The organism is Trichocoleus sp. FACHB-6 (assembly GCF_014695815.1).
In the GTDB taxonomy this organism is placed as follows: domain Bacteria; phylum Cyanobacteriota; class Cyanobacteriia; order Cyanobacteriales; family FACHB-T130; genus Funiculus; species Funiculus sociatus.
Window position 1 is genome coordinate 1 of the sequence record NZ_JACJOY010000053.1, and the last position, 43,055, is coordinate 43,055.

Here is a 43,055-nt window from a genome sequence, read left to right on the forward strand (position 1 = left end):
AGAACTTTAACTAATGCGACTGCCAAGGTTAATCTTTGTTTTATTCGCTTGATGATTAAGAGGCTTGCAGCACCTTCTTAGATATCAAACTTAGATGTCAAATGGGTTCTATATAAAAGACGCGCAGGAAATGGGATCTCAGCCTTGTGCAGAACTCTTCCAGAAGTTGCAGCAAGAAGATATGAAGCACGCGCAGGAAATCCGCCAGCATCTTCAGGAAGTGATGCAGAAAGGCAAAATGTAGCAGACATCGGGTGAGGCGATTAAATTAGTTTCGTAGGGTGGTCAATGCCTACCCTACTTACTGTATGCTAAGTGTCATAAATCGCTTCACGCGCTATGACATCAACCACCTTATTAATATTTGCTGCTGCTGGAATATTTTCCGGAATACTCGCGGGATTTTTAGGAATTGGCGGTGGCACGGTTCTTGTACCATTATTAGTAGCATTAGGTTACAAGCCAGTTGAAGCAGTTGCTACCAGCAGCCTAGCAATTTTAATCACCGCAATTTCTGGTAGTGTCCAGAATTGGCGCATGGGGCTATTCAGCTTTAATCGGGTAATTGCCATCGGATTTCCAGCTATAGTGACAGCCCAAATTGGGGCATATTTAGCCACTCGTTTTCGCCCTTATTTGCTGTTAGCATCTTTTGGATTATTGCTACTTTTAAATATATATTTAGTTGAACTACGCAAACAACTGACAGCAAAAAAGAAGTTGGAAGAAGAGCAGGGAATAGACGCAGAAGCGCAGAAACTTAAGACTCAAAACTCAAACATTTTTTTCAATCCCAATATTGCTAGAATTTTCACAGGAAGCACCGCTGGAATACTAGCAGGATTGTTTGGCGTTGGTGGGGGTGTAATCATGGTGCCTCTACAAATATTATTATTAGGAGAAACCATCAAAGTTGCCATTCAAACAAGTTTAGGTGTCATTGTCATTACTGCCATATCCGCTTGTGTGGGACACGCCTTGCGAGGTAACGTCTTATTTACAGAGGGGTTCTTGTTAGGAGCAGGTGGTTTTTTAGGAGCGCAAATTAGCACCCGATTTTTGCCAAAATTACCCGATGAAGTTGTTAGTTTAGCCTTTCGTACACTGCTGGGAATTTTATCAATTTATGTTTTCTGGCAAGCATGGCAAAGTTATAGCAGCTAATTCCGCGTTACCAGCCTCAGCCTGGTAACGCTTTCAGGGAATATGTGAGGCAGAGTTTCAGAATAGGCAACGAGGATTACACTAGAGGCAGTAAAATTTGGGAAGGAAAATCTTTCCCACTTCGCACAGTTAAAGTAATAATTTGAGCTGCAATTAAAGCGGTTTCACCAGGATGAGAACCAGTACCGGGATTAACAGGATAAGCGGGAAAACAAGCTGCACTTAAACTAAGCCGTAGACAATTACCCTTGTTTAGTCGCGCACAAGTTGCTTGCAAAATAATTTTTAAAGGTGCCTCTTGATTCGATTCAACCCGCACATATCCTTGAGTAAAATTGTATACACTGCCATCTGTTCGCACTTCCGACAAAACTGCAAATAAGTCAAAACAGGGTGTATCTGCCTTAGCATAAACTTCTACAACTACATCTCCAGCAAGATATAAATCTGACTCTAGTGGTGCTGAGGTGTAGGTTAAAATATCTGTGCGGCAATCGAGGCTAGAACGGTCAAAGGAACCAGCAGGAATTGTAGCATGACCTCCTAAAGCAGGAACAGGTCGCCAAGGATCGTGAACCACTACATCAGAAGAATTTTGGATAAATTCCTTCGCTTGTCTTACCAACTTACCTGCATCATCCCGCAGACTAGCTAAACCAGAACTTTGTAGAAAATAGGATTTATGGTTATCGCTAGGAAAAGTTTCAAAAGATCGCCATCTGTTACTACCCATTTCAAATAAATTAACAGACGGTTCATTCAATAATCCTGTATCAATACCTTTGAGAAACTGGTCAAACCATCGAATTTGCAATTTATCGATTGAACTATTAGCCTCTGCACCATAATCTACATTTCCTACTTTTCGACCCCAAGGTAGATGCGCCCAAGGGCCAATTACTAAATGCTGAGAAAAGGCACTACGAGATGCCATTTCTTTGTATAAATTCAAAGTTCCGCGCAGGAAAGTATCAAACCATCCGCCAACGTGCAGCATCGGCAAATCAACATCTTGCAAATGCTGTTTTGGTGAAATTTCCCAGTATTCACCGGGTTGAGGATGGTCTAACCATTCGTGATAGAAAGAGTCAGGCGCTAGGTTTTGCAGAATCTCCGGACGGGCAGGAATTTTGTCATAAAGTGGTAAGTTACGAGAAGCTGTAAAAAGAGCTTGATACGCTTTTTCATCTCCTGACAATCTAGCGGTTTCTGTTGCTAGTTGAATCGCCCAACCGAGATTAGCTTGTAAACAAAAAGCTCCATTTTCATAAGCCCAATCTGTATATAAATCGTAGCCAATCATGGCGGGACAAACCGCTTTTAATGCCGGGGGATGTGCGGCGGCGGCGTAAAGCTGGGTCATTCCCTGATAGGAAAACCCATACATTCCAACATTTCCATTACTACCCGGTAAATTCGCAGCCCAATTAACTGTGTCAAAACCATCTTCAATCTCGTGGGAAAATAGTTTGAATTCGCCCTCTGATGTGCCGCGTCCCCGAACATCTTGAATTACCACAATGTAGCCTTGGGCGGCGTACCAGGTGGGATGGGCATAGACAACGGTGGATGCGATCGCTTTCCCATACGGCTGTCGCATCAGCAAGACGGGAAACTCACCCTCCGCATCCGGGCGATAAATGTCCGCATCCAAGCGCACCCCATCCCTGGTAAGCATTGAGGCAGTTTCTTTGGAAAAAACATTTAGCATGGAACTAGAGAATCTACTCTACCCAATACTGCTAAATCCTCTTCGTCCAATTCCACTGGCGTACCGCTACGAATTAATTCCGCAAAGTCTTCATTTGGCACCATAATACACAGCGCATACAAGCGAGTAGAACCCGTATTTTCAATTTTATGGATGCCTGTTGGAGGAACTAAAATACTATCTCCAGCGCCAATTGGTACAGTTTTCCCATCACAAGTAGCTTGCCCTTCCCCTTTAAGAATGAAAAACATTTCTACAGCGAATTGGTGCCGATTTGGGGGAGTTTTCCCGCCAACATCGAAAATTTCTACACAAAAAGTTAAGGACATATGCGCCGTTTTCGGCTCAAACACAATCGCTAAACGATTAGTATCCTGGGGGCTAATACGATAGACTTGGTAATCTTTGGGAGACTTGAGGACAGGAATCACGCAACGGGCAGCATCCATAAAGGTTTCACCTTTGCTAATTGAAGGATGGCTAATTGTGGTTTTTATGACTATTAGCCATTAACCAGTTGTAATTGCTTCTAAGATAGCTTGAGAATCTGTCACGAACCCAAAACACTGTTTAACGTTATAAAGTGTAGCTTGCCAGCAATATTCTGGAGAGGTAGTAGCAGTGCAATCTGTAACTAAAATGCAGTCATAGCCAAGAAAGTTGGCATCTTGTAAGGTAGCCATCACGCATTGATCGGCATTCACCCCCGCAAAGAAAATAGTAGTTTTTCCCAGGTTCCGTAAAATACTATCGAGGGGAGTATCCCAAAAACCGCTCATCCTGTACTTATCGACGCGAATATCTTCCGGCTTTTGTTCCAATTCATCCACCACCGCCGCCGCCCAACTACCCGCCATCAGCACTTTAGCATCAGCTTCGGGCAAGCGATCGCCTAAACCAACACCATCGCCTGTTGGGTTATAAACATGATGCACTCCCGCACTAATATTTAACAAATCGGGGCGATTTCCCCAATTTAGCCAAATTACAGGCACGTTTGTATCTCGCAATTTTGGCAGTAAATTGTTTAAGGGATTTATCGGATTCCGTGCAGGTGTCACGTCTACGCCAATGTGCGCCAGCCAGCCTTTCGGATGACAAAAGTCATTCTGCATATCAATTACCAAAATCGCCGCTTTTGCCAAATCCAAACGCAGTGTTTTAGTTTCTGTCGCCAAAGTAACAGGTTGCGGTTTTAAAGGAGGGCGCGTGATATCGGCAATTTGAGCATCAACAGCCCAAGCATTCGGTGGTACGCCCAAGGTTCGTAAGGGTGAATTCATAGGGATTCTTGAGAAGGGAACTTCAATGGTAAGGACTCAAGGCTCTAGATTTGAACTGAGTTAGAAGAGATTATGGTAATGAGCGATCGCATTCCGGTGAAGTACGAAGGTTAATTTGTTGATATTTTAGATGCTGCTACTAGCCACGGTGGAAAAATTTGATGATTTGATGACTGTGGCATCTCGGCGGGTGTTGAAGGATAGCGATCGCTTTATGTACGATTGAGGGAAAACTCTGGCGTTACGATGCTGCTGAGGCTCAAACAAGTTTAGCTACTTTCAAAGTACCATTGCGGGTTGTTTCCACTGCTGATTTGATGGAGGAGGCTGTTAATATTGCCTTGGCTTATGGAATTTCTGCTTATGATGCCAGTTATATTGCCCTTTCTCAGCAAGTTGGTGCTACGCTATTGGCTCTCGATGAGAAGTTGGTGAGGGCTGTAGCTGCTAAGTCTTACAATGTTCGCTCATTTAATGATTTTACAATTCTGCCGTTGCCCTCAGTGTAGATATTAAAATCAACCATGCTTCAATCAACTTATGAGTAATTTTAAGTTGCGTTGCCGTGGTGTACTAATGTCAATTCATTAATATCTTAGTTGAAAGTTATGTCAACAGCGATAGCTCTTTCTCAAGTGTCTTCTAAAGTATTGGAGAAGCTAGAAGAAAATCCTTATGCTTATGATGTGTTTTTTGAGGCAATAACCATATCTGATCCCAATGATTGGCAAGAATTTAAGTTTGTTTTTTACCAACAGGACTTTGACGAATTTAAAGCCGATGCTCCTCGCCTTTTAGCTGAGGGTAAAAATAGGCGGTTATATCTTGGGGAAAATTGGCAACCAATCCAATTTTATCTTACAGCTACTTGTGGAGAAGAAGATTTAATTTTCCCAAATAGTTATAGCAAGGATGAAAATGATTTACTTCGAGTTAATGCTGTCACAAGTGTAAATTACCTGAAATATGAAAGGTATATAAGGTACTTTACTGCTGATGAAGTCAAGGACGTAGTAGAAGAATTATCGAGAGTTGCACAAGAGGATGATACGGAAAGACTAAGAAAAATATGTCGAAAAGCCAAAGTAAATTTTTGGGAAAGAGAATATGAAAATTGGATTGAATATACTGAGCTGTTTAACGAATTGATAGATTACTACAAAGATGCTGCCGACAAAGGGAATGCCATGTTAATATCTATTGGTTGATGATGTTAATAGGTAGTAGGTGAAAATTAAACAATAACCCGCAATGACGAAAATTAATGGGATTCAACCCGTTATATTACCAATTTTATCGTCAGTGATGGCGATCGCGTCCTTAATTATCCTCTGGGTGAAAAAGCATGAAAGGGCTATAAAATGAGAAAATAATTTTATTTTGTGATTAATCGTAATTTTTAAAATCAATAAACGTAGAATTTAATAAACCCTAACTAAAAGGTAAAAACTGTGACTTTTACAATCCAACAGGCTTTAATCCCGGTTGATGACGGTTATGCAAATGTCGATGTGCAGATTCAGGATAACGCGATCGCTGCCATCGACGCTAATCTAGAAGTTGTCGGTACAGCTGTCGATGGTAAAAATAAACTTCTCCTCCCCGGCTTCGTCAACGCCCACACCCACTCTTCAGAAATGTGGCAGCGGGGATTGATTCCCCCTGTACCCTTAGAATTGTGGATTGCGGAACTTTACGACTTTACACCCCTCGAACCCGATCAAGTTTACCTGAGTGCTTTAGGAACAGCGGTAGAAACTCTACTTTCTGGAGGGACTAGCGTAGTCGATCATTTAGTTTTAATTCCTGGCAAAGAAATTGAAACTATTGCCGCGGCTGTTCGCGCCTACAAAGAAATTGGTATCTGCGCTTTTATTGGCCCATTAATTCAAGATGAAACCCTGACTCGTGGCATCCCCACAGGTGGTAAAGAAACGGAACACGAAGCCTACATCCGTTCCACAGAGGCAACTCTAGCACTAATGCAGGAAGCTGTAGACAAGTTTCATAATCCTGCGGAAGGTGTTTATGTTTTAGTTGCACCAACGGGGATTCAACTGTGTTCGGATGCCTTGTTTCAAGGTTGTATTGAATTAAGCGATCACTACAATCTCTGTCGTCACGCTCACCTCTTAGAAACCAAAGCCCAACAATTTCTTGCTCAAGAAAAATACGGCTGTAGCGCAGTTGAACACCTGAAGCGTATCGGTTATTTAAGTCCGCGCACTTCCTTAGCTCATTGCGTTCATTTGAGCGATGCTGATATTGAAATTTTGGCAGAAACTCAATCCACCGTAGTACATAATCCTCTCAGCAACCTGCGTTTAGGTAGTGGCATCGCTCCAATTTTGAAATATCTTCAAGCGGGAGTCAATGTATCTTTTGGTTGCGATGGTGCTGCTAGTAACGACTCGCAAGATTTGCTAGAAGCTATCAAAATCGGCTCAATTTTGCACAACATCACCGATTTAGATTACCACCACTGGATTACACCCCGTCAATCCGTAGAAATAGCAGCTTTCGGCGGTGCCAAAGGATTAAATTTAGCCGATGAAATGGGTTCGTTGGCTGTGGATAAAAAGGCTGATTTGGTACTGTATGACCTTACCAGTTTATCGCTGCTACCCCGCACAGATCCGATTGGCTTGCTAATTTTAGGCCGCCCAGCTCAAGCAGTGGATAGTGTTTGGGTAAATGGTAAAAGAATCGTTGCCGATGGCAAAGTGACGACGATTAATGTAGAAGATTTGAGAAAAGAATTGTTTGAGCGCAGCGAATGGGCTACAAATCGTCAGTCTAAAACTTTAGGTGAAATTGAAGCCCACTATCGCAGTGTAATGGGATTACCAGAAGGAGTAAAAAAAGGTTATTCGTAAGATTTGGGGCAGGCTAAAAGCCTGCCCCAAAAACAATAAAATTGTTATTGGCTAATTCTATTAATTCTTGGTTCTCTTGATATGATCCATAATCTGCTGCTTCCGTTGATCTGAATTGGTATTGTAATTCGCTTGATTGATTTTTACAGTTTTGCTGACATGATCTAAAATCCGCTTTTTGCGTTCTGAGGTAGCCATTGTTAGATACTTGGATTAATTAATTGGATTACAGACCTTACCTATATATTAACTTGTATTAAGTGAGTTTAACAGCCGTGAAACTTTCCCGGCTTAAATGACAAAATACCTCCCTCAAAAGAGAGAACATTGGAATTAAATGGATATCAACATACCGGATGTGGTAGCTGAAGTTACGGCAGCATTTGAGCGTTACGAAAAAGCTTTGATTAGCAATGATGTCGCCGTACTCGACGAATTATTTTGGAGGAGTCCGCACACTTTGCGCTTTGGCGTGACTGAAAATTTGTATGGCTATGATGCGATCGCTACTTTTCGCAGCCAGCGATCGCCTATGAATTTAGAGCGATCGCTAATTAATACCACTATCACCACCTACGGACGAGATTTCGCCACCGCCAACACAGAATTTCAGCGCCTTGGCTCAAATCGCACCGGGCGGCAAAGCCAAACTTGGATGCGAACCCCGGAGGGCTGGCGCATCGTTAGCGCTCATGTTTCATTGTTGGTTACGCCCGATTAGATGGCGCTGGGTGCGTTAAGCAGCAAAGTTTTAGCTGCTTTGTAAAGAAATATTAAGCAAAATTTATTAAAAAATGTTGCAGCTTCTTGAAACCAGTTGTTAAGGTGTGCATAAGCAATGCTTCAGGTTAGCGCTCGTATTGAGGAGACGTGCCATTTATGCTCTACATTCATCTTGGCTGTTTGCCGACTAACTGATTCCAGAAATGTCTGAAAAATATTTCTCGGACTTTCCGGCAAAACGGCTGAGAAATATCTTTTTTGCTTGTTTGACTGCTTTTAGTCCAGCGTCATTCTGTTAGCAACTTCTCAAAGTTTTGGGTTATCAATTTTTAGACATTTTTAGGTTTGTGTTCCCTAAAATTTCCGGAAAATGTCTTGCGCGGCAAGGTTTAGTCCAAGTAATACCCCAAACACAAATCAATTGTCATCTCAGTGCGTGAAATTAGGAACTTTTCTGTTGGATTTTGCACATAACCACTGAAAAAGCCAGCGCAGTGAGTCCTCAAATATGGAGGTTTAATCATGGATATTCAAGGAAAGACAGCTCTGATTACTGGAGCTTCGCGGGGGATTGGACGAGCGATCGCACTCGTTTTAGCCAAACAAGGAGCAAAACGCCTGTTGTTGGTAGCACGCGATGAACAGCGGTTAGCCCAAGTCGCCGCCGAAATCGAAGCTATGGGCGTGGAAGTGGCAATCCTGCCTTTGGATTTGGCTCAGGTGATAGAAGTGAATATTGCGATCGCTAAAGCTTGGCGAGACTACGGGCAAATTCATCTACTCGTCAACTGTGCAGGCGTTGCACACCAAACACCTTTCTTAGGTTCCCGACTGCCAAATGTGCAGGAAGAAATCGCCATTAATTTAATGGGAATGTACACCATCACACGTCTAGTTGCTCGACGCATGGCAGCACAACGGGAAGGGACAATCGTTAACGTTTCAAGCTTAATGGGCAAAGTGGCAGCCCCGACGATGGCAACTTATTCTGCCACCAAGTTTGCAATTGTCGGATTTACCCAAGCCTTGCGCGGCGAACTCGCTGCATACAATATCCGGGTAATAGCTTTGCTGCCCTCTTTAACCGATACTGACATGGTGCGAGAATTACAGTGGTTTCGCTGGGTAGTTCCCACGACTACCGAGAAAGTCGCTCAGGCACTCGTCGCCGGACTGCACAAGGAATCGCCGGAAATCTTGGTAGGATGGCAAAGTCATTTGGCCGTGTGGTGCAACCGCCTTGCACCTTGGCTGCTGGAGAAGGTTTTACTGATAGCTGCTCCGCTGTCGAAGTATAAACAAAAGCGTTACCGCAGACTTAGAGAGGCTGGAGCAATCGGGCGTTAGAGGAACCCTCTCCCCTTTCTTGGTGGGGAGCAGGGTTGTTTTATACAACCCTTAAAAAATATCGAAAATTGTGACATTTTGTAGGGGCATTGCTATGCCCCTATCTCCAATCATAAGATCAGGGGTCAGGGCGCGATCGCATCTAAGCATCCGGATCGATACCCAATTCCCGGAGTTTCGCCGCCAATGCTTGAGCTTTAGCTTGTGCTAACTCGCGTTGTCGGCGTTCCTCATCGGCGTTGGCTTGTGCTAACTCGCGTTGTCGGCGTTCCTCATCGGCGTTGGCTTGTGCTAACTCGCGTTGTCGGCGTTCCTCATCGGCGTTGGCTTGGGCTAACTCCCGCTGTCGGCGTTCTTCATCGGCGTTGGCTTGGGCTAACTCGCGTTGTCGGCGTTCCTCATCAGCGTTTGCTTGTGCTAACTCGCGTTGTCGGCGTTCCTCATCAGTGTTCGCTTGTGCTAACTCCCTCTGTTGACGTTCTTCTGTAGCTACTTCTTCGGGTATTGGTAGCAACTCCCCCTCAGCGGTAAAAAAGCGTAACTTTCGCTCATGGATACCCAGATACAACTCTAACTGCTGACTCCACAGCCACCCAGAGGAATTAGGTTCTATCGGTTGATACTGACCGTCTTTTAGATGAAACCCGGCAAGTTCGAGAGTTTTGGGATCAAACCAAAAATAATCTGGCGTGCGAAGGATATCTTGATAGATTTGTTTTTTTATCCCTTTGTCTACGTTAGCTGTACTCTCAGAGATAATTTCCACAATTACATTGGGATACTTCCCGCCTTCTCCCCAAACTACCCAACTTCTGCGAGGATGGCGTTCTGTTCCCAGCACTACAAAGAAATCTGGCCCGCGAAAATCCCGCGATTTGATTTGGTCTTGAGAGTAGTAAATTGTCAGATTTCCACTAACATAAAAATCGTTACGGTTACGCCACCACCATTCTAAGGAATTGATGAGCGCATCCATCTGCTGTCGATGCCAATCACTTTCCAAAGGCGGTTCGTCACTCCATAAATCAGTAGGTGGAACGACAATATCTTCCCACGTATCTTCTGAGATATTTCTTTCTTGAGCGAGGGACATGGCATCTTGGGCGTTAGTGCTATGAGTATATGGTAGCCGGGTGGTATGCGATCGCTTATATAGTAGTTTGCACCTGAGTCCAAGACAGACCTAATAAGAACAGCCCCTTCCCGATTCCGGTAATGGGCGTAAGACTCAAACTCATTGCCTCTCTCCTCCTGGGAAAAAGGTCAAAAATGTACTCCAATCAACCCTTGAAGCGCTTATATTAATTGAATGCCAACAAAAAAGCCCTTGCTTGAGGGCTGTTGATTCTGTTGTTGATTGATATTAATGGGTTCCTTCAACTGGTACTTCCTTACTTGGTGTGCGTAACATTTCCACCATTTCTTGAATTTCCGGTGGCGGTGGTCGAGTTAGTGAAGATTAAACTTACCAACATCCCCGCGATCGCTATTTATTCATTACCTGCGTTCAGCAACCCAGCCACCAACCAGTAATGCACTATAGAAACGTTCTACCATCTTAAAACCTGCTTCTTCCAGTAGCGCAATTATCCGATTTTCGGATACTAAATGGATATTTTGCGGAATTTTTTCAATCCTTTCCTGTGCTTGCTTGGGAGGAAACCCTTTTTGAATAACGTAATTTTTTAGAATTTCGAGCTTTCCTTCAACTTGAGTTGAACTTTCTTCGCCATAGGAATCAACTAAAAGCAAAGTAGCACCCGACTTAAGACGTTGTGCGATACTTTGAAGTAAAGTTAGTTTGGTTCCGTCATCTGGAAAGAAGTGCATTACCAGAATTAAGGTAGCAGCATCATATAAAGTATTTTCCAGCAGTTCTGACACAACTCCTTGATGCAGCCTGACGCGATTTTCTAGTTTCTCTTGAGAAATGCGATCGCGTGTCTTTTTTATCATATCCGGTGAGGGGTCTACGCCCAACAGCCGCCATGAAGGATTAGCTTTACCCAAAGTCACAAGTTCCTTACCTGAACCGCAACCAGCAATTAAAATTGATGACTCTTTCGGAAGATGCGTTTGAAGAATTGATGATAGCAAATCGTGCATCAGCTCATATCCCGGCACCCAGATAGGTATGTACTGATCGTAATTTTCGGCTCGTTCTCCCTCGAAAACAAATACTTGCTGATTCGTCATATTTTCCAACCTGTAGCTGATGAAATTATGTAAGCGATCGCTCATAAGTGTAGAGCGATCGCGCTATGGCAGAATGCTATAGCGCAAGCGTCTCGCCTGCGCTACGGCTATATTTACCCATTGACTGATTCAACCAAATTTTTCAGGTAAGCTGCTGCTTCTTTTGCAGTTAGCATAACCACTTCATTTTTCCTAAGAATTTCATACTGGTTATTACGATAACCGTGACCAATAATCAATCCTAAACTTACTGCTCTATTGCCAAGTTCTGTTAACTCGTTAAAGCCCATCGCTTCAACTTCCATATTTAGTTGTCTGATGATTTCCTCATCCATATCCTTTAGCCGCCTCGTTACTGCATTTACTTAAATCTTACTTTTTTTACATACCGTTAACTACCCACTTTCAAAGGGGCAGGAGATTGCTTGCCATCCGCTAAGACCCTAGCATCTTTACAAGCCAGCTTACGCGATCGCGCACGAGATATCATAGTTTGTTTTAAAAACCGCGATTTTTTGCCTCTCTCTCAAGAAATATTTTTTCTAAATCAAAATCTTATTATATTAATAATATATTACAAGCCTTCCGTGAATTATTCTCTTTTATAGCAATCCTTGCAAGAGTTGTAAAGTTATCTCTTATCTTTCTGAAGTGCCCGGTCGCGCCTAGAGAAGTTCGTTTTTTTTCACCAATCAAATCGGACTGCTATAACTTCTTTTTTCTCTGCGTTCTCTGTAGTTCATTTTATGAAGTTGTTTATGAACAAAGAATCTAGTCCAAGCAAATTTGGTTCAAATAGCAAGCTAATTATAGGATTTGTATTACTTGTATCTTTAATCTCGGCTTTTATTTTTGCAACTAAATATTTTGATATTCAAGAAAATTTAAAAAACCTATTGGCATGGATCGACAGCCTGGGATTTTTGGCACCCGTGACTTTTATTCTTATTTATATTCTAGCTACCGTGCTTTTTATACCAGGCTCCATTCTCACACTGGGATCTGGTTTTGTCTTTGGCGTAATTTGGGGTTCGATTTATGTTTTCATTGGAGCAACTTTAGGAGCAACAGCCGCTTTTCTAGTTGGGCGTTATTTAGCCCGTGGATGGGTTTCCCAGCAAATAGAAAACAATAGCAAGTTCAAAGCCATTGACCAAGCGGTAAAGAGAGAAGGATTCAAAGTTGTTCTTTTGACTAGACTTTCGCCGATTTTCCCCTTCAACATTTTAAATTATTCTTTTGGAGTAACCCAAGTTTCTTTAAAAGATTATTTTTTAGCCTCCATTGGGATGATTCCTGGGACTATCATGTACGTTTATATTGGTTCTTTAGCAGGTAGCCTCGCCACGATTGGAGCAGCAAATCAGCCCACTAATCCGGAAACAGAGGCAGTAAAATGGGTTATTCGTGTTGTTGGTTTTATTGCCACAGTTGCTGTGACTATTTATGTCACACGCATTGCTCGTAAAGCATTAGAAGAAAGCGTTAATCGAGAGGAATTGTAATGTCACAAACAGTTGAAAAAGCGATTGTGCAGCCAATGGATGAATATAATCAGGCTTTGGTTGCTAATGTACATCCGTCAGATTGGGTGAACCCAGAACCTGCGTCTCGTTACAATTTGGTTGTGATTGGAGCAGGTACTGCGGGACTGGTTGTTGCCGGAGGTGCAGGACTTTTAGGTAGTAAAGTAGCCTTAATTGAAAAAGATTTGATGGGTGGAGATTGCCTAAATGTAGGCTGCGTACCTTCTAAATGTATGATTCGCTCCTCTCGTGTTGTCGGAGATATTCAGAATGCAGATAAATTTGGTATTCACGTTCCTGATGGCACAGAAATTAATTTTTCGGCAGTGATGGAGCGAATGCGGCGAGTTCGGGCGGAGATTAGCCCTCACGATTCTGCTCAAAGATTTAAAGAAGAATTTAATGTAGATGTATTTTTGGGAGAAGCGCGTTTTAACAGTGCTGATACTGTGGAAGTTGGAGGAAAAATTTTGCGCTTCAAAAAGGCAGTAATAGCTACTGGTGCCAAGGCTACTGCTCCTGACCTTGAAGGATTAAAGGATGCCGGTTATCTCACTAATGAAACGGTATTTTCTCTAACCGAAAGGCCGCAACGAATGGCAATAATTGGTGCTGGCCCCTTGGGGTGCGAATTTGCTCAAACTTTCCAACGTTTAGGCTCACAAGTGCTGTTAATCCATAAAAATGACCACATTCTGGATAAGGAAGATGCTGATGCAGCAGAAATTGTCCAGCAGGCTTTTATTCGGGAAGGGGTTCAGCTGATATTAAACTCCAAGGTGAAACGGGTTGAGAGAACAAGTGTAGGGAAAGTTATTTATTACGAATCGGATGGAAAAGAAGATTCTGTAACCGTAGACGAAATTCTGATTGGAGTTGGGCGATCGCCTAACGTTAAGCAATTAAATCTTGAGGCTGTTGGTGTGCAGTATGACATGAAAAAAGGAGTGATTGTAAATGACAAACTACAAACCTCTAACCCTCGCATTTATGCGGCTGGTGATGTTTGTATGGATTGGAAATTTACCCACGCTGCTGATGCTGCTGCCAGAATTGTAATTCAAAATAGTTTGTTTTTTGGATGCAAAAAACTCAGTTCGCTGACAATGCCTTGGGTGACATACACCGATCCGGAAGTTGCCCATGTTGGGATGTACGAGAAAGACGCTCAAAAAAAAGGAATTGAGGTGGATACTTTTTTCGTTCCATTAAATGAGGTGGATCGGGCAGTTGCCGATGGCGAAACAGCAGGATTTGCGAAAGTTTTTGTGAACAAAGGCACTGATAAAATTTTAGGTGCAACGATTGTGGCGCGAAATGCAGGCGATATGATTAGCGAAGTTACTCTGGCAATTGTGGGAAATCTTGGGTTAAAAACTCTCGGTAGTGTCATTCACCCCTATCCTACTCAAGCTGAGGTGATTCGCAAGGCGGCGGATGAATATAGCCGTACTCGTTTAACGCCGTTTATTAAGAAACTGTTGAGCTGGTGGCTGGCTTGGACGCGATAGAAACTGTTTTCTCGTTACCAGACTGGGTCTGGTAACGAGAAATAGCGCCGGGGGATGTCACGACATATCCACGGCAACTTGCTGTGCTTTCTCCAAAAGATACTCGAAAAAGGTGCGAGCGACAACCGAGAGCTGTTTGCCAGCAGGATATGCTACATACCAATGGCGACTGATAGGAAAGCCTTGCACATCAAGGATGGTAATTTGATTGGTGGCACCATCTAGCCCTAGAGTATGGCGAGATAAGACAGATATGCCTAAGCCGCCTGCGATCGCTTGCTTAATCGCTTCGTTACTCCCTAACTCCAGCCTGACTTTTACAGAAACACCATGCTCATCGAATAATGTTTGCACCGATGAGCGCGTTCCCGATCCAGGTTCCCGCATAATAAACGGCTCACCAGAAAGGCGAGATATCGGGATATTTTTTTCCTTAGCTAGCGGATGATCGACAGGTGCCAAGACCACTAGGGGGTTTGCCAGAAACTGATGATAGGTGATATCAAGATGCTCCGGTATTTGGCTCAAGACATACAAATCGTCCAGATTCTCGCTCATGCGGCTGAGTATCCGTTCGTGATTTGTCACTTGGAGCGCAATATCAATTCCCGGATACATCTGGCAAAATGGCCCTAGTAAACGCGGCACAAAGTATTTGGTAGTGGTAATCACTGCCAGCCGCAATCGTCCCTGCTTCAGCCCTTTCATTTGAGCAATAATCATCTCAAACTGGGCTAATCTATCGAAAACTTCCCGACACGTTACCAAAAGTTCCCGTCCGGCATCGGTAAGATAGAGTCGCTTACCGACTTGCTCGAACAGTGGCAAGCCAACTGTTTTAGTTAGCTGCTTTACCTGCATAGAGACGGTGGGCTGGGTGAGAAATAATTCCTCTGCCGCACGAGTAAAGCTCCCGTGCCGAGCCACCACCTCAAAAACCTTTAACTGATGCAGCGTTGCCTGCTTCAACCGCCCTTCTCCTGGCAGTTATAGATAATACTCTATCATAACCATTGAAAACAATGTCTTTGATCTATAAAAGATCAAGGTTATTATCAAATTAATGAAACAAAGTGACAGTCTTCCTTCCTACAGGCGTTGCATATTTACTTGATGGTTGGTCGGGGAAGTCATTATCTTCTATATTCATCCTGTGTTTTGCAGGCTGATTCCCTCCCAAAGCATCTAAGGTGTGAATGTGCAACGCTTTCCATTTGAAAAGAAGCTGTTAGCTGTAGATGCGCGAGCCCATATACATCATTCTTCCACACGGAGGGGTGGTAACTTAGCTAAATCTGGCAATTCTAACTCTACCAACTCTTTTTCCGTTTCCTTAACGTTAACAGGCACCATCAGAGGTTCAGGTTTCTCCTCAACCCAGCAAGTCGCCACTGGCAGGATTTGCTCTAGATCATCCAAAAGTCTTGGAATCACCATCAGCGAGTTGAATTCCCCAATCCTCTCGGCTTCTCTCATCCCAGCCTCAACAGCTACAGCCACATCTGCCACCCTTCCTCGGATAATCGCAGTACACAGACCATCGCCAATAGTTTCGTAAGAGGATAGATACACCTCAGCTGCCTTGAGCATCGCATCGCAGGCACCCACCATCGCCGGAAACCCCCGCGTTTCCAACAAACCAACCGCTTGATTGCTCAGGCGACTGTAACTGTCGCCGTCGCTTAGTTCGGACAAGCGCCTGCCAATAGGAAATATTACTTCCAAATTGGGCATGGGACGCGCCATTACCGAAGAGGAGACTAATTGACCAAACTGTTCGGCAGTCTGTGCGCCTGCTTCTACAGCTAAACGGACATCTGAGATCCTGCCTCGGACAATAGCGGTACAGTAACCACTGCCAATTTTTTCAAACCCGATGAGTGTCACCCCGGCTGACTTCAGCATCATATCAGCTGTGCCAACGATAGCGGGGAAACTGCGAGTCGAAACCATGCCGAGAGCAGTGTCTTTGAAGTTTTTTGGTTGAGTTGTCCGTTCAAAACGAACAAGCCCTGGTTTTTGTACCTCCACCTATAACCTCCGTGAGAAAATACTGGCCGCCTAACTTAAGTATGCCCACACTAAGAGATTAGTTGATGGTTGTTAATACTAATACTTCCCAAAAGTCGAAACTATCATTCACTGTGATTGTCTTCGGGAGGAGGGTTGGCGGATTTATGATGAGGAAACAAAGTCAAGAGCAGTCGGTTCAGGTTTGCTTGTCCATAGACGGGAACGCCAACAGGGGGAGGCTTAGGCACTGGCTCCTCTTGGGTATCTTCGCCACTTGGAGTCGGGGGAGTGGTAGCGATCGCTAACTCCTCTTGGGTGTCTTCGCCGCTTGGAGTCGGGTCGCTGGTGGCTATCCCTTGTCCGTTTAGGGATTCTGGGGGGAAGTCCTTGCTTTCTGGCTGGTTTGCCGCATCTTCGCTTTTTCTTGCTTCTGGGGTGTCAGCAATTTGCCGCCCCTTGACTCCTAGCAGAGATCCTGGCGGCACTACTTGACAAGATTCCACAGATGCGTTAAAAACTGTCGTCGCGGCACCGATGCAGGCATTCGCCCCAATCTTACCCGTACCGACTAGCAGAACACCAGCGCCCAGAATAACTCCTGCCTCGACTTCTAGGTTGCCTTTGTGGGCATGAATAATGGTTCCCATGCCGATGCAGACACCAGCAGCGATAATAATTTTACAGTCTGGATCTGCTTGAATAATTACCCCTGGTGCGATCGCGGCACTTTCATCAATACTCACATCCCCTTGCACATAAACCTGAGAATTGCTAAACGGCGGTAGTAGGGGCAAGTGCATGGAACTAGGAGCTAAATAGTTATAAGTTAGGCGTTAAGAGTTAAGAGCTATGAGTTGCTAACTTCCAACTTCTGTGAATAGGTTATCACTCACGAGTTACTAACTCTTAACTACTAGCTTCTGTGAGCAAGTTAGTAGTTAAGCATTCCTAACTCGTAACTTTTAACTTTTTACTAAAAGTTATGAGTTATTAGTTGAGCGCTGCTAACTTCCAACTTCTGTAAGTTATGAGTAACAAGTTATTAACTCGTTACTCATAACTCCTGTGAGTGAGTTATGAGTTAATCATTCCTAACTCCTTACTCTTATATCTCCTAACGTCCAGCTTTACCATTCGGCTGTTGAATCAGCGTCTCTTGGACGCGGCGCTTGGCTTTGGTATCAATACCAAATAAGCGCACGTACTCGTCGCTGTGGCTGTTCATACAAGCTTCCAGCGCATCAATTACTTCTCCTTGTCTGGTTGATTCAATCGGAGAACAAGTATGCCAGGAACTGGTGCGGAAGCGACGCTCATCGGCGTGTTCTGTGCCAATCTTATAGCCTTGAGCTAACAGATTTCGCACTTGATCCACCACTTCGCTGCTCAATAGAGAGCTGTTAACCACTTGCGGAGTGCTGTTTGAGCTACTCCTAGCAGCAGCCGGGGCGCTCTTAGCTGCGACTTGTACCTTGCCTTCAGGACGTTGGATAATTTGCTCTAGTACCCGACGCTTAGCTTTCGGGTCGATGCCTATTAACCGGACATATTCGCCACTATATTCTTCGAGCGCTGCTTGTAGGGCTGCGATCGCTTGGCTTTGATTTTTGGCATCAATTGTCGAACCACTTTGCCAGGAACTGGTGCGGAAGCGACGCTCATCGGCGTGTTCTATGCCAATTTTTAAGCCTTGGGCTAACAAGTTTCTAACTTGTTCACTTAGGTCTGAGTTATTGGAAGCACTCGCAGTTTGTGCAGTGGCTTTACTACCATTGCTAGAGTGAGTTTTCGCCGTTGTTGTCTTAGCTGCGACTTGTACCTTGCCGTCAGGACGTTGGATAATTTGCTCTAGTACCCGACGCTTAGCTTTCGGGTCGATGCCTATTAACCGGACATATTCGCCACTATATTCTTCGAGCGCTGCTTCTAGGGCTGCGATCGCTTGCGCCGCGTTATTTGTTTCAATTGTCGAACCACTTTGCCAGGAACTGGTGCGGAAGCGGCGCTCATCGGCGTGTTCCGTCCCAATTTTTAAACCTTGGGCTAACAAATTTCTAACTTGCTCGGAAATATCTATGCTTACTGAATTCATACTTGATACCTGACTTGATACTTGAGTAGTGGGACGGCGATCGCCATTAGATGTAATCATCTCATCTCGGACAGATGTAACGCAGTTTGCATCCGCAGCACACAAGTACCCAGCCCGCAGAGCCTCATTAATTCCTACAACATGGCGGCTAAACTCCGTATCGCCCTCTTGCACATCCGGCAAACGGTCTGCTTGCTGCTGAGAAGTAATCACCGACCCAGAAGCTACATACTTCCCTGGAGGAATTTCCACATCTTGAATCAGGGAGTGCATCATCACAATGCAACCGTGGCCCACCCTGGCATTAAATACTGTCGAGCGAAAGCCAATAAAGCAATCATCTCCCACATAGGCTGGTCCATGAATTAAAGCCATGTGGGTCAAAGAAGCATTCTTCCCAACCCACACCGAGTATTCCTCCTGGTCATCCCCAACGACCCGGCCTTGTTCCAAACCATGAATCACTACACCATCTTGGATGTTCGTGCTTTCGCCAATATGAAACGGTGAGCCTTCATCAGCCCGGATCGAAGTCCCCGGAGCAATCAACACATTCGCCTCAATCCGCACATCTCCGATGATGTTGGAAAAAGAATGTACATAAGCGGTTGCATCAATCTTTGGTTCCGCCAAACTTTTTGACCACGGGGTCGGGGGAGCCGCATACCTGCGGACAACCGGCATAACTAGATCCCTCACTAACTCAACAAAGTAGACCGACTAACGATACTGTTCCTTCTTGCTGTATAGGAGGCGATTTTCCACATTCACAGTGTCAATAATCGCCACTACCATCGCATCGATAGGACGCTTTTCACTTCCTTCCATCTGCCGAGCCGCACTACCACGACTAATCAGAACCCACTCATCCAGACCCGCACCTACTTGATCGCCTGCTACCTCGTATTTCGGCAGTAGCTGTCCCTCTTCATCAATGAACTGCACCAGAAGTAACTTGACACCTCTGAGTGTAGGCTCTTTGTGAGTGCTGACGACCGTGCCGCGAACCTTAGCAATTTGCATCTTCGGTGATTGTGTGTTGACTATCCATTATTTGTTGTCCGTTGTCCATTAGCGTTTTAACGTTTGAAGGTTGGAAAGTTATAGAAACTTACCTCTAGTCAACGTTCCAACTTTCCAACTTTCCAACTCTTAAAGGACAACTGACCTAATCTTACGGTCTATTGTAAGGGCGAATGCCGCTGACACTTTCGCGGAACTGTTCCACAGCTTCGGTGTAACGAATGGGCAGCACGTACTCCAGGTTTTCGTGAGGACGAGCAATGATGTGAGTGGACAAAACTTGACCGCCGTTCACCCGCTTTACAGACTCAACTCCCGCCGATACAGAGGCTTGCACCTCAGAAACGTCTCCACGAACAATTACGGTGACGCGACCACTGCCGATTTTTTCATAGCCTACCAGCGTCACACGAGCAGCTTTCACCATTGCATCAGCGGCTTCCACAACTGCGGGAAACCCTAGCGTTTCAATCATTCCTACTGCAATTGCCATTGATTCTTCCTTCCCTTATAGATAAATAAACAAACTTTTTGGACTTGAAAAACCGATTTATCGGCATCTGACTGCCCAACAATCGCCTTTAAACTTTTAAAGACGGAACTGTTCGACTGCTTCGGTGTAACGAATGGGCAGCACATACTCCAGGTTCTCGTGAGGACGAGCAATGATGTGGGTGGACAAAACTTCACCGCCATTCACCCGTTTTGCTGCGTCAACTCCAGCTGATACAGAAGCCTGCACCTCGGAAACATCGCCTCGGACAATGACTGTCACCCTAGCGCTGCCGATTTTTTCATATCCCACCAGTGTCACGCGAGCGGCTTTCACCATTGCGTCGGCGGCTTCCACAACTGCCGGAAAACCTTTTGTCTCAATCATTCCAACCGCAATTGGCATTACTTCCCTCCTACAAAATCAGTTGAATTACCCGGTCCAAATTTGCCTTGTCAAGAAAATTTGGACGGAGATGCCCATTTTTTCACTTCAAGAACTATTTTTTACCCTTGCATCAATAAGCATAGGGAAGTGAGGCTCCCTTGACAATATAAATTAGTATGATATTTTCAGATTAAAAGGTTTAAAAAAACTTAACAATAGACTAAATGAGGGATCTGCTTAGTAGAAGTTAATCAGTTTCTGGAATGCTTAGTTATGTTTTATAATTTCTTCATAACTTTTATATAGACTACAATAATACCACCTATAACCCGCCCCGATTGGATAAGAGCGACCAAATTTAAAAGCTTGACAGGGAGCGCTCGTTGTGAGCCGCCCAGCGCAGCCACTCCGCGAGAGCGATCGCACGATCCGCCTGCCAAACCTAGAAGCTGATAACCTGCCAAATTCAAGCTATAAGTTTTTTAAATAAAGCTTATAAACTTAGGTTTGATAGGCATGGATGCTGAAATTTTTACAATCTCTAAGGAGATATTGTTATGAGATTTGGAGTTGTTTAGTGTTAACGTACAACCAATTAAAGGCAACAGGGATAAAAAAATAATCTAGCAAAGATTAATTTTGAGAGGTGCAAAATTCTAAAACCTCGCTAAAGGTTCATAGTTCATGGTGCATGACAATGTTTGTGCTGCACAATAAACTATGAACAATTTTAAGTAAATTGATGTTGAAATAGCAAAGGCCTTTTTCTATGACAGAGTTTCTCACCCAGACAAGTTGGTGGGTGCCTTTTTATAGCTTACTTGGTGCCGTTTTGACCTTACCCTGGTCTACAGGCATGATCCGCCGCACAGGCCCCAGACCAGCTGCTTACTTTAATGTGTTGATGACTTTCTTGGCGTTTCTTCATGGCACAATTGTCTTTAGATCCACCTGGAACCAAGAGCCGATAAAGTTAGTTTTCCACTGGCTGCAAGTTGTAGATTTAGACCTGACATTTTCCGTAGATATCTCAGCCGTGAGTGTTGGGGCAATGGAATTGGTGACTGGTTTAAGCCTTTTAGCGCAACTGTTCGCTCTGGGATATATGGAGAAAGATTGGGCATTGGCTCGCTTCTTTGCCCTGATGGGATTTTTTGAAGGAGCGATGAGTGGCTTGGCGATTAGCGATTCATTATTGCTCAGCTATTGCCTTTTAGAAGTTCTCACCCTTTCGACATATTTACTGGTGGGGTTCTGGTATGCACAACCCTTGGTAATAACGGCAGCAAGAGATGCCTTTTTAACTAAGCGGGTAGGAGACATCTTGCTGCTGATGGGAGTGGTGGCGCTAGCGACTTTATCGGGAACCCTGGATTTTCCCGATTTGTATGAGTGGGCAGAAACTGCCACCTTGTCACCACTGACGGCAACTTTGTTAGGTTTGGCTTTGATTGCTGGCCCTACGGGAAAATGCGCCCAATTTCCGCTGCACCTTTGGCTGGATGAAGCGATGGAAGGGCCCAACCCAGCTTCCATCTTGCGGAACTCTGTGGTGGTAGCTTGCGGCGCATATGTGCTGATTAAACTCCAGCCTGTGTTAATTCTTTCGCCTGTGGCTTCAAGCGCGTTGGTAGTAATTGGGACGGTAACAGCGATAGGTGCTTGTTTGGTAGCGATCGCTCAAATTGACATTAAACGCGCCTTGTCCCATTCCACCAGCGCTTACTTGGGTATAGTATTTATCGCTGTCGGAACGCAATGGACGGGTTTCGCTCTAATGTTGTTGTTTGCTCACGCGATCGCCAAAGCTCTCTTATTCATGAGCATTGGCTGCGTGATTTTGACAACTAACACCCAAAACCTTACAGAAATGGGCGGTCTTTGGTCGCGGATGCCAGCTACCACCACCGCCTTTGTCGTCGGTAGCGCTGGATTAATTGGACTACTCCCACTGGGCGGATTTTGGGCATTGCGCCTGGGAATGGATGACTTTTGGACACACCAACCCTGGCTGGTGACAGTATTGCTGATAGTTAACGGCTTGACAGCATTAAATTTAACCCGCGTTTTTCGTCTGATTTTCTTGGGTGAACCCCAAGCGAAGGCGAAAAGAGCGCCAGAAGTAGCTTGGACTATGGCTGTGCCAATGGTGAGTTTGACAGTGTTAACTCTCCTAGTACCATTGATGATGCAAAGCTTGTCACTGTTGCCTGATTGGGAGTACCTGAACAAACCAGCCCTATTGCTAGTGATGATATCTGGCTTAATCGGTTGTAGCTTCGGGGCAGTTATTTATTTGCCGAGAAATTGGTCTAGATCAATTCGGGTTCCCTTCCGATTTCTCCAAGATTTGTTCGCCTACGACTTTTACATTGACCGACTTTACCGCCTGAGTGTAGTTTTTGCTGTAGATCGGCTTTCCCGGTTAAATGCTTGGATTGACCGCTACGTGGTAGATGGACTGGTTAACCTCGTTGGTGTTGTTACCATTTTCAGCGGGCAAAGCTTGAAATACAACGTTTCCGGTCAGTCCCAGTTTTATTTACTAACTATCCTCCTGGGTTTAAGCGGTTTGACAATTCTGATGCTCTGGCCAATTTTAACTTTGTTAAGCGCTGAAATTTTTTAATTTGCCATACAAGAGTTAGAAATTAGGAATTAATAACTTCTAACTCTTAAGTTTCTCCCCAGTCCCTAGTCCCTAATCCCTATCATGCTTAGTGCTTTAATTTGGCTGCCTGTGTTAGGCGCTCTCATCGTTGGGTTTTGGCCCCAGCTCACCGCCCAAGTTGCCCGTCGAGTGTCGTTGGTGGTTATGGGTGGCGTTTTAATTTGGTCTATTTTACTGGTGAGCCAGTTTCACCCAGAGGATGGACTCCTACAGTTTTCTGAGTTCATTCTTTGGATTGATACATTAGGTTTGACCTATCATCTTGGTGTGGATGGTTTATCTTTGCCTTTACTGGTTTTAAATAGTCTTTTAACACTAATTGCCCTCTACAGCACTGATGATTCTATCAATAGACCACGGTTTTATTACTCTTTGATTTTGCTTTTAAATGCCGGAGTTTCAGGGGCATTTTTGGCGCAGGATTTGCTGCTGTTTTTCCTGTTTTATGAGGTGGAACTGATTCCGCTGTATCTGTTGATTGCTATTTGGGGAGGAGAAAAGCGAAGCTACGCAGCAACAAAATTTCTGATCTATACCGCAGTTTCGGGAATTTTACTCCTCGCATCTTTCTTTGGGCTGGTTTTGCTCAGCGGGGGAACTACTTTTGAGTTTGAAAAATTGTATGCCTTGTCCTTACCTTTAGGCACACAACTACTACTGCTGTCTGGAATTTTGATAGGCTTTGGTATTAAGATACCCTTAGTGCCATTCCATACCTGGTTGCCAGATGCCCACGTAGAAGCATCAACCCCGGTTTCAGTGCTATTAGCGGGAGTGCTGTTGAAGTTGGGAACATATGGTTTGCTACGTTTTGGCTTAGGGTTGTTCCCCCAGGCGTGGGCGTATCTGGCTCCCTGGCTGGCGACTTGGGCGGCGGTGAGCGTACTGTATGGTGCCTTCACAGCGATCGCGCAAACAGATATGAAAAAAATGGTTGCCTATAGCTCAATCGCTCATATGGGCTACATTCTTTTAGCAGCAGCAGCAGCAACTCCCGTAAGCATTTTGGCAGCTGTCTTCCAAATGATCAGCCACGGTTTAATTTCCGCACTGCTGTTTCTCCTGGTCGGTGTCGTTTACAAAAAAACTGGCACCCGCGATTTAGATGCCCTCAAAGGTTTACTCAACCCAGAACGCGGCTTGCCCCTGATTGGTAGTCTAATGGTGTTGGGGGTGATGGCTAGCTCTGGTATTCCGGGTATGGTGGGCTTTATTTCCGAATTTTTGGTATTTCGGGGCAGTTTTCCAGTATTTCCCGTTCAAACCCTGTTGTGCATGGTGGGTACAGGTTTAACAGCAGTGTACTTCTTGCTGCTGGTTAATCGCGCCTTCTTCGGACGACTTTCCGAACGAGTGATGAATTTGCCACCAGTAGAGTGGAGCGATCGCTATCCGTCTATATTTTTAGCTATCCTGATCGTCATTCTGGGAATCTCTCCCAACTGGGTAGCGCGTTGGAGTGAAACCACCACAACAGCAATGATTACACGACCAGCCATCGCGCAAATTTCTTCTGTTAATAGTCATTAGTCACTTGCTATCTTGTTAATGGCTAATTGTTAACTGTAATAAAGAAAATAGGAATTAGCCATACACAAGATAGCTAATGACTAATGACTAATGACTAATGACTAAGGAGTACCAGCAATGATCGGCACTACATTAAAATTTTCAAATCACCCTCTGGCAGAGTACATTAACCGACTAATGAATGGGGGTGCCTTACTATCCGACACGCCAGAAAATGTGATGGAAGTTGTAGGGATTCTCAAAAGTTATGGAATAGTTTTAGATGCTTATTCTAAGAATCTCATCTACATCGCTGAACATCAATTTTTAGTGCTTTTTCCCTTCTTTAAATACTTCAATGGCGACATTTCTCTAAAAAAATTGCTGCGCCATTGGTGGCACGACCGGATTAATTATGAGTACGCTGAATACTGCATGAGGGGAATGCTATGGCACGGTGGCGGCGGTTTAGATACATACCTAGATTCTCCAGAATTTAAAGCACGAATAGAGCCAGCAATCCAAGCAGCAATTAAAAACAACTTCCTCATCCAAGGACTCAATAGCCTATTTCCAGAATTCTTGCCAGAACAGGTGCGAACCTTAGCTTATTACAGTGGGCTGGGGCAATTCTGGCGGGTGATGAGCGATATGTTTATCGAGTTATCTGACAGATACGATGGCGGAGAAATTAAATCAATTCCCGACGTGGTAGAACATATCCGCGCCGAATTAGTTGCAGCTGCTAACTTGCCGATTACATATGCCGTGCCAATTAAAGGACAGGTGTATGAAATAATTCCCAAAGAAGTCGGTTTAACTTTTCTAGCAGATACAGCACTACCCTACGTAGAAGCGATTTTCTTCCGGGGAACGCCTTTTCAAGGTACAGTTTCTTTTAACGCTCAGGCACAGCAAATTTCCCCAGATCAAAGTAGATTTGATTATGGCGCTTTGTATGCCGATCCGTTACCGATTGGCGGTGCTGGAATTCCACCAACTTTGCTGATGCAAGATATGCGGCACTTCTTGCCAGACTATATGCATGATATCTACCGCCGCAGCCGTCGAGGAGAAGATGATTTGCGAGTACAAATTTGCATCAGTTTTCAAAAGTCAATGTTCTGCGTAACAACCGCTGCCATCTTGGGATTGGCACCCTACCCTATCGATAGCACTGATAAAGATCAGCAGCAAGCAAATCGGGCTTATTTGGCAAATTGGATGGATCGATTCCTGAACTCTCGCTTGACTGATGTTAATAGCTAGGGCATCGGTATAGTATTCAAAATTGGGGCTAAAAACCCCGGTTTCTTTCCTCGTTCCCACTCTCTGACTGGGAATGCTATTGATGAGGCTCTGCCTCAAAATATGCCTGGGATTTCTTGACTATTGAAGGAGGCAAATCCTTCGTTTAATTGTTCCGAGTCTCTGAGTGGAAGGATAATTTTAAATTTTAAGAGCTTATTAGCTTTTAGAGCATTTTCTCCATGAATACAGTGCAGAAACCATCGTTGTATCGCTCGATAAAATAAAAGCCGAGTCGCTTGTAGAGCTTCAGGGCTTGTGCTTGTTTTTCTTTATCAGTTGTATCAAGTCTGACTTTCTTGTAACCTGTTTTCCGGGCAAAATGTAAGAGCATCTGGGCCATTTTCATCCCCAAACCTCGTCCTCGGTAATCTTTGAAAAACCACATCCTCTTCAGTTCGCAGATGTCGTCATTCAAACGCCGGATAGCTCCGCTTCCCACAACCCTACTATCATCGATAAGCACTAAGAACGTGCCGTTATTGTCGAAGTAGTGCGATCGCATATCATCTATGTCAGACATGGCATCGTAACGGGCGATCTCTTCTTCAGGAAGCTGCCAAATTTCACAGGCAACCTCAACAATTACCCGCTTAACTTCTTCAACTTGGTGTGATTGTATCGGTTTGATTTCTATCATCTGTTTCTCGTTAGCTGGTTACAGACTAAACTTTAACAAGACTTACGCAGTTAATTAGTGAATGCCTGATTCTGTCGTAGGGGTAATGCCATGCCCCTACAGCGTGTTGACGTGTGTAAGCCCTATTTAATCTACTCCAGCTAAATATCGAGTTTTAGCCTGGGGTTTCGCTGGCGCTCAAAAGCCACCCCCGCGCGCGGGGGTGGCTTCTCAACCTACGTAAAGAGTAATTTTTGAGCGGGAAGAAAGTAACCGAATATTGGGGATGGTGATCGTTAAACTTAGGTTTTTACGGACGCAGAATTGGAGCTACCAGCGCCAATACTTCATCACTTGTGGCGAAGCCATCAAAGGCTTCACCACTAAACGGAATTGGGAAACCAGTCCGATTTTCGTTGTAAATCACCTCATTTTGATTTCTAATCCAAGGTCGGATGTCGGCATTGAGCAGAGTTTGCCGCAGGTATCGGAAGCCCGCAGCGTGCCGCGCCTCTACAGTGTGAATTTCTAAGGCTCCGGCTAACACAGTTTTGCCAGCTTCTCCAGCTGCCAGCAAGTTCTGTACTTGGCCTTTATAAGCTGCTACTCCCAAATCTTCAACGTATTGTCCTGCGAGTAAAAAATCTGCAAGATTAGTAAATGGATTGCGACCTAAGATGGCATTGTAATTGGGGTTGGCTGGAATAGTAATCGCATCTGGGTTGCCTCCCAAAGCTGTCAATACAGCTGACAAGTCAACAACGTGTTGAGCCTCATCTTGTCCATAGGATGCGATCGCATTCTTGGCTGGTTGGGGAGCGTTCGCCAAACCCCCGTTCTGGGTTGAAGCGATCGCTTTGACGTAAAAATCAGCTTCCAGCTTTTCTAGGGTTAGGGCATATTCCACCACTTGCCGGGGTGTCAGCACTGCGCCTTGAGCATAGGCAGGTGCGGCTGGAGCGATCAACACTGATAGAAATATTAAAGAAACCAGCACTACAGCTTGTACAGCGGTGGCGATGGGGCGTATGAGTCGGAGGTTAAAGCTCTTTGAGTGCATATTTTCTGTCGCCTGCTGTGCTGTTAGGGTTGAAAAGATTTTCATTGTCAAATACCTCTATACATCTCAAGCGACGAGCGCCCCGTTGATGGGGTTGTTTAGAAGCTGGAAAGAGCTGACAATAGCCACAATTTGTTTAGGCGTGTACAACTCATCGTATGCCCGTCCCTTAAAGGGGTTGAGTTCAGGTACTAAGTTAGGGTCTTTGATTATGCGATCGCTATCGCTTTCTGTAGCAGGGCGACCCACCAACCCACGTACCCCCGCTGCGTGACGAGCTTCAACACTCACAATCGAACCAGCCGCCAGCAGGTAAGTAGGATTTTTTAAGCTTGTTCCCGCGCCATTGTAGGCGTGTACGCCCACGTCCTCTAATGTCAAAGCTGTATTCAAAATCGTGGTGCGGTCGGTCAGTACGCCAGCCAACCCAGCTTGGTTGAAGTTGAGGTCTCTGGTGTTGAATGTGGCATCCGAGCCAAGTACGCTACGCAAAAATTTTACGTGTTCGCCTTCGTGAATACCCAAGGCTCTCATGTAATCGAGTTCTCTGGGATTGGTAATTTTGCCAGACTTAACAACGGATAGATAAAATGCTGCTTCTAGTTCCTCTAGCAATAAAGCAAAGTTGAGGATACCAATGTCATCAGCATTAAATGTCAGGGTTTTTGTGGTGCGACTAGGCTGTGCTGTTAATGCTTTTGGGATGGTCGTCAAAGCTAGTGCGCCAAAACCGCAAAGGCCCATTTTTAACAGTTTGCGCCGCGAGGAAAATGTCATAAGATTGCTCCTAATAGAGGTGCGCTCAATTGCCTGCAAATAATTCCGAGGTCAGCGTTTTTGCGTAGGCATTGAGTGAAGGGAAATTTAATCGCAGGGGATGAGAGTTAACTAGGTAAGTTGTTTTTCTGGTTTTTTAGCCGTGATGCACCCAAAGCACCCAGCGCCAATATCCCTAACGCAGAGGAGGGTTCAGGGATGCTCGTATTTCCTGCCGTTTGAACTCCGGTTAGGGCAATTGTGTAGCTACCACCACTGCTCAAGATCGCACCGTCAAACTCCTTCAAAGGTGAATCACCACCAAAACCAGTCGCCCCAACAACTGCATCGAAGGCAACATCAGGAAAATCAGGAAAATCAGGGAAAATTTCACCCTTGTTACTGACAGGATCGTAGTCAAAACCAGAGATTCCCAAGTAATAAATGCCGGATTTGGTTGGGGTGAACGGATTGTTCATTGGCAGCGTGGATTGCCCCATACTCCCAGTTGATTCATCGTTAGAATAGACTCCGAAGCCATCTTTATCGAATAGGAACAACTGCGTATCAAAATCAGCCCCACCGACTGTTGTCGCCGAGAATGTCTGACCGCCAGTTAAGAAGATTTGGAATAGGTCAGCATCTCCAGAAAGCATCCCAGAGATTGACTGTAGGGGCATTGGCATTGTTGAGAGGATCTGGGCTGTACTGAGAGTCTCACCTGCGTCGTCGCTTTCGGTGAACGTGGCAGCCTGTGCAGGAAGAGATGATAGCCCTGCAACTATTACCGATATTGCTGTTATCTGCGCCAGTTTTTTCATTGGGAGTTTTATATCTCGATCTACATGGGACTAGACTCAATACTGTTCGGTTAAGGATTGATCCCTCCTAACAGGGCTGAAGAAGGGAGGCTTTTATGCCCCCTTCTTCAGCCCTGTTAGGGGTATCTCCCCTGGACTGAACATCACTATCCGAACGAACCGTATGGGAACTGGGCTGAGTAACCCGTGCGCGATGCTGTGGAATTTACTCAACCGACCTACTTGTTATTACGGAGTCAGTGGCATTTTGGATTGCAACTGACCGCAAAATTACTGAAATAAATCTGAAATAAATTTACGACTGTGTTGGCAGACATCCAATTAGCGCTTTCGGTCGTATAAAAGAAAAAGGAAAATTCTCTCTTGTGAGGGATGCAGCAGAACAAGTGCTGACTTTGACTCTGAAGAGGTATCGGTTTAGACATTCTTTTCAGAACGTATGCCTCCTGACTCTAGCGATCGCACTCCCAAAACTCCATCGACGAGGATGGATACAGATTTATTTCAAGCCCTCAAAGCTGGTCAATCCTCTGCTCTGGGGATTCTCTACGACCGCTATGGCTCTCTTGTATATGGGTTAGCACTGAAAATTTTGAGAAATCCTCAAGAGGCAGAAGACCTAACGCAAGAGATTTTTCTGAATCTCTGGCGTAGCGATAGTTACAATCCCGCTCGTGGTTCTCTTAGCAGCTATCTCACAGTTATGACGCGATCGCGTGCTATTGATAAACTTCGCTCTCGCGGCACTTCTGTGAAGTTTCTGGAGCGTTGGCAACACGCAATGACTGCTGAAACAAGAACGGACAATCCTTTTGAACAAGTGTCTTTGGGAGAGCGATCGCAACAAGTTCGAGCTGCTTTGGCGGAACTTTCAGAAAATCAGCGTCAAATATTAGAAATGGCATACTACGAAGGCCTGAGCCAATCAGAAATTGCCACTCAACTAGATATTCCTTTGGGAACGGTCAAAACTCGCGCACGAACGGGTCTACTAAAACTGAGGCAAACTCTACGAGAATTGATTAAATAGTTGTATTATGACCGAACCTTTAAATCCTGAACATTTAGAAGAATTAATGACAGGTTATGTCCTCGGCGACCTCAACCCTGAAGAAGCCCTGGAATTTCAGCGACTCCTGGCAGAAAATCCGCAATTGGCTACAGAGGTGAGTAGTTTGCAGGAAGCACTGGAAATGTTGCCCTATGCTTTACCTGAAGTAACTCCTCCTCCTCACTTGCGTACAGCCATTCTGGAAGCTGCCAATAGTTCTCTAACTCCTACCTCAACACCAAAAAGGTTTTCTTTACCGTGGAGCAAAATTGCTGCTGGTGCGGCTGCACTTTTAGCTCTTGCTTTAGGTTTAGATAATTACAATTTGCGGCAGCAACTAAAAACTGTGCAGGCTCAGAACGAGGTAATTGAGGTGTTACAACAGCGCAATACCCGCTTATTTACTCTCACAGGAACAGAAAATGCAAATACTGCCTCTGGTAGTATAGCGATTAATACTAACGAACAAAAAGCGGTTATTGTCTTTCAAAACCTTCCCGCTTCCCCTGTTGGTCAAATATATCGACTTTGGGCAATAGTTGATGACAAGAAGATAGCTTGTGCCAATTTTGATGCAAGTCAGCAGGGAACAGTTTTAGCGGAATTTACCATTCCTGCCGCTGCTTGTAGTTCTACAAAATCAACTTTAGCTGTCACATTGGAACCATCTACACTACCTCCACAGCCAGTTGGGCCGGCGGTAATGGTAGAAAGTAGTTTGTAAAATAGGAGGACAGATCATTTTGTGCCACACACCTTGATTGTTTCAGCCAATTGCTGGTTAGAGTGGGTGGACAACATAATATTTTCGGGCGATTAGAAATCACGGCTATACAGGCGGGTTTCAATTTGGCTAAGTATATAAATGATGGTAAATCTCAATTCCAAGGCTTCTAGTTCGCTTCGCAAATCCAAGACTTTCAATAATCCAGAGTGCTTTATTGAGGGGTGGTATTGGGTGATACCTTCTCCAATGCTTAGGGTGGGTGAGGTAAAACCTGTAACTCTGATGGGAAGGGAACTAGCGATTTATCGGGGAAAAGATGGGAAAGCGATCGCACTCGATGCGTACTGTCCCCACATGGGCGCACACTTGGCGGAAGGAACGGTTGAAGGTAATAGCATCCGCTGTTTATTTCATAACTGGAAGTTTGACGAAGCGGGGACGTGCATAGACATTCCATGTCTGGAAAAACCGCTGGACGTAAGAGTGCGGACGTGGCATACAGGGGAAAAATACGGCATGATTTGGGTGTGGACTGGGGAAACTCCCAAACACCCTTTGCCTTTTGTTCCGGAACTAGAAGATGATGAATGTGATAGCGCGATCGCATCGAGTTTCCTAAAGAACTGTCACCCTAATGTTGTGATGATTAATGCTATCGACGCGCAGCATTTCAACACAGTTCACAATTTACCCTTAAAAATCGTTTTTCTCAAAAACGATATTAACGAAAACGCGATAACTTTCAGTAATACTACTCGTGGTGGCGAAGATTCTTTTTTTATAAAGTTAATCCGCCCCTTTTATAAAAATGAAGTAACTTATAGTATGTGCTACTGGTATGGAAGCACTGGTACAGTCACCGTAGGCCCCGATTTTCTTCACTTTCATATTATGTTCGCTTTGCGCTTGATTGAAGGAGGAAAAGCGGAAGGTAAAACTATCCTGATTACTAAGAAGCGGCCGGGTATATTAGGATGGGTTTTCAATCGAGTTGTGCTGTGGTTGACGAAGATGGTAGGGAATTATTTCGCCAAAGGTGATACTCAGGTTTTTCAGACGATTAAGTTTGATTTCCAGACTCCGACTAAGGCGGATATGTCGATTATTCAGTTTATTCAGCACGTTGAGAAACAGAACGCGATCGCTTGGGGAACGTGGGAAGCAGAGTGAATAATCCAAAATCACGCGATGTTTTGGGAAGAATCAATCTCCCCCAAAATCGCTTTAAAATCGCAACTGCTGGGTTTGACTTACCCCATGTTTGCTCTGACGACAAGCTGCGTCGCATATTATCAGGTGCTTTGAAAAGTCGTTTAGGCAATCATTCAGTATCCTCAGAATACGGCAGCTATCAATATTGGGATGCTCATTATTTCGGTCTTCAGAAAGTAAATATTTTCCAAGATTCCAGCGTTGAGGAGCAAGCAGAAATTCTGCGACTATGCAGTTGCGGATTGTTAGAAGAAGCCTACTTTGTGGAGAAAGCTGGCGTAGGTTACATGGCGAAAATGGTGCTGTTAGCAGAAACCACTGAGGAACGTATGCTATACGGACTCTTCAGCGCCGACGAAGTAACTCACCTCTCCCAGATTAGCAGCTTGCTGCCAATTCAGGAGCCTGTCGGAACCGATAACGCCTTCTTACGCTTTCTGGGAAACTTGGTGGAAACTGAGGATAAAACAGTTCTCTTATTTGTGATTCAAGTTGTACTGGAAGGGTGGGGTTTAAGCCATTACAAAAACCTTTCCAAGGACTGTTTAAATCCTCATTTAAGTAAAATTCTAAATCAATTCCTCCATGATGAAGCACGTCATCATAGTACCGCAGTCAATTTGTTTAATCAAAGGCAAGTTTCAGAAACGAGTCGAGAGGTAATAATTGAGAGTCTTGCACTATTTTTGCAGATGATTCAAGTAGGCCCTCAGAGTGTTGTCGCCGCAGTAGAAAAAGTTAAAGGTCATTTGTCTCCCCAGCAGAAAGTGAGGATTTTCTCGGAAATTGACACAGAAACTCATAGCGGTACTCGGCTTAATTTCCTGCGTTCCCTGATGCGAGATCCAAAAGCCGGAATTATTGTTCAAGAACTAGAGGAACGGGGAGCATTTTTCCCTTTTCCCCCAGAAAAATGTGTATAAATTTATATCATTCACTAAGAAACCTCTCCCCCAGCCCCTCCCCTCGTAGGGGAGGGGAGAAAGAAAGAAGAGGAAAAAAAGAAAGTAAAAGTCCGGTTCCCCTTCCCTGAAAGGGTATAGGGCTAGGGGGTTAGGTTTTTTAAAGTCCATTTACCCTTCCCTTGCTGTTAACCGGGTTAGGTTTTTAACTTGCAAAAAATTCTTTGTATGACTTCAACAATCCAAGAACCCAAAAGCAATACACTTCTAGAAACCGAAAAAGTTTACCGAAAGCTTCAGATTAATTATACCCGCTGCAAGCAACAAGATCATACCCAGTTACTAGACGAAGCAGCAGCGTCTTTCCGATATGAAGATTGCCAAGATGAATACTGGAACCCAGAGGAATTTTCCTTACTTTACGGTACTCCCTTATGGGAACAATCTAGCGCAAGTCAGAGGATAATTTTAAATCAACTTTATTGGGTTGCATATTACTCGCAAATCATCTCAGCCGAAATTGCTACAATCTACTTTAATCAAACTAGCGCCGCCGGATTGTATGCTCAAGAAGACTTTCGTTTAGTCTGCGATATTCTGGATCTTGAATCTGGGCAAGAACGCGCTCACATAAACGCTTTTAAAACAATTTCTACTCAGGTAGAAGCTGCCCTTTTTGGAAAGCGAGTCTTCAGCTACCCGATGCGCGGGCCTTTTACTGAAACGATGATTTTTGCTGACACCAACGCTTTAAAAGCATGGTGGAAAAAACTTCAACTTCAGTGCTTCGGACTCCTTAGCGCGGGAAACACCTTTCTGGCTTGCCAATACTTTACGGTGCGGGGTGTGCGGACGCTGAACGGTAAGCTAGTGCAGCACAAACTCAGCAATTACTATCAAAAACATCCCAACCAAGAAAAAGCTCCTATTCCCGCAAAGATTTCTTACTATCACTTCATGGATGAGAGCTTTCATTTTAACAGCTCTACCATCCTCTCCCATGATGTAATAAATTGCTTGAAATCGCCGACAGCTTTTGAAAGTTTTGTGGCGAATTTAGGGATACGTGGTTGTCAGAAAGATCATTATCACTTCTCAGCAGCGATAAATGGTATATTTTGGTACGATCCTGCCTTATACCCAGCGATTTACGAAGTGATGCGATCGCGTGTTTTTGGGATGAGCGATCGTGAAGCTAAAGAAATGATCCAAAAATGCTTCACCCAAGAATCCGAAGGCTTAAATCGCAGCTACGAAACCCACAAAGAAGCCATCGAATCATATAAAATATACCTCGAAAAAATCAACTATACTTGGAAAACTAACAAAGAAATGTCTATCATGTCTGCCAATTCCATCCCTAAATACCTCGCTACCCAAAAAAAGGCAATTGGCAACTGGTAAGCAGGTTTCTCGTTTCTCCTCTGCGTTCTCTCTTGCCTGTGCGGGTTTTTCCTTATGAACCAGCTACAAAACCAAAACACCCAACCAATTTTAAAGATGAAAATCTTTAACAAGTGGGACATTGTTGCTAAAGGCTGGTACATAGCGTGTCCTAGCAGAGAACTTCCCCTCTTAAAAGCAAAATCCTTAGAACTTTGCGGACAAAGAATAGTAATCTTTCGAGGAGAAGACGGAAAAGTTCGTGCCTTAGATGCCTACTGTCCGCACATAGGAACTGACTTAGGAATTGGACGAGTAGATGGGAATTTTATTCGCTGCTTTTTCCATCATTGGGCATTTGATGGCGAAGGTAACTGTAAGGATATCCCTTGTGAAGCAACCATTCCTGAAAAAGCCCGTCTTCAATCTTATGCCACCGAAGAAAAATACGATCTAATTTGGATTTATCCAGATGCCAAAGCTCCCGAAGGCGTAGCAGAATTCGACGAACTCAAAGGCAAATCAATTGTAACCATACATGACAAAGCCTTTGAGCGCAGTTGTCACCACCACATTTGCATGATGAACGGAATTGATGCTCAACATCTGCAAACAGTCCACAAAGTAGACATCAAAATGGAGCTATCTTTAAATGAAAATAAATCTGGCACGTTGATTGATTTTACACTCAAAGGCGAGTTGCCCAAAACTACGCGCCGAGAACGTATAGGAGGAAAAATTTTGGGCGATAAGTATGAATATTGCATGAGGTATGCCGATGGCTGTATAGGACTTTTGACAACCATGAAAAATGTGAGGCTTTTTCCTTCACTGCACATGATTTACGCTTATACGCCTATAGAACCTGGCAGAACTCGCATTCAGCCGATTTATGTAGCTGAGAGAAAACAAGGGCTTTTCGGCTGGTTTATGACGCGACTATTACTTTTTTTCACCAAGTTGGGATACTACGCTTTGCGTGGTGAGGATGGAAAAATATATGACAATATTCGCTTTAATCCGAATGCGTTGCTGGGTATTGATATGCCTTTAGTAAAGTATATGCAATATGTTAATCAACTTGAACCTTCGGTATGGTCAACAAACTTAACTGACACACAGTGAATAAGTAAACCAAAGTATTTTTGTAATAATTAATTTAAAGTAACCGCAGAGTCATGGAGAACGTAGAGGAAACAGATTATAAATTTTTTTTGGGTTTGGTTGAGGTAACGAAACTCAGCCTAGAATTAGCAATTAACTAAAATTAGCAATGAGTTATGCACGTTGTGTAGTTAGTTTTCCAGGGACAAATTATGCACCGCTAACTCTGGAAAAAAATGAGAATCTTTCGGAACATCTGACGGTGCAAAATTCCCCGGTACTTTTTGGCTGCCGTACCGGAGTTTGTGGGACTTGTCTTGTAGTTGTAAAAGGTGATATTCCTCCTCCAAGTGAAGAAGAAAAGGAGGTTTTGGAAACTTTGGCTCCGGGTGATATTCGAGTAAGGTTAGCTTGTCAACTGAATTTGACGAACGATATTGCGATCGCACTCTTGTAAATTAAAAATCTAAAATTAAAAATTAAAAATTTACAAGACACTTTTTTAATTTTTGATTTATTGTGAAAAGCAGTGAAATTTGAACATTTTTGGTACGTTGTCGCACTCAGCGAACATCTGACATCTAATACTGTGCTGGAACGCACAGTTCTAGGTGAATGGCTGGCAATTTTTCGAGATGAAGAGGGAAAACCTGTTGCACTACGCGATCGCTGTATGCACAGAAACAGCCGTCTCTCGCGGGGAAATATCTGTCAGGGAAAAATTCAGTGTCCCTATCACGGCTGGGTTTACGATAAAACTGGCAAGGTGGTAGCTGTTCCCGCCGAGGGAGAAAATTTTAAGGCTACTAATGCTCGTCGCACGCAGAATTATGACACTAAAGAGCAGGATGGATACGTGTATGTAAGGCTGGCGCAGAATCCAGAAGAGGAATTTGAGCCTTTTGCAATGCCTTACTATGATAAACCTGGATGGGAAACGGTGCGGGTCATTAACCGCTTCCGGAACAATGTTACTAACTGTGCGGAGAACTTTATTGATATTCCTCACACTGTTTCTGTTCATCCTGGGGTATTTCGCACGCCTCGCTGTTCAAAGTTAGAAATGACGGTAGAGAGACGCAATGGATCGGTTTTTGCTGAATACCGGAATGAAACTACTAACCTCGGCTGGTATAGCCGTTTTTTAAACCGAGGCGGTTACGAAATTCGACACACAGATAGCTTTCATATGCCGAATGTCACCAGTGTAGAGTACGACATGGGGCCGAGAAGAAGGCTTTTTATTACCAGTCAGTCTGTACCCGAAGCAGAAGACTCGACTCTCGTTTATACAGATGTGACTTTCAACTACGGGATCTGGAGCAAAATTGCTCGTCCTTTCGTGCGTTGGACTGCACAATACATTATCCGTCAAGATGTGGAAATTTTGGGTATTCAACAGGATGTAATTGAAAAATATGGCACTCAGTTTGCCAATACTCCCGCTGATACCATCCACCTTTTTGTTGAATCTATCCGGAATAAGATTGCATCTGGCGAAGATCCTAGAACGCTGTCTGATAAGGCAGTTAAAGTAAATTTTTGGGTTTAAAGATTGTTGAGGCGAAAAATTTAAAGTTGTTAGTTAAAATTCCGAAATTAACCAATTAGCAATTACTTTTTTATGGGAGTTTTCGCTGCATTTGTAATTTTGATGACGCTGACTGCTACTAATGGCCGCAGTTTAACAGCACTCCGATGTAGAAAATTTGAAGACTGGGTTCTGGATGTCGTTGGTTTGTTTTTTCAGGGCATTCTCATACCCATCTTGCAAGGTACAGTAGTTTACCAACTTTACCACTATCTTTTACCGAGCGATCGCGCTTTATTTGTGCCTCCAGTCGCAGCATTTTTCCTCAGCTTCGTTGTTGTAGATTACCTCTATTACTGGAACCATCGCCTGCTGCATAGTCGATGGCTATGGAATTTGCATCTGGTACATCATACTAGCACCGAAATGAATGTTCTTTCTACCTCTAGAAATACCTTGTGGACAAGTTTTTTAATTATCTACTTGTGGGTTCACCCTTTGTTTATTTATCTACTACAAGATCCAACCTGGTACATTGCAGGTATCAGCCTCAGTTCAGCTTTGGACTTATGGCGACACAGCACAACCACACCCAAACCAAACTCCGCCCTTTATCGTTGGCTGTCGATTTTCCTCATCTTACCCCAGGATCATGCTTGGCATCATGCGAGTGAAAACTTTAGCGGGAACTATGGAGCAAATTTAAAGCTTTGGGATCTGATGCACGCTACTTATTATAAATGTAATAAAGCACCGAAATCTTTGGGTATCAAAACTAATTTAAGCCTAACCCAAAAATTATTTTTTCCCTTTACAAAGCCAAATTAAAAATATAAGATAGTAGGTTGCGTTCAGTGTTAAGCCGTAACTCACCTGATAAAGAAGGATAGTGCGTTACTCTAAAGATCCCAAATTAAATGACTTTTCTTAGCGTAATACTTTCATTGTTCCCCGCCATAATCATCTCGTTAGCTGTTTTGTCTTTCCTCTGGGTTTGTTTCTCACCAGGAATTTTTAGCATCTTAACTTTGCTTTTTTCGCTGTACGGACTTCCACTTTTGGTATATCGGATTCATCAGCTTTTTTATCCAATCAAAGAAGGTATTAGCTATCTAGGCAAAAAAGAGTATTCACCTTGGTGGGGAAGTCACCAAATCCAAGTTATATACATCGCCTTTCCTGCACTAGAAACATTGCTTCGCCTAATTCCTGGCGCATTTTCCATTTGGCTTCGCCTCTGGGGTGCAAAAGTCGGTAAAAGTGTTTACTGGACACCACAACTAGAAATCTCAGATCGCGGATTAATTGAAATAGGCGATCGCGTAATTTTCGGACACGGGATTGGAATTTATTCGCACATCATAAAACCCAGAAAGAACGACTTAATGCTGTATGTAAAAAAAGTGAAAATTGGCACAAACGTATTTTTAGGAGCTTGGAATCATGTTGGGCCCGGGGTCGCAGTTGAAGACGAAACCTATGTTCCAGTTGCTACTCATTTATATCCAAACAAAAAGTTTTCCAAAGATTAGGGCTTATTGAAAAATTGTGTAGGTAACGAAACCAACCTACTTTTAACCTCTTCTCTGTGTTCTTTACGGTTAATTCCTCATTATGATGCACCATATTATCAACCTCTTCGGAAACCTTCTTTCTCCTGCTGCTCAAAAATTTCTTCATACACTAGACAATCCTCAAAAGATGCAGCAATCCGTTCAACAAGAGATTGTATACCGTCTTGCCAAGAGCGAATATGGCAAGTTTTTAGGTATCAACTCTATTGCTGATTGGCATCGCATTCCTATTGTTGAATATCACGAGATTCAGGAATGGGTTGAGAAACAGAAAAAAACTAAAGCTCCAATTCTTACACCTGACCCCATACTTTTTTACGAAAAAACTTCCGGAAGTAGCGGCGCAGCTAAATGGATTCCTTACACACAATCTCTGCGATCTTCATTTAATCATATGTTCTGTGTTTGGGCGCATGACCTAATTCAGCATGGGCCAAAATTTTCCACTGGCAAGATATACTTCTGCATTTCTCCTCAGCTTGGAAACGATGCTACCACAGAGTCAGGTGTTAAAGTTGGGCTGAAGGATGACTCGGAATATTTAGATGGGTGGTTGAGACAATTTCTGAGCCCTTTTTTAGTTTCGCCTCCCGGAATAAATAGCCTCCGCAATCCAGAAGAGTTTAAAAATAAACTTTCTCAAACTTTGCTACTTGAGGAAAACCTAGAAATTATCTCAATTTGGAGTCCGACTTTTCTAAAAGTTCACCTAGACTATATCCAAAAACACCAGAAACGGCTTGTTTCTGAACTTGGAAATAAGCTATCAGCAGAACGTCAAAAGTTACTTTTAAAACCAGAAATCCCCTGGACAAAGCTTTGGCGAGAACTCAAGCTGATATCTTGCTGGGATAGTGGTAATGCTGCGGATGGTGCAGGATTTTTGCGATCGCTATTTCCTGGTGTCACGATCCAAGGAAAAGGGTTACTAGCAACTGAAGCGCCAATAACAATTCCCCTAATTGCGGCGCAGGGATGCGTTCCGCTAATCGATGAGGTGTTTTTTGAATTTGCGGATGAAAAAGGGAAGATTCACCGCCTGCACGAACTTGAGATGGGGAACGTCTATAAGATTATTATTTCGCAAAAGGGGGGTTTGTATCGTTATCGGATAGGCGATCGCGTCCGCGTCACCCATTTTTACAAAAATACACCTTGCCTGGAATTTCTCGGCAGAAGTGAGGAGATAAGCGATTTAGTTGGCGAGAAACTTCATTCTGAATTCGTGCGCGAAATTATCGAGAGTTTGCCGCTAGAAGGAACGTTTTTTAGAAGCTTAGTTCCTGCAACTTTCCCACAGGAACATTATATTCTTTTACTCGACACAGCCAAGCAACCTGCTGATGCGATCGCGCGACAACTAGATGATGCTTTGATGCGTTCGCACCACTATAAAAAAGCTCGGCTTCTAGGTCAACTTTCTCCGGTACGAGTGCTTGTGTCAAGACAAATACCTGAAACTTTAACTATGTACAAAACCCAGGCTGGCAGCAAGTGGGGAGACTTGAAACACCAGCTTCTTGTCACCAAACCAATTGAACAAAAGCTTCTCGTCGAGTTAGAAAAGCTTTCATATACCGTTGTTTAAGAATAATTCTAGGTAGAAACCGTGAGAGAGCGAAACCCAACAAATATTAAAAACTGTGTTGAATTTTGGTACTCTAAAAGCGTGTTGGAATTTACATTAGGCTGGTAAACTTATTTAATAACGAAATGCTCGTTGCTGTTACAGTTCTATTTGAGATTGATTAGCCTCGTCTGTGACTGCGGCAAGGATGAGGCACGAGTAGGACAAGCCGCGCATCCGCTGTTTTACAATTAGATTCCGCTAAAAAAGTTAGAAAATAAAGTGTCGTCAGAGGGGTAGCTGTGGCTCGTAAACGCTTGATTATCGAGATGGGTATGGGGATAGATCAGCACGGACAGGAACCGACTGTCGCCGCAGCAAGGGCTGTAAGAAATGCGATCGCGCACAATGCTTTGCCTGGTGTCTGGGAAGTTGCAGGTTTAAGCGATCCCGATCAAATGATAGTTGAAGTACAAGTTGCAGTACCTTACCCGGAGCAAGTGCGGGAAGCAGAGGTTTTAGCCGTGTTACCTTTCGGTCGCAAAACTCTCACCGTCGAGTCCGGCGGAATGGTCGTTCAAGGTAGAGCAATTCCCTCTCTAAATGATAAAAATGATGAAATGCTCATCGCTGTTGCAGCTGTTACAGTTCTGATTGAAACCGAGTAGTTGAATCGATTAAGCGGGAGCGATCGCTACTATTAATTTGAAAAACCTGTGTCACGATAGTTGTTGTATGCTCTTTTAAGCATCTTCTTGTCTTATGACTCAAGCCACAAGCAAAAAACTGCTGGAAACTTTGGAAACGTAGCGACGCAATATATTGCGTTTTGAGTAGAATTAGAAATATTCTCTACTCGGATTTATTCTAAACCCAATCATTGCAGGATTATTACAATTCTGCTAAAAACATGCTTTCTTCATCGCCTAAAGTAACGCTTCCCGTTTTGCCAGAAATTATTGATGGATTGCCGAATATTTCTGGGTGGGAAAAAGAGGTTAATTTGGTAGTAAGCCGCAATGAACCTGTATTTTTACCAACTACGAATCTGCGTTTAGAAGATATTTCGGCAGGGTTTGCGATCGCGCTCCATATGCACCAGCCTACCATCCCCGCAGGCTCCAATGGCGAATTCCAGAGTAACCTGCAATATATGTTTGAGCATCCCCAAGAGGGAGACAACCATAATGCAGAACCATTCGCCTATTGTTATAGTCGCATGGGAGATTTTATTCCTGAACTTGTCGCCAATGGTTGCAATCCTCGCGTCATGCTAGATTACTCCGGAAATCTTCTCTGGGGATTGGGACAAATGGGACGCGGAGATATCTTAGACAATCTGAAGCGCATTACCATAGATCCAACCTACCAGCCTTATGTAGAATGGCTTGGTACAATGTGGAGTCATGCAGTTGTCCCTTCTACGCCAATTCCAGATATCAAGTTGCATATTCAAGCTTGGCAACATTATTTCGCAGCGATTTTTGGTTGGGATGCACTGGCGCGGGTGAAAGGATTTTCTCCACCAGAAATGCACTTGCCAAATCATCCAGATACTTTCTTTGAATTTGTGAAAGCGCTCAAAGAATGCGGATACAAATGGCTGATGGTTCAAGAGCATTCTGTTGAGAGTTTAACAGGTCAATCTCTGCAATACAAACATTTGCCTCACCGTTTAGTTGCTCGTAATTCTAAAGGAGAAACCTTGAGCATTACGGCGTTAATTAAAACTCAAGGTTCGGATACGAAATTGGTGGGACAAATGCAGCCTTATTATGAGGCAAAAACTCTATCTCGACAGCAATTAGGTAAAATTTCTGTGCCGCCAATCGTAACTCAGATTGGAGATGGAGAAAATGGCGGCGTGATGATGAATGAATTTCCCAGCGCCTTTAAGAAAGCTTGGTATGAAATGAGCGGAACGGGTACTGTGGGGATGACGGGGACGGAATATTTAGAATTAATTGAGGCTGCTGGTTGTACGCCTGATGATTATCCAACTTGTCAGCCAATTGGTCAGCACCAAATATGGGAACGAGTAGCAGATAATTACACTCCGGAAGCTGTAGCAAATGCAATTGAAGAATTGAAGCAAACAAACTCAAATTTTCACATGGATGGTGCTTCTTGGACTAATAATTTGAGTTGGGTAAAGGGATATGAAAATGTCTTGACTCCGATGAATCAGCTTAGTGCTTTGTTTCACCAAAAGGTTGAGATGAAAGAAGGTGTTACTCAGGAATCTCGGTATCGGGAAGCCTTGATGAATAATCTTTTATTGCAAACAAGCTGTTTTCGTTATTGGGGTCAAGGGGTTTGGACTGATTATGCTAGAGAAATTTATCGTCGAGGTGAGGCTAGTCTGAAAAGTAATTTTTAAGCTTTTGGATGAAAAATGAACCCCTCTTGAATTGAGCCAAAAAAAGAAAGGAGAAAATGGGAGCATCCCCTTTAGTTTCAACTACTGATTCTTGAGTTGTAACTGCGGACTCCCAACTCCTGATAATTGAGATACTTTTGCTGTTAATGCGCCTCGTGCTTCGGAATTAACCTATTTAATATCAGCACCGGATGCAGCAGTCACCGAACTGCCTCTGATTTACTAGGTCTTGCACTCCAAGAGCCAGTTTTTGACTGTGAAATACTATGACCATTCCAACCATTATTTAAGTATTATCACTTGCCCGTTATCAGGTGTTTTTCCGCTGACTATAGCAATCCTATATGAAGCGAGTATGAAGCTAGTGTTTATTTTATATAAAATTTTTACTTTTTTATAAGCAAAATTTTTCATCTATCTTAAGAGGATGTTTTAAAAGTCGGTTAGATAGCAAAAAAGCTCACTCAGTGTAAGCTGCGAATATGTAGTACACAGCACTGAGAGAGCGTTATGAGTAAAGCTTACCCCAGTAATT

At 43.9% G+C, this 43,055-nt stretch carries 41 protein-coding genes and 1 pseudogene; 24 read left to right on the forward strand and 18 right to left on the reverse strand.

Going from position 1 to position 43,055, the window contains the following annotated elements:
• The first annotated feature begins 339 nt into the window (after positions 1-339).
• Positions 340-1,164, forward strand: coding sequence for a sulfite exporter TauE/SafE family protein (locus H6F66_RS09895; protein ID WP_190420685.1), 825 nt, complete (start codon positions 340-342; stop codon positions 1,162-1,164).
• A gap of 76 nt (positions 1,165-1,240) precedes the next feature.
• Here H6F66_RS09895 and H6F66_RS09900 read toward each other — a convergent pair whose 3' ends face one another.
• The 3 genes from H6F66_RS09900 to H6F66_RS09910 are packed head-to-tail and all read right to left on the reverse strand — an operon-like array spanning position 1,241 to position 4,158.
• Entirely contained in the window at positions 1,241-2,875 is a 1,635-nt protein-coding gene (locus H6F66_RS09900) for a CocE/NonD family hydrolase (RefSeq protein WP_190420687.1), read from the reverse strand.
• The gene (locus tag H6F66_RS09905) at positions 2,869-3,324 is read right to left on the reverse strand and encodes a cupin domain-containing protein (protein WP_190420688.1); all 456 of its coding nucleotides are present in this window, start codon (positions 3,322-3,324) and stop codon (positions 2,869-2,871) included. The genes H6F66_RS09900 and H6F66_RS09905 overlap by 7 nt, the downstream gene beginning before the upstream one ends.
• A 60-nt stretch (positions 3,325-3,384) precedes the next feature.
• Positions 3,385-4,158: a cysteine hydrolase family protein gene (locus tag H6F66_RS09910; RefSeq protein WP_190420689.1), complete on the reverse strand. Its 774-nt coding sequence runs from the start codon at positions 4,156-4,158 to the stop codon at positions 3,385-3,387.
• Between the two features lie 221 nt (positions 4,159-4,379).
• Between H6F66_RS09910 and H6F66_RS09915 the strand changes: the two genes are divergently transcribed.
• The 3 genes from H6F66_RS09915 (at position 4,380) to H6F66_RS09925 (ending at position 7,034) form a co-directional block, all read left to right on the forward strand.
• On the forward strand, positions 4,380-4,667 hold the full coding sequence (locus tag H6F66_RS09915; protein ID WP_347269360.1) for a type II toxin-antitoxin system VapC family toxin: 288 nt from the start codon (positions 4,380-4,382) through the stop codon (positions 4,665-4,667).
• A gap of 99 nt (positions 4,668-4,766) precedes the next feature.
• Complete coding sequence (locus tag H6F66_RS09920; protein WP_190420690.1) at positions 4,767-5,366, forward strand: DUF1877 family protein; 600 nt, start codon at positions 4,767-4,769, stop codon at positions 5,364-5,366.
• 243 nt (positions 5,367-5,609) lie between these two features.
• Positions 5,610-7,034 (forward strand): amidohydrolase family protein, encoded by a 1,425-nt coding sequence (locus H6F66_RS09925; RefSeq protein WP_190420691.1) that lies wholly within the window; start codon positions 5,610-5,612, stop codon positions 7,032-7,034.
• A 60-nt stretch (positions 7,035-7,094) separates the two neighbouring features.
• Here H6F66_RS09925 and H6F66_RS09930 read toward each other — a convergent pair whose 3' ends face one another.
• Positions 7,095-7,232 carry a hypothetical protein gene (locus tag H6F66_RS09930; RefSeq protein WP_190420692.1) on the reverse strand — a complete coding sequence of 46 codons (138 nt, stop codon included), beginning with the start codon at positions 7,230-7,232 and terminating at the stop codon, positions 7,095-7,097.
• A 139-nt stretch (positions 7,233-7,371) separates the two neighbouring features.
• Here H6F66_RS09930 and hpxZ point away from each other — a divergent pair, with 139 nt between their 5' ends.
• Positions 7,372-7,755 carry an oxalurate catabolism protein HpxZ gene (hpxZ, locus tag H6F66_RS09935; RefSeq protein ID WP_190420693.1) on the forward strand — a complete coding sequence of 128 codons (384 nt, stop codon included), beginning with the start codon at positions 7,372-7,374 and terminating at the stop codon, positions 7,753-7,755.
• Between the two features lie 524 nt (positions 7,756-8,279).
• Positions 8,280-9,104 carry an SDR family NAD(P)-dependent oxidoreductase gene (locus tag H6F66_RS09940; protein ID WP_190420694.1) on the forward strand — a complete coding sequence of 275 codons (825 nt, stop codon included), beginning with the start codon at positions 8,280-8,282 and terminating at the stop codon, positions 9,102-9,104.
• A gap of 454 nt (positions 9,105-9,558) precedes the next feature.
• Here H6F66_RS09940 and H6F66_RS09945 read toward each other — a convergent pair.
• The 3 genes and pseudogenes from H6F66_RS09945 to H6F66_RS09955 form a co-directional block, all read right to left on the reverse strand.
• Positions 9,559-10,197, reverse strand: a pseudogene (locus tag H6F66_RS09945) (Uma2 family endonuclease); the annotation flags it as partial.
• Positions 10,198-10,601: 404 nt separating this feature from the next.
• On the reverse strand, positions 10,602-11,300 hold the full coding sequence (locus tag H6F66_RS09950) for a class I SAM-dependent methyltransferase (RefSeq protein WP_190420698.1): 699 nt from the start codon (positions 11,298-11,300) through the stop codon (positions 10,602-10,604).
• 113 nt (positions 11,301-11,413) lie between these two features.
• On the reverse strand, positions 11,414-11,635 hold the full coding sequence (locus H6F66_RS09955) for a hypothetical protein (protein WP_190420700.1): 222 nt from the start codon (positions 11,633-11,635) through the stop codon (positions 11,414-11,416).
• A 423-nt stretch (positions 11,636-12,058) separates the two neighbouring features.
• On the opposite strand from H6F66_RS09955, the gene H6F66_RS09960 reads away from it, so the two are divergent.
• Entirely contained in the window at positions 12,059-12,805 is a 747-nt protein-coding gene (locus H6F66_RS09960) for a TVP38/TMEM64 family protein (RefSeq protein WP_199295004.1), read from the forward strand.
• Entirely contained in the window at positions 12,805-14,337 is a 1,533-nt protein-coding gene (locus tag H6F66_RS09965) for a mercuric reductase (RefSeq protein WP_190420704.1), read from the forward strand. The genes H6F66_RS09960 and H6F66_RS09965 overlap by 1 nt, the downstream gene beginning before the upstream one ends.
• A gap of 57 nt (positions 14,338-14,394) precedes the next feature.
• Here H6F66_RS09965 and H6F66_RS09970 read toward each other — a convergent pair whose 3' ends face one another.
• The 7 genes from H6F66_RS09970 to H6F66_RS10000 form a co-directional block, all read right to left on the reverse strand.
• A complete protein-coding gene (locus tag H6F66_RS09970; RefSeq protein ID WP_190420706.1) occupies positions 14,395-15,306 on the reverse strand; it encodes a LysR family transcriptional regulator in 912 nt (303 codons plus the stop codon).
• A 288-nt stretch (positions 15,307-15,594) separates the two neighbouring features.
• Positions 15,595-16,368, reverse strand: a complete 774-nt coding sequence (locus H6F66_RS09975) for a BMC domain-containing protein (protein WP_347269359.1) — start codon at positions 16,366-16,368, stop codon at positions 15,595-15,597.
• 104 nt (positions 16,369-16,472) lie between these two features.
• Positions 16,473-17,150 carry a hypothetical protein gene (locus H6F66_RS09980; RefSeq protein ID WP_190420707.1) on the reverse strand — a complete coding sequence of 226 codons (678 nt, stop codon included), beginning with the start codon at positions 17,148-17,150 and terminating at the stop codon, positions 16,473-16,475.
• A 314-nt stretch (positions 17,151-17,464) separates the two neighbouring features.
• Positions 17,465-19,126, reverse strand: a complete 1,662-nt coding sequence (locus H6F66_RS09985; protein ID WP_190420708.1) for a ribulose bisphosphate carboxylase small subunit — start codon at positions 19,124-19,126, stop codon at positions 17,465-17,467.
• A 36-nt stretch (positions 19,127-19,162) separates the two neighbouring features.
• Complete coding sequence (locus tag H6F66_RS09990) at positions 19,163-19,465, reverse strand: EutN/CcmL family microcompartment protein (RefSeq protein WP_190420709.1); 303 nt, start codon at positions 19,463-19,465, stop codon at positions 19,163-19,165.
• A gap of 151 nt (positions 19,466-19,616) precedes the next feature.
• Positions 19,617-19,958, reverse strand: a complete 342-nt coding sequence (locus tag H6F66_RS09995) for a BMC domain-containing protein (protein WP_015202599.1) — start codon at positions 19,956-19,958, stop codon at positions 19,617-19,619.
• Between the two features lie 96 nt (positions 19,959-20,054).
• Positions 20,055-20,363 carry a carbon dioxide-concentrating mechanism protein CcmK gene (locus H6F66_RS10000; protein WP_190420710.1) on the reverse strand — a complete coding sequence of 103 codons (309 nt, stop codon included), beginning with the start codon at positions 20,361-20,363 and terminating at the stop codon, positions 20,055-20,057.
• Between the two features lie 751 nt (positions 20,364-21,114).
• On the opposite strand from H6F66_RS10000, the gene H6F66_RS10005 reads away from it, so the two are divergent.
• The 3 genes from H6F66_RS10005 (at position 21,115) to H6F66_RS10015 (ending at position 25,794) form a co-directional block, all read left to right on the forward strand.
• Positions 21,115-22,974 carry an NAD(P)H-quinone oxidoreductase subunit F gene (locus tag H6F66_RS10005; protein WP_190420711.1) on the forward strand — a complete coding sequence of 620 codons (1,860 nt, stop codon included), beginning with the start codon at positions 21,115-21,117 and terminating at the stop codon, positions 22,972-22,974.
• An 84-nt stretch (positions 22,975-23,058) separates the two neighbouring features.
• Positions 23,059-24,546 carry an NADH-quinone oxidoreductase subunit M gene (locus H6F66_RS10010; protein ID WP_190420712.1) on the forward strand — a complete coding sequence of 496 codons (1,488 nt, stop codon included), beginning with the start codon at positions 23,059-23,061 and terminating at the stop codon, positions 24,544-24,546.
• Positions 24,547-24,663: 117 nt separating this feature from the next.
• Positions 24,664-25,794, forward strand: coding sequence for a CO2 hydration protein (locus tag H6F66_RS10015; RefSeq protein ID WP_190420713.1), 1,131 nt, complete (start codon positions 24,664-24,666; stop codon positions 25,792-25,794).
• Between the two features lie 205 nt (positions 25,795-25,999).
• Here H6F66_RS10015 and H6F66_RS10020 read toward each other — a convergent pair whose 3' ends face one another.
• The 4 genes from H6F66_RS10020 to H6F66_RS10035 all read right to left on the reverse strand — a co-directional run bounded on the left by H6F66_RS10020 (position 26,000) and on the right by H6F66_RS10035 (position 29,089).
• On the reverse strand, positions 26,000-26,473 hold the full coding sequence (locus tag H6F66_RS10020) for a GNAT family N-acetyltransferase (protein WP_190420715.1): 474 nt from the start codon (positions 26,471-26,473) through the stop codon (positions 26,000-26,002).
• A gap of 289 nt (positions 26,474-26,762) precedes the next feature.
• Complete coding sequence (locus H6F66_RS10025; RefSeq protein WP_242019051.1) at positions 26,763-27,557, reverse strand: ferritin-like domain-containing protein; 795 nt, start codon at positions 27,555-27,557, stop codon at positions 26,763-26,765.
• 21 nt (positions 27,558-27,578) lie between these two features.
• Positions 27,579-28,289: a ferritin-like domain-containing protein gene (locus H6F66_RS10030; RefSeq protein WP_190420717.1), complete on the reverse strand. Its 711-nt coding sequence runs from the start codon at positions 28,287-28,289 to the stop codon at positions 27,579-27,581.
• Between the two features lie 107 nt (positions 28,290-28,396).
• Positions 28,397-29,089, reverse strand: coding sequence for a PEP-CTERM sorting domain-containing protein (locus H6F66_RS10035; RefSeq protein ID WP_190420719.1), 693 nt, complete (start codon positions 29,087-29,089; stop codon positions 28,397-28,399).
• A 439-nt stretch (positions 29,090-29,528) separates the two neighbouring features.
• On the opposite strand from H6F66_RS10035, the gene H6F66_RS10040 reads away from it, so the two are divergent.
• The 13 genes from H6F66_RS10040 (at position 29,529) to H6F66_RS10100 (ending at position 42,520) form a co-directional block, all read left to right on the forward strand.
• A complete protein-coding gene (locus tag H6F66_RS10040; protein ID WP_190420721.1) occupies positions 29,529-30,119 on the forward strand; it encodes a sigma-70 family RNA polymerase sigma factor in 591 nt (196 codons plus the stop codon).
• 7 nt (positions 30,120-30,126) lie between these two features.
• Positions 30,127-30,864 carry an anti-sigma factor gene (locus H6F66_RS10045; RefSeq protein WP_190420723.1) on the forward strand — a complete coding sequence of 246 codons (738 nt, stop codon included), beginning with the start codon at positions 30,127-30,129 and terminating at the stop codon, positions 30,862-30,864.
• Positions 30,865-31,005: 141 nt separating this feature from the next.
• Positions 31,006-32,037, forward strand: a complete 1,032-nt coding sequence (locus tag H6F66_RS10050) for an aromatic ring-hydroxylating dioxygenase subunit alpha (RefSeq protein ID WP_199295005.1) — start codon at positions 31,006-31,008, stop codon at positions 32,035-32,037.
• Complete coding sequence (locus H6F66_RS10055; protein WP_199295006.1) at positions 32,034-33,002, forward strand: ferritin-like domain-containing protein; 969 nt, start codon at positions 32,034-32,036, stop codon at positions 33,000-33,002. The genes H6F66_RS10050 and H6F66_RS10055 overlap by 4 nt, the downstream gene beginning before the upstream one ends.
• A gap of 207 nt (positions 33,003-33,209) precedes the next feature.
• Positions 33,210-34,385 carry a P-aminobenzoate N-oxygenase AurF gene (locus H6F66_RS10060; RefSeq protein ID WP_190420725.1) on the forward strand — a complete coding sequence of 392 codons (1,176 nt, stop codon included), beginning with the start codon at positions 33,210-33,212 and terminating at the stop codon, positions 34,383-34,385.
• A 54-nt stretch (positions 34,386-34,439) separates the two neighbouring features.
• The gene (locus H6F66_RS10065; RefSeq protein ID WP_242019052.1) at positions 34,440-35,489 is read left to right on the forward strand and encodes an aromatic ring-hydroxylating dioxygenase subunit alpha; all 1,050 of its coding nucleotides are present in this window, start codon (positions 34,440-34,442) and stop codon (positions 35,487-35,489) included.
• 148 nt (positions 35,490-35,637) lie between these two features.
• A complete protein-coding gene (locus tag H6F66_RS10070; protein WP_190420728.1) occupies positions 35,638-35,925 on the forward strand; it encodes a 2Fe-2S iron-sulfur cluster-binding protein in 288 nt (95 codons plus the stop codon).
• A 72-nt stretch (positions 35,926-35,997) separates the two neighbouring features.
• On the forward strand, positions 35,998-37,020 hold the full coding sequence (locus tag H6F66_RS29290; protein WP_190420730.1) for a Rieske 2Fe-2S domain-containing protein: 1,023 nt from the start codon (positions 35,998-36,000) through the stop codon (positions 37,018-37,020).
• 72 nt (positions 37,021-37,092) lie between these two features.
• Positions 37,093-37,827 carry a sterol desaturase family protein gene (locus tag H6F66_RS10080; protein WP_190420731.1) on the forward strand — a complete coding sequence of 245 codons (735 nt, stop codon included), beginning with the start codon at positions 37,093-37,095 and terminating at the stop codon, positions 37,825-37,827.
• Positions 37,828-37,916: 89 nt separating this feature from the next.
• A complete protein-coding gene (locus H6F66_RS10085) occupies positions 37,917-38,531 on the forward strand; it encodes an acyl transferase (RefSeq protein ID WP_190420733.1) in 615 nt (204 codons plus the stop codon).
• 85 nt (positions 38,532-38,616) lie between these two features.
• Positions 38,617-40,161 carry a GH3 auxin-responsive promoter family protein gene (locus H6F66_RS10090; RefSeq protein ID WP_190420750.1) on the forward strand — a complete coding sequence of 515 codons (1,545 nt, stop codon included), beginning with the start codon at positions 38,617-38,619 and terminating at the stop codon, positions 40,159-40,161.
• Positions 40,162-40,442: 281 nt separating this feature from the next.
• Positions 40,443-40,808: a Lin0512 family protein gene (locus H6F66_RS10095; protein ID WP_190420735.1), complete on the forward strand. Its 366-nt coding sequence runs from the start codon at positions 40,443-40,445 to the stop codon at positions 40,806-40,808.
• A 242-nt stretch (positions 40,809-41,050) separates the two neighbouring features.
• Positions 41,051-42,520: a glycosyl hydrolase family 57 gene (locus H6F66_RS10100; RefSeq protein WP_190420737.1), complete on the forward strand. Its 1,470-nt coding sequence runs from the start codon at positions 41,051-41,053 to the stop codon at positions 42,518-42,520.
• The last annotated feature ends 535 nt before the right edge of the window (positions 42,521-43,055 follow it).

Coding starts and splice junctions, on each gene's coding strand:
- hpxZ (WP_190420693.1), top strand. CDS start 7,372: ATGGATATCAACATACCGGATGTGGTAGCTGAAGTTACGGCAGCATTT.
- H6F66_RS09990 (WP_190420709.1), bottom strand. CDS start 19,465: ATGCAAATTGCTAAGGTTCGCGGCACGGTCGTCAGCACTCACAAAGAG.
- H6F66_RS10020 (WP_190420715.1), bottom strand. CDS start 26,473: ATGATAGAAATCAAACCGATACAATCACACCAAGTTGAAGAAGTTAAG.
- H6F66_RS09950 (WP_190420698.1), bottom strand. CDS start 11,300: ATGACGAATCAGCAAGTATTTGTTTTCGAGGGAGAACGAGCCGAAAAT.
- H6F66_RS10045 (WP_190420723.1), top strand. CDS start 30,127: ATGACCGAACCTTTAAATCCTGAACATTTAGAAGAATTAATGACAGGT.
- H6F66_RS10000 (WP_190420710.1), bottom strand. CDS start 20,363: ATGCCAATTGCGGTTGGAATGATTGAGACAAAAGGTTTTCCGGCAGTT.
- H6F66_RS10050 (WP_199295005.1), top strand. CDS start 31,006: ATGATGGTAAATCTCAATTCCAAGGCTTCTAGTTCGCTTCGCAAATCC.
- H6F66_RS09895 (WP_190420685.1), top strand. CDS start 340: ATGACATCAACCACCTTATTAATATTTGCTGCTGCTGGAATATTTTCC.
- H6F66_RS10065 (WP_242019052.1), top strand. CDS start 34,440: ATGAACCAGCTACAAAACCAAAACACCCAACCAATTTTAAAGATGAAA.
- H6F66_RS10035 (WP_190420719.1), bottom strand. CDS start 29,089: ATGAAAAAACTGGCGCAGATAACAGCAATATCGGTAATAGTTGCAGGG.
- H6F66_RS10070 (WP_190420728.1), top strand. CDS start 35,638: ATGAGTTATGCACGTTGTGTAGTTAGTTTTCCAGGGACAAATTATGCA.
- H6F66_RS10015 (WP_190420713.1), top strand. CDS start 24,664: ATGATCGGCACTACATTAAAATTTTCAAATCACCCTCTGGCAGAGTAC.
- H6F66_RS09940 (WP_190420694.1), top strand. CDS start 8,280: ATGGATATTCAAGGAAAGACAGCTCTGATTACTGGAGCTTCGCGGGGG.
- H6F66_RS10080 (WP_190420731.1), top strand. CDS start 37,093: ATGGGAGTTTTCGCTGCATTTGTAATTTTGATGACGCTGACTGCTACT.
- H6F66_RS09930 (WP_190420692.1), bottom strand. CDS start 7,232: ATGGCTACCTCAGAACGCAAAAAGCGGATTTTAGATCATGTCAGCAAA.
- H6F66_RS10085 (WP_190420733.1), top strand. CDS start 37,917: ATGACTTTTCTTAGCGTAATACTTTCATTGTTCCCCGCCATAATCATC.
- H6F66_RS09965 (WP_190420704.1), top strand. CDS start 12,805: ATGTCACAAACAGTTGAAAAAGCGATTGTGCAGCCAATGGATGAATAT.
- H6F66_RS09960 (WP_199295004.1), top strand. CDS start 12,059: ATGAACAAAGAATCTAGTCCAAGCAAATTTGGTTCAAATAGCAAGCTA.
- H6F66_RS10100 (WP_190420737.1), top strand. CDS start 41,051: ATGCTTTCTTCATCGCCTAAAGTAACGCTTCCCGTTTTGCCAGAAATT.
- H6F66_RS09985 (WP_190420708.1), bottom strand. CDS start 19,126: ATGCCGGTTGTCCGCAGGTATGCGGCTCCCCCGACCCCGTGGTCAAAA.
- H6F66_RS09955 (WP_190420700.1), bottom strand. CDS start 11,635: ATGGATGAGGAAATCATCAGACAACTAAATATGGAAGTTGAAGCGATG.
- H6F66_RS09900 (WP_190420687.1), bottom strand. CDS start 2,875: ATGCTAAATGTTTTTTCCAAAGAAACTGCCTCAATGCTTACCAGGGAT.
- H6F66_RS10010 (WP_190420712.1), top strand. CDS start 23,059: ATGCTTAGTGCTTTAATTTGGCTGCCTGTGTTAGGCGCTCTCATCGTT.
- H6F66_RS09905 (WP_190420688.1), bottom strand. CDS start 3,324: ATGGATGCTGCCCGTTGCGTGATTCCTGTCCTCAAGTCTCCCAAAGAT.
- H6F66_RS09910 (WP_190420689.1), bottom strand. CDS start 4,158: ATGAATTCACCCTTACGAACCTTGGGCGTACCACCGAATGCTTGGGCT.
- H6F66_RS09980 (WP_190420707.1), bottom strand. CDS start 17,150: ATGCACTTGCCCCTACTACCGCCGTTTAGCAATTCTCAGGTTTATGTG.
- H6F66_RS09995 (WP_015202599.1), bottom strand. CDS start 19,958: ATGGCAATTGCAGTAGGAATGATTGAAACGCTAGGGTTTCCCGCAGTT.
- H6F66_RS10060 (WP_190420725.1), top strand. CDS start 33,210: ATGACTTCAACAATCCAAGAACCCAAAAGCAATACACTTCTAGAAACC.
- H6F66_RS10030 (WP_190420717.1), bottom strand. CDS start 28,289: ATGACATTTTCCTCGCGGCGCAAACTGTTAAAAATGGGCCTTTGCGGT.
- H6F66_RS10005 (WP_190420711.1), top strand. CDS start 21,115: ATGACAGAGTTTCTCACCCAGACAAGTTGGTGGGTGCCTTTTTATAGC.
- H6F66_RS09920 (WP_190420690.1), top strand. CDS start 4,767: ATGTCAACAGCGATAGCTCTTTCTCAAGTGTCTTCTAAAGTATTGGAG.
- H6F66_RS10090 (WP_190420750.1), top strand. CDS start 38,617: ATGCACCATATTATCAACCTCTTCGGAAACCTTCTTTCTCCTGCTGCT.
- H6F66_RS10040 (WP_190420721.1), top strand. CDS start 29,529: ATGCCTCCTGACTCTAGCGATCGCACTCCCAAAACTCCATCGACGAGG.
- H6F66_RS10025 (WP_242019051.1), bottom strand. CDS start 27,557: ATGAAAATCTTTTCAACCCTAACAGCACAGCAGGCGACAGAAAATATG.